46 protein-coding genes (1 of these 46 running past the window's edge) are annotated in these 57,671 nt (G+C 56.4%); 19 read left to right on the forward strand and 27 right to left on the reverse strand.

Annotated elements, in window-relative coordinates:
• Nucleotides 1-520 precede the first annotated feature (520 nt).
• Complete coding sequence (locus AB1644_10575; protein MEW6051491.1) at nucleotides 521-793, forward strand: hypothetical protein; 273 nt, start codon at nucleotides 521-523, stop codon at nucleotides 791-793.
• A 350-nt stretch (nucleotides 794-1,143) separates the two neighbouring features.
• Nucleotides 1,144-1,443: a hypothetical protein gene (locus AB1644_10580; protein ID MEW6051492.1), complete on the forward strand. Its 300-nt coding sequence runs from the start codon at nucleotides 1,144-1,146 to the stop codon at nucleotides 1,441-1,443.
• Between the two features lie 92 nt (nucleotides 1,444-1,535).
• Here AB1644_10580 and AB1644_10585 read toward each other — a convergent pair whose 3' ends face one another.
• The 6 genes from AB1644_10585 to yajC all read right to left on the reverse strand — a co-directional run bounded on the left by AB1644_10585 (nucleotide 1,536) and on the right by yajC (nucleotide 7,319).
• Nucleotides 1,536-1,805, reverse strand: coding sequence for a hypothetical protein (locus tag AB1644_10585; GenBank protein ID MEW6051493.1), 270 nt, complete (start codon nucleotides 1,803-1,805; stop codon nucleotides 1,536-1,538).
• Nucleotides 1,806-2,344: 539 nt separating this feature from the next.
• Nucleotides 2,345-3,766 carry an RHS repeat-associated core domain-containing protein gene (locus AB1644_10590; protein MEW6051494.1) on the reverse strand — a complete coding sequence of 474 codons (1,422 nt, stop codon included), beginning with the start codon at nucleotides 3,764-3,766 and terminating at the stop codon, nucleotides 2,345-2,347.
• A gap of 141 nt (nucleotides 3,767-3,907) precedes the next feature.
• Nucleotides 3,908-5,443: an Rne/Rng family ribonuclease gene (locus tag AB1644_10595; GenBank protein MEW6051495.1), complete on the reverse strand. Its 1,536-nt coding sequence runs from the start codon at nucleotides 5,441-5,443 to the stop codon at nucleotides 3,908-3,910.
• The gene (gene fmt / locus AB1644_10600) at nucleotides 5,440-6,399 is read right to left on the reverse strand and encodes a methionyl-tRNA formyltransferase (GenBank protein MEW6051496.1); all 960 of its coding nucleotides are present in this window, start codon (nucleotides 6,397-6,399) and stop codon (nucleotides 5,440-5,442) included. Before fmt ends, AB1644_10595 begins: the two co-directional genes overlap by 4 nt.
• Before the next feature lie 68 nt (nucleotides 6,400-6,467).
• A complete protein-coding gene (def, locus tag AB1644_10605) occupies nucleotides 6,468-6,974 on the reverse strand; it encodes a peptide deformylase (GenBank protein ID MEW6051497.1) in 507 nt (168 codons plus the stop codon).
• Nucleotides 6,975-7,001: 27 nt separating this feature from the next.
• Entirely contained in the window at nucleotides 7,002-7,319 is a 318-nt protein-coding gene (gene yajC, locus AB1644_10610; protein ID MEW6051498.1) for a preprotein translocase subunit YajC, read from the reverse strand.
• A 661-nt stretch (nucleotides 7,320-7,980) separates the two neighbouring features.
• Here yajC and AB1644_10615 point away from each other — a divergent pair.
• From AB1644_10615 to AB1644_10625, 3 genes are all read left to right on the forward strand, one after another.
• Nucleotides 7,981-8,616 carry a hypothetical protein gene (locus tag AB1644_10615; protein ID MEW6051499.1) on the forward strand — a complete coding sequence of 212 codons (636 nt, stop codon included), beginning with the start codon at nucleotides 7,981-7,983 and terminating at the stop codon, nucleotides 8,614-8,616.
• A gap of 192 nt (nucleotides 8,617-8,808) precedes the next feature.
• A complete protein-coding gene (locus AB1644_10620) occupies nucleotides 8,809-9,171 on the forward strand; it encodes a nuclear transport factor 2 family protein (protein MEW6051500.1) in 363 nt (120 codons plus the stop codon).
• Nucleotides 9,172-9,591: 420 nt separating this feature from the next.
• On the forward strand, nucleotides 9,592-10,191 hold the full coding sequence (locus AB1644_10625) for a DUF1579 family protein (GenBank protein MEW6051501.1): 600 nt from the start codon (nucleotides 9,592-9,594) through the stop codon (nucleotides 10,189-10,191).
• A gap of 72 nt (nucleotides 10,192-10,263) precedes the next feature.
• On the opposite strand, the gene mfd is transcribed toward AB1644_10625, so the two are convergent.
• The 7 genes from mfd to AB1644_10660 all read right to left on the reverse strand — a co-directional run bounded on the left by mfd (nucleotide 10,264) and on the right by AB1644_10660 (nucleotide 20,695).
• On the reverse strand, nucleotides 10,264-13,689 hold the full coding sequence (mfd, locus tag AB1644_10630) for a transcription-repair coupling factor (protein ID MEW6051502.1): 3,426 nt from the start codon (nucleotides 13,687-13,689) through the stop codon (nucleotides 10,264-10,266).
• 119 nt (nucleotides 13,690-13,808) lie between these two features.
• Nucleotides 13,809-15,563: a hypothetical protein gene (locus AB1644_10635; protein MEW6051503.1), complete on the reverse strand. Its 1,755-nt coding sequence runs from the start codon at nucleotides 15,561-15,563 to the stop codon at nucleotides 13,809-13,811.
• 48 nt (nucleotides 15,564-15,611) lie between these two features.
• On the reverse strand, nucleotides 15,612-16,160 hold the full coding sequence (locus AB1644_10640; GenBank protein ID MEW6051504.1) for a hypothetical protein: 549 nt from the start codon (nucleotides 16,158-16,160) through the stop codon (nucleotides 15,612-15,614).
• 125 nt (nucleotides 16,161-16,285) lie between these two features.
• Nucleotides 16,286-16,768 (reverse strand): flavin reductase family protein, encoded by a 483-nt coding sequence (locus AB1644_10645; protein ID MEW6051505.1) that lies wholly within the window; start codon nucleotides 16,766-16,768, stop codon nucleotides 16,286-16,288.
• Nucleotides 16,769-16,804: 36 nt separating this feature from the next.
• The gene (locus tag AB1644_10650) at nucleotides 16,805-17,785 is read right to left on the reverse strand and encodes a radical SAM protein (GenBank protein ID MEW6051506.1); all 981 of its coding nucleotides are present in this window, start codon (nucleotides 17,783-17,785) and stop codon (nucleotides 16,805-16,807) included.
• Between the two features lie 61 nt (nucleotides 17,786-17,846).
• Nucleotides 17,847-19,829, reverse strand: coding sequence for an APC family permease (locus tag AB1644_10655; GenBank protein MEW6051507.1), 1,983 nt, complete (start codon nucleotides 19,827-19,829; stop codon nucleotides 17,847-17,849).
• A 125-nt stretch (nucleotides 19,830-19,954) separates the two neighbouring features.
• Nucleotides 19,955-20,695 carry a class I SAM-dependent methyltransferase gene (locus AB1644_10660; GenBank protein MEW6051508.1) on the reverse strand — a complete coding sequence of 247 codons (741 nt, stop codon included), beginning with the start codon at nucleotides 20,693-20,695 and terminating at the stop codon, nucleotides 19,955-19,957.
• Between the two features lie 203 nt (nucleotides 20,696-20,898).
• Between AB1644_10660 and AB1644_10665 the strand changes: the two genes are divergently transcribed.
• From AB1644_10665 to AB1644_10685, 5 genes are all read left to right on the forward strand, one after another.
• A complete protein-coding gene (locus AB1644_10665) occupies nucleotides 20,899-21,495 on the forward strand; it encodes a sigma-70 family RNA polymerase sigma factor (protein ID MEW6051509.1) in 597 nt (198 codons plus the stop codon).
• 33 nt (nucleotides 21,496-21,528) lie between these two features.
• On the forward strand, nucleotides 21,529-22,107 hold the full coding sequence (locus AB1644_10670) for a hypothetical protein (GenBank protein ID MEW6051510.1): 579 nt from the start codon (nucleotides 21,529-21,531) through the stop codon (nucleotides 22,105-22,107).
• 140 nt (nucleotides 22,108-22,247) lie between these two features.
• Nucleotides 22,248-24,809 carry a CHAT domain-containing tetratricopeptide repeat protein gene (locus AB1644_10675; protein ID MEW6051511.1) on the forward strand — a complete coding sequence of 854 codons (2,562 nt, stop codon included), beginning with the start codon at nucleotides 22,248-22,250 and terminating at the stop codon, nucleotides 24,807-24,809.
• 10 nt (nucleotides 24,810-24,819) lie between these two features.
• Nucleotides 24,820-26,214 carry a S8 family serine peptidase gene (locus tag AB1644_10680; GenBank protein MEW6051512.1) on the forward strand — a complete coding sequence of 465 codons (1,395 nt, stop codon included), beginning with the start codon at nucleotides 24,820-24,822 and terminating at the stop codon, nucleotides 26,212-26,214.
• 155 nt (nucleotides 26,215-26,369) lie between these two features.
• Nucleotides 26,370-27,575, forward strand: a complete 1,206-nt coding sequence (locus AB1644_10685) for a DUF5666 domain-containing protein (GenBank protein ID MEW6051513.1) — start codon at nucleotides 26,370-26,372, stop codon at nucleotides 27,573-27,575.
• Nucleotides 27,576-27,581: 6 nt separating this feature from the next.
• Here AB1644_10685 and AB1644_10690 read toward each other — a convergent pair whose 3' ends face one another.
• Together AB1644_10690 and AB1644_10695 are read right to left on the reverse strand one after the other, a co-directional pair.
• Nucleotides 27,582-29,033 (reverse strand): hypothetical protein, encoded by a 1,452-nt coding sequence (locus tag AB1644_10690; GenBank protein MEW6051514.1) that lies wholly within the window; start codon nucleotides 29,031-29,033, stop codon nucleotides 27,582-27,584.
• Entirely contained in the window at nucleotides 29,008-30,141 is a 1,134-nt protein-coding gene (locus AB1644_10695) for an SPFH domain-containing protein (protein MEW6051515.1), read from the reverse strand. Before AB1644_10695 ends, AB1644_10690 begins: the two co-directional genes overlap by 26 nt.
• 152 nt (nucleotides 30,142-30,293) lie before the next feature.
• On the opposite strand from AB1644_10695, the gene cysK reads away from it, so the two are divergent.
• Nucleotides 30,294-31,208, forward strand: a complete 915-nt coding sequence (cysK, locus tag AB1644_10700) for a cysteine synthase A (protein MEW6051516.1) — start codon at nucleotides 30,294-30,296, stop codon at nucleotides 31,206-31,208.
• A 38-nt stretch (nucleotides 31,209-31,246) separates the two neighbouring features.
• On the forward strand, nucleotides 31,247-31,807 hold the full coding sequence (gene epsC, locus AB1644_10705) for a serine O-acetyltransferase EpsC (GenBank protein ID MEW6051517.1): 561 nt from the start codon (nucleotides 31,247-31,249) through the stop codon (nucleotides 31,805-31,807).
• A gap of 241 nt (nucleotides 31,808-32,048) precedes the next feature.
• On the opposite strand, the gene AB1644_10710 is transcribed toward epsC, so the two are convergent.
• From AB1644_10710 to AB1644_10720, 3 genes are all read right to left on the reverse strand, one after another.
• Nucleotides 32,049-32,441 (reverse strand): hypothetical protein, encoded by a 393-nt coding sequence (locus AB1644_10710; GenBank protein MEW6051518.1) that lies wholly within the window; start codon nucleotides 32,439-32,441, stop codon nucleotides 32,049-32,051.
• A 140-nt stretch (nucleotides 32,442-32,581) separates the two neighbouring features.
• The gene (locus tag AB1644_10715; GenBank protein ID MEW6051519.1) at nucleotides 32,582-33,337 is read right to left on the reverse strand and encodes a toxin-antitoxin system YwqK family antitoxin; all 756 of its coding nucleotides are present in this window, start codon (nucleotides 33,335-33,337) and stop codon (nucleotides 32,582-32,584) included.
• A 214-nt stretch (nucleotides 33,338-33,551) separates the two neighbouring features.
• Nucleotides 33,552-34,136, reverse strand: a complete 585-nt coding sequence (locus AB1644_10720) for a DUF899 family protein (GenBank protein ID MEW6051520.1) — start codon at nucleotides 34,134-34,136, stop codon at nucleotides 33,552-33,554.
• 198 nt (nucleotides 34,137-34,334) lie between these two features.
• Here AB1644_10720 and AB1644_10725 point away from each other — a divergent pair, with 198 nt between their 5' ends.
• A complete protein-coding gene (locus AB1644_10725; protein MEW6051521.1) occupies nucleotides 34,335-37,619 on the forward strand; it encodes an amidohydrolase family protein in 3,285 nt (1,094 codons plus the stop codon).
• Nucleotides 37,620-37,769: 150 nt separating this feature from the next.
• Here AB1644_10725 and AB1644_10730 read toward each other — a convergent pair whose 3' ends face one another.
• Nucleotides 37,770-39,539, reverse strand: a complete 1,770-nt coding sequence (locus AB1644_10730) for an aromatic amino acid hydroxylase (protein MEW6051522.1) — start codon at nucleotides 39,537-39,539, stop codon at nucleotides 37,770-37,772.
• Between the two features lie 357 nt (nucleotides 39,540-39,896).
• Here AB1644_10730 and hppD point away from each other — a divergent pair, with 357 nt between their 5' ends.
• The 6 genes from hppD to AB1644_10760 are packed head-to-tail and all read left to right on the forward strand — an operon-like array spanning nucleotide 39,897 to nucleotide 47,399.
• Nucleotides 39,897-41,036, forward strand: a complete 1,140-nt coding sequence (gene hppD / locus AB1644_10735; protein MEW6051523.1) for a 4-hydroxyphenylpyruvate dioxygenase — start codon at nucleotides 39,897-39,899, stop codon at nucleotides 41,034-41,036.
• 35 nt (nucleotides 41,037-41,071) lie between these two features.
• Nucleotides 41,072-42,238, forward strand: a complete 1,167-nt coding sequence (locus tag AB1644_10740) for a homogentisate 1,2-dioxygenase (GenBank protein MEW6051524.1) — start codon at nucleotides 41,072-41,074, stop codon at nucleotides 42,236-42,238.
• A gap of 52 nt (nucleotides 42,239-42,290) precedes the next feature.
• Nucleotides 42,291-43,427, forward strand: a complete 1,137-nt coding sequence (hisC, locus tag AB1644_10745) for a histidinol-phosphate transaminase (protein ID MEW6051525.1) — start codon at nucleotides 42,291-42,293, stop codon at nucleotides 43,425-43,427.
• A gap of 4 nt (nucleotides 43,428-43,431) precedes the next feature.
• Nucleotides 43,432-44,454 (forward strand): fumarylacetoacetate hydrolase family protein, encoded by a 1,023-nt coding sequence (locus AB1644_10750; protein ID MEW6051526.1) that lies wholly within the window; start codon nucleotides 43,432-43,434, stop codon nucleotides 44,452-44,454.
• On the forward strand, nucleotides 44,451-45,428 hold the full coding sequence (locus AB1644_10755; GenBank protein MEW6051527.1) for a flavin reductase family protein: 978 nt from the start codon (nucleotides 44,451-44,453) through the stop codon (nucleotides 45,426-45,428). The genes AB1644_10750 and AB1644_10755 overlap by 4 nt, the downstream gene beginning before the upstream one ends.
• 30 nt (nucleotides 45,429-45,458) lie before the next feature.
• The gene (locus AB1644_10760; protein MEW6051528.1) at nucleotides 45,459-47,399 is read left to right on the forward strand and encodes an acetoacetate--CoA ligase; all 1,941 of its coding nucleotides are present in this window, start codon (nucleotides 45,459-45,461) and stop codon (nucleotides 47,397-47,399) included.
• A 103-nt stretch (nucleotides 47,400-47,502) separates the two neighbouring features.
• Here the strand turns inward: AB1644_10760 and AB1644_10765 are convergent, their stop codons facing one another.
• The 8 genes from AB1644_10765 to coxB form a co-directional block, all read right to left on the reverse strand.
• Nucleotides 47,503-49,602, reverse strand: coding sequence for a methyl-accepting chemotaxis protein (locus tag AB1644_10765; protein ID MEW6051529.1), 2,100 nt, complete (start codon nucleotides 49,600-49,602; stop codon nucleotides 47,503-47,505).
• Between the two features lie 700 nt (nucleotides 49,603-50,302).
• Nucleotides 50,303-52,636, reverse strand: coding sequence for a DUF5686 family protein (locus AB1644_10770; protein ID MEW6051530.1), 2,334 nt, complete (start codon nucleotides 52,634-52,636; stop codon nucleotides 50,303-50,305).
• Between the two features lie 117 nt (nucleotides 52,637-52,753).
• Complete coding sequence (locus tag AB1644_10775; GenBank protein MEW6051531.1) at nucleotides 52,754-53,167, reverse strand: DUF420 domain-containing protein; 414 nt, start codon at nucleotides 53,165-53,167, stop codon at nucleotides 52,754-52,756.
• Complete coding sequence (locus tag AB1644_10780; protein MEW6051532.1) at nucleotides 53,164-54,696, reverse strand: COX15/CtaA family protein; 1,533 nt, start codon at nucleotides 54,694-54,696, stop codon at nucleotides 53,164-53,166. Before AB1644_10780 ends, AB1644_10775 begins: the two co-directional genes overlap by 4 nt.
• A gap of 89 nt (nucleotides 54,697-54,785) precedes the next feature.
• Entirely contained in the window at nucleotides 54,786-55,211 is a 426-nt protein-coding gene (locus AB1644_10785; GenBank protein MEW6051533.1) for a cytochrome C oxidase subunit IV family protein, read from the reverse strand.
• Between the two features lie 9 nt (nucleotides 55,212-55,220).
• Complete coding sequence (locus tag AB1644_10790; GenBank protein ID MEW6051534.1) at nucleotides 55,221-55,874, reverse strand: cytochrome c oxidase subunit 3 family protein; 654 nt, start codon at nucleotides 55,872-55,874, stop codon at nucleotides 55,221-55,223.
• Nucleotides 55,875-55,879: 5 nt separating this feature from the next.
• Nucleotides 55,880-57,523, reverse strand: coding sequence for a cytochrome c oxidase subunit I (ctaD, locus tag AB1644_10795; protein ID MEW6051535.1), 1,644 nt, complete (start codon nucleotides 57,521-57,523; stop codon nucleotides 55,880-55,882).
• A 15-nt stretch (nucleotides 57,524-57,538) separates the two neighbouring features.
• On the reverse strand, nucleotides 57,539-57,671 hold the 3' portion of the coding sequence (gene coxB / locus AB1644_10800) for a cytochrome c oxidase subunit II (protein ID MEW6051536.1). Its footprint extends 809 nt past the window's final position; 133 of the gene's 942 nt are visible here — the last part of the coding sequence; its start codon lies beyond the right edge, outside the window; the stop codon is at nucleotides 57,539-57,541.

The raw sequence follows: 57,671 nt of genomic DNA on the forward strand, positions 1-57,671 counted from the left end.
GATGGTGACGAAGGTTCTGGAGGGTGTGAAGTTCACAGACGGGATTGAGGACAGGAACACGAAAAACAATCAGATCGAAAAGCACGCTGCTTGAAAATCAAATTTACACAACTCTTGACATGAGCTCTTATCCGAATACTTATATGGCACTGCGGATTACGTAACATTTGACAGATTCTATACTGCCTCCTTTGCTGGCGCTAATGTGGCGGCGGCTGTAGCACCGACGCCGTTTGGGAAGACAAGTGCATTGAAAGGAACGCTTCAGTTAACAAGCAGGGCCCGTAGCGTCGATCGCGTCCTGAAGTTAGCGCCGAGGTGGCTGGGAAAGGGTTATACCGAGATCAGTCCGGGTGTGTACAGATCCGCAAGCGGACTGAGAGGATTTCGGATGACGAGTTCTGATTTGCTTGGAAGAGGTCTAGGCGGAGTTTCGCATGTGCATTTTGAGACCTATTTGACAGCAGGGGCAAGGTATGCCTACAAGAATTTCCATGTGGCCATCTACTGAGGTGGTACGATGAGTACCCGCCATGTTGCGAACGTGCCAATTGACTTCCAGAAGGATGGGATAGCCCAATTGCTCATGGAAGTGATGGAGGCGACTGACAAGGACCGAGGCGCTTTCTTGTATTACCTTCTTGCTGATGGTGGCACCAACGGCTTTGACGATTGGTTTCCCGACAGACAAACGCTTGAGGAAGTGGCCCTCGAATTATACGGGGTAGACCCCAAGTCTTGGAAAGAGTTTAGAGGGCCGTTTCCTGGCTATACCGGAGGGAGGAATCGATAGTGCCCAATCACCGCGCCCATTCGTCGCGAGGATTGAGAGGAATCCAACGAGCATAGGCGATGTAGCGCTTGCTATCACACCCACACCGTTTGGAAAGGCCGGAGCTGCAAAGGGGCTGATGACGCCAGCGAAATTCTTTGGGGCTAAGACATTTGCTGAAATGAAATCACTTCTAAATGCCAAGTATGGTGCTGCTGTCTTTGAAAATAACAGATTCGCGAACTTTGTTACACCTCGTGGGCGTGTATTTCATTTACATATGGATCAATTTCATGCGCCTCACATTACGTCCTATATGAAAGGATTCAGCGAAAACGCGAAGACATACTTTCTTGCATATTGAGGTTCAAATGAAGAAAATGAGAGTCCTCATCAAGGGCGCTAATGCCGACCTGAATTACTTGATTGAACAGATAGAGCTTGCGCGTTCACTCAGTTGGAAGGAAACTAATGAGATAGCGTACTATCATCATTGTATGATCTGTGGCTACACGTTCAACCCAAACGACACATCACAGAAATACCACGCAGGTTCTTCGAGCTCACGGGCTTGGCTCGATCCAGACTGTTACCAACGGTTTATCGTTGCAGATGGGATTCCGGATTTACTGGATAAAGCTTTTGAAGTAGACGAAGAATCGACAATGTAGTCAAAATCGCAGCCTTGAGCGAGTAAGTGAGTGGTAGCCCGTAGCACATCTGCAATGATGTTTGTCAAGGGCTGTGGTAAGCGTGGCATTCCTTATGACAACGGTGTCCTCCTTGCCACTTTCGACCAAAGGGACAGCGTGAAAAAGCTCTGCACATCACGAGGCGATTCCGTGTCGTGACATATGATCATGGTCATCGGTGGGAAGACAACATTCTCCTCCGCAACCGCATCGGTGTGATAGCAGACCATCGCTACTGTGGCAATGAGACGATACAACCATATCAGATTCCCTGTTCGTACGAGCGAAAGTATAATGCGTAATCGTGTATCCATCACGGGATTGAGTGCCACCTGCTTCATTTCTCCTTTCGAGCTGTGGATCCATATAAGAGGACCAGGTATGCACAAGTCTAAACCTCTGGCGAGTGAATTTCACTTGTGATTGCTACCTCATATCAAGTCAATCGGACACAGTAGCTCTTGGCGAGTGCCCAGTCAGTGAGCTTAGTGATTACCACCATCACGACAACCAACAGACAAGGCGACTAGCGAACTCCAATAGGGCAACAATCGGCAGTCCCATTAACAGGTACCGACCACCTTTAACCCGAGGGAAGAACCGCTCGTACTCGTGTGACCCTGGGATCAGATTGCCACGGAGGAAAGACGGCCAGAAGATCCTCTGTGCGTCAACCGCAGCCGACAAACCCATAACTCCTAAGGTGACCATCCACAATATAACTACTCCATACTGTATCTTCTGACTGCACATATACACTCCGAAAACATCCCTCAATCCGACACAACGAATAAGAACGTATAGGGTCGGAATATACATGCCCAAGATGATCTTGCTGCGTAGCGCCCTGAGTTCGAGGATTCTTTTAGTCACCCGAGTCTCACCAAGAAAACCACTCAAAGTAGAAGTCGAAACCGAAGCTAATCGATGGCGCGCCAATACTAAATCCTGCTCCACCTCCGCCGCCAAAATCACCGTAACCTCCAACGCCGGAGACTATTCCTGTTGCCTGAAAGTCCAATATGACGCCAGCATCCTGGTCTGGGTTATAGTCTATAACAGACCCAACAGTCACTACTGGACTTGGCGCTCCGACACCGAACCCTAAGCCAAGATGCGCGACTACTTGATCGTCCTTTTGGTCTGAATGAGTCCAAGTCCCTCCAATGCTAAGACCGATACCGGCTACCCCCGGTGCTGGCCAAATCGGGATGACGACGCTCACGTCGATAAAGCCCTCCTTGGGAGAACTCTTCGCGGGAGGTTCGCTGCCGGGCGGTCCGAACCAGATTGGGTCTTCTTTGTGTTCCCATCGTCTGTTTCCGTCTATCGTAGTGACCGTGGGTGTACGCCAACGGCCCATCCCAATCATCGGATCATTGCCATCGTTCACGCCAATATCATGTATCCAATCGGAGTGGTCTTGGTTTGAGTAAGACATGCCGGTAGGATCGCGTTTCCATGGGTTCACCCACTTAAAATCACTCTGTCCGGGTCGCCTCGTTCCAGTATTTGTGCTCGTCCAAACGAAGTTCCTTCCCTCACCGCGACAATTCTGGTCATAGTAGTCCTGCTGGTTCTGTGCCTCAATCGCGGCATTCTCAGCCTTATTGAACTCGCGCCAATAGGCTCGAATCTCCTCTTCCGTCGGTGGTGGCGGAATCGGGTAGGCCGTTGTAAGACCAGACGGATCATAGAGCATCACCGGATTCCCCTCAGCGTAGCTGTACGGCGAGGCTCCTGCCGGAATAGGGTCAGGAGCCAGGAACCGTCCCAGTTCTTTCCCGTAATACCGCGGGCCAAAGTCCAACTGTGCCGTCTTGTCCAACTCTTTCCCTATAAACTGCCGATAGGTTCGGTTCGCTCCTGATATCGAGTAAAACCCACCATACGGGTAGTACTCCCACATTGCACAGGCCGGTACCCCGGTTCCCCTGACCACTCCATGCACCGAGCCGAGATAGTCCGTTACCAGGACGTTCAATGAATCCAGCGCCAGCGTGTAGTCCCGCCGCGCCAATAGTCGACCGAGACCATAGATGTTCACCTGGCTCACGGAAATCGGGTTGTCCAACTCCAGCACCACCTGCCCGCCGGACCAGATGTAATATCGCACTTCTTCGCGGTTCTGCCAATACCCGCCACCGCCGGGGCCGCTGAGACCTTCCACTTGGCTCCCACTAATCGCAAGCGCCGATTCGCCCCCCGGTAACAACCCTTCAGTCCCGCCACCACCCGTATCCGGAGGAATGTACACCTGATACCGGTAAATCTGCTTTACTTTTTCGCCGCTCGAATTCAAACTGTGCCGTCAGCCGTCTCTGGCTGACGGCTGCCTCAAGCACGACTGAAGTCGGGCAGAGACGCCCGACTTCACCGCCGCTTCGCGCGGCTACACCGTATACCCCGTATCCCACAGCGAGCTGTGGGGCACCCGTCCGAATTACACCGTGTACAACTCCGTGATCTCGTTGTTGTCGGAGGCGTTGTAGACTTTGAACAGTTCCTGCGACAACGTCGTGTCGCGGATCAGGTTGATCCGGAACTTGTTCGCTTTCATCACTCGGTCGATATGATTCGTCCCGTTCTCAGTCAGAAACGAGCCGAGATTCGGGTTCACGATCAAATGGAACTTGTCGAACTTCTTCGCTGCCCGCGCCCGCAAAAACCACCGCTCGATCTTGGTCGCCATGTTCTCCTTGGACATGATTCGCCCCGCTCCGGCACAGTGCGGACACGGTTCGGACAGCGTATGCATGTGCGAGGGGCGCACCCGCTCACGGGTCATCTCGATCAGCCCAAAGTCGGTCACCGGATTGATCGCCCGCTTGGCGCGGTCATGACGAAACGCGTTACGGAACTCATCGTATAGCCGACGGCGGTTCTCGCGGCTGTACATGTCGATGAAGTCGCAGATAATCAGCCCGCCGATATCGCGGAGCCGAATCTGCCGCGCGATCTCGCGCGCCGCCACGATGTTTGTCTCGAAAATCGTATGCTCCTGGTCGCGGCTCCCTACGAAGCGGCCAGTGTTGACATCGATAGTAACCATCGCTTCGGTCTGATCAATGATGATATAGGCGCCCTTCTTGATCCAGACTTTCCGTGACAGCATCTTTTCGATCTCCGGCTCCAGTTGATGCTGGTCGAACAACGGCGCGGTCCCCTTGTACAGGTGAATCCGGTCTTTGAGGTGCGGCGTCACCTGGCGCGCGAAGGCGATGATCTTCTTGTATGCCTCGCGGTCATCGATGAGAACGCGCTGGACGTCGTCGGTGAACACATCGCGGATCAACGAAGTCACCATCTCGGCCTCTTTGTGGATAAGCGCCGGGGCGGGCATGGTGTCCGCTTTCCGTTTCAGTTTCGCCCAGAGCTTGAGCAGACGCTTGATATCCGCCTTGAAATCATCTTCCTGCTTCCCCTCCGCTTCGGTGCGGATAATCAGCCCGAACCCCTCCGGCCGGAGCGGCGCGACGATCTTCTTGAGCCGTTTCTTCTCCCCCCAATCGGTGATTCGCTTGGATACATGCACATGGTCGTCATCGGGGACAATCACGAGATACCGCCCGGGAATCGAAATCTCCGAGGCGACGCGCGGTCCCTTGGTGGAGATTGGCTCTTTGATCACCTGAACCAGAATCTCCTGATTCCGTTTCAGAACGGTCTCGATCCCTTGACGGCGGGTCTTGCGCACGATCTCGGCCGGTGCTTCTTCTTCGACATCTTCGGAGTCGAACCGTCGGCTGTAATCCTTGCCGATATCGGAGGAGTGCAGATAGGCTGCTTTCTCCGTTCCGATTTCGACAAACGCCGCCTGCATACCGGGCAGGACCGTCTTGATTTTTGCTTTGTAGATGTCCCCCACCATGCGTTCGGTGTCGGGACGTTCCACCTGCAGCTCGACCAGCTTGTCATCCTCGAGGATGGCAAGACGGGTTTCGTACTCGGTGGAATTGATAAGAATTTCTTTTTTCACAAATGCTCCCGAGCCTGGGTCACAGGCTCTCCCAGAACTTCCCCCGGTTGAAGTCTGAATCCGTTGATAAATGACACGCCGTCCATCTCCCCTTTACCTTCCGGCACCACTCTGGTCAGCTCGACAGCCGAATGGCTGCACTGCACCAGGAGTCGTTTGCGTTCGGCCAGTACGGTCCCGGGACGCGTGTCTGAATTTGTTGCGATGTCGGCCACGTTACAGGCCAGCACCTTGAGTCGTTTTCCCCGGCAACTCGTAGCGGCCCCGGGGCGCGTGGAGAGTCCACGCACAAAATTGCGGACATTGCGTGCCGGGAACCCGAAATCGATAAACGAGTTTTCCGGCGTGATCTTGGGCGCTGCGCCCGCCTGACGGTCATCCTGCTGGATCGGCTGAAGATTCCCGCTTTCGATCATCTCAAGCGTGCGCACCAGAAACGGTCCGGCCAGCGATGATAGCCGCGTGTAGAGCGTGTCGAAAATGTCGTCATCGTTGATCGCCACCTTTTCCTGAAGGATCATGTCCCCCGTGTCCACGTCCTTCCGCAGGAAGAAGCTGGTGAGACCGGTTTCGGTGTCGCCGTTGATAAGGGCCCAGTTGATCGGTGCCGCACCTCGATACCTGGGCAGCAGTGAGGCATGAACGTTCATGGAGCCGAGTCGCGGCAGGGTGAACAACCGTTCCGGCAGAATCCGGAACGCCACCACCACGAACAGATCGGCTTTCAGCTCCGCCAGCCGTTCGTACAGCTCATCCGACTTGAGTGATGCCGGGGTCAGGACAGGCAGGCCGAGCTTTTGGGCATGCTGCTTTACCGGGGTGGTAAGCAGATGTCGTCCTCGGCCGGCCGGTTTGTCCGGTCCGGTCACCACGGCCAGGATGCGATGCCGGCTGTGGGCTAAATGATCGAGCGGACCCCGGGCAAACTCCGGGGTGCCCATATACACCACGTTCATACTGGGATTAAGCGCGGACGGGCAACCTCATGTCATCGAGGCGCCGTATGGCATCACACTGCGGGAAATCAGAGAGCGGCGGCTAATCGTTTCAGCCGCCCCTTCAACAGAGTTCGGGCGATCGGCGAAATGTAGTCAATGAACAGTTTCCCCTCGAGATGGTCATACTCGTGCAAAATTGCGCGGGCCACCATGCCCCGGGCCGTCATCTCAAATGACTGGCCGTTCACATCGAGCGCCCGGATGGTTACATGCGCCGGACGGACGATCTTCTGGTAAATCCCCGGAAACGACAGGCACCCCTCCTCGAGTTCAATGGCCCCGCTCGTGCTCACGATTTCCGGATTGATAAAGACCCTGAGGGATTCATTGATGTCGACGGCTGAGAGGTCGACAAGAAACACTCGCCTTGGCACGCCAATCTGCACGGCAGCCAGGCCCAAACCCTGAGCTTGGTTCAGCGTGTCCGTCATATCGGACACCAAATCTTTTACACCCTGGTCGACAGTCTCGACCGGTCGGGATATTTCCCGCAATACCGGGTCGCCGTATTTGACGATCGGTCGCTCAGCCACGCTTACTCCTACACTACCTTACTGGCGTCACTTGTCCACCTTGGCGGCGATTGAGCTTCGGAGAAACTCCAGCTTGGTGTCATCGTTGATCTTCAGGATGATGCGGTTGCGCTCATCGTCGATCGCGAAGATGGTTCCAAACAGACCGCCTGAGGTGACCACTTTGTCGCCTTTTTTGAGCTCCGTTAAGAGCTTTTCATGTTCCTTCTGTCGTTTGCGCTGGGGGCGGATCATGAGCAGGTACATGACCACAAACATCAGCCCGATCCACACCAGCATGAGCATGCCGCTGCCGCCACCCGAATCGGGGCTTCCAGCCATCAACAGAAACCACTGATGGTTCAAAACAACTCCTGTACACAAAGGTTATTATCGGCAGACCTGTTCAACTCCTGAACAGGTCCACGGTAACCTAATATAACCCTATCAGCCGCAACGGCCAAGATAATAATCTTCTCTCTTAGAAACCGCGTTTTGGACGTCAAGTTCCGCCCATAGACAAGACGTGGAACCAGAAGCGGTTCAGCGCACAGCGAAACTGCGGCAGGTCACACGACCCGCCTGTGGCTGGGTCGTATAGCGCGCCGTTCTCGGTCTGACGGCTCCGTGTATGTGACCAGGTGTCGGGCGGGGACGCCCGACACCACCACCCACCACGAGATTGTCATTCCCGCGCACGCGGGAATCCAGCCGAAGCCAATGCTCTGGATTCCCGTTTTCACGGGAATGACACACCGACAATCCCGCCCCAAGGGGCGGGGTACCCCACCGTCATCGGCCTGATCATAGACGAAGGCTTGCAGTGTGAAGTGTTCAACTGTGCCGTCAGGCGTCCCCGCCTGACAGCCCTTTTCCAACAAAAATAGTGTCGGGCGGGGACGCCAGACACCACTATCGAAACCGCATCTGGTTTTGCCACAGTGCACGTTGATGTCCTTCTCCCTTTTAGGGAGAAGGTGCCAAAGGCGCCGTCCCGAGCATAGTCGAGGGGGCGGATGAGGGTCTCATGCGTTTCAGTATCCCCTTGACAATCACCGACTTCTTTCCCTTCTTTCGGGCAGGGTTTTATGGAGGAATCATTATGACGACTAAGACACGCACGCGCCGTTTGGGGCGGACATCGCTGCTCAGTGTTCTTGCGCTATTGGCGTTGCTGACTCACGCGCAGGCATTTGATGGAAAGCGGCAGGGCTTTGTTACTGGCATCGGCTTCGGAATGTGTCCGATGTCTCACTGGGCAGCGGATAATTATCCGCGGGAAATGGCAGAAGCCGGGGTCGGCTTCAACGGCTTCTTTGGACTTGCTTGGGACGAACAGAATTTCTTGACGATTGGGATTAGCGGTAGCTATTACAACACGATAGAAGCAAGCTTTCAAGGCTTGAGCGCAATCTCCTGGTATCATTACTGGGGGCGGAAGAAGCCTTTTTTTACATTCGGCGGCGTAGGCATGTTGTCATTCTCTACTGGCTACTGGGTTGGCAATGGGCGCGGATTCGGGTACACAGCAGGAGCAGGGTACGAAGTAGTTCGACATGTTCAGGTGGGATTCTATTACATCGGCGGCCACACCGGCGCCAATTATTACAGCGACGTCAGTCACAGCGTGGTGAACCTGCTGGTGACGGTGGTGGCGTATTAGCAGGGCAGATTGTTTCGTAGCACACCCAACGGGTGATGATTTTCGGAGCGGCGCATAATGAACGTCGCAACGCATGACGCTTAGGTGATGACAGAGAAAGCAGAGCCCTTACGAATAATCCTCACCCGATGGGTGGGCTACAAACTTTGCGCTTTCGAGCGCTGATAGTCCATTCTGTAAAAGCAGCTTCAAGTGTCCCTGTCTACCACCCCCCTCGCCTTCAACGACTGCATCACGCGCCATGATCTTGAGGGACTCTCGGCGTTGATGACCGAGGACCACACGTTCATCGACAGGGACAACAACACTGTCAAAGGCAAAGCCGCCATGACCAACGCGTGGCGGGAGTTCTTCAAGCAGTTCCCCGATTACAAGAATACGTTCATGCGGGTCGAAGCGCGCGGCGACAAGGTTGTCATGATCGGGTATGCTACGTGGAGCAAGGGGGCAGAACCGGACCCGGCGATATGGGTCGCGAGAATCGAGAATGGGCTCGTGATGGAGTGGCGGATCTATTACGACACGGATGAGAATCGTAAGATGCTGGGGGTGTGAGATTCTTACTGGCGCCATCTCGGAGCGGGAAACGGCTGTCGGAAATACAGCAGCAATCGCGGAATTGGCTTGGGAAGTGTTGAAAAAAACCTAGCAAGTCATTGCGAGCCCCGTCGAAGGCGGGGCATGGCAATCTCTACCTTTTGTAAGCTACCCGATATCGAGATTGCTTCGTCGTCCGCCTGAGGCGGACTCCTCGCAATGACGACGGGGACCTTTTTCAACAGGCCCTTTCACGGGAATGACAAATACAGCCTGGATCGCAATATGGCCAAACTAACTCGTTATATCACAACGAACTATCCGCGCCGAATGTGATTCCAATCAGCAGATTTCCGCTTGCGTCGCGGAATCATGGGCCGTAATTTACCGCTATTAACCGACGCAGAAAACTCTCACCAAACTTGCACGGAGGTACAGATGAAGAAGTCATTGATGATTGTCGCCCTCATGGCCATGGCGTGTCTGATGGCGCTGCCGGCACTCGCCGAGGAACCGGCCAAGCCTTCCGGCGAACAGATGCAGATGCCCCCTATGGGTCCGCCGGAGGAAATGAAGCAGTTGGCGTTTCTCGAAGGGACATGGGATGTGGTCTCCAATTTCAACATCAGCATGGACCCAACCAAGGAACAGTGGCAGGAATCCAAAGCGACCGCCGTTTACAGCTATATCGTCGACGGTGCAGCGATGCAGTGCGTGTACGATGGCGGCGCCGACATGATGCCCGGCATGCCGCCGTTCAAAGGATTTATGCTGCAGGCCTATAACCGCGAGACCAAGAAGTGGCAGGCCACGTGGGTGGACAACATGAGTGGAAGTATCAGCTTGTATACCGGGACGCACGACGCGGGCAAGTCGGTTCTTGAGGGTGAGGATATGATGGGTGGGCAGAAGTGGTGGACCCGGATGACGAGCTACGACGAAACTCCCGGCGCGTTCAAGTGGAAGATGGAAATGTCCATGGACGGCGGCAAGACATTCGTAACGAGCGGCACCGCAACGTACACGAAGCGCAAATAGCCGAAGATCGCGATGTGGAGATGAAAGGCCGTGTGGACATCACACGGCCTTTTTCGCTGCAATAGTCTGGTTTCATCCCACTTTCCCCAGCACGCCTCTCAGATGACTCAGTCGGTCCTGCTCGGCGATTGCCATCAGGTTGATCGTGATCCTTGGCTGACCGGTGAGAGAGAACTCCATCGGGCAGTCGGTCCCGCGGCGGAATGATTCAACCTCATTCCGAGTCAGTCGTCTGGCCTCCAGGAACAGGATTGTAGCGACGCCGGAACGCAGGCGCACTTTTTCAACCTCCAGGAGCGCTGCGGCAATTTTCACAGCCGTAGCATCGAACAGATACACTGCCGATTGCGGCGGACGACCAAACCGGTCGGTTACCTCATCGCGAATCTTCTCGACTTCATCGAGGTTCTTGCTGTCTGCCAGTCGCCGGTATATATCAACTTTCTGCTGACGGTCGTTGACGTAGTCATCGGGCAAATAGATCTCGACATCAAGTTCGAGCTTGGTGTCAGGGAGTCGAACGATCTCCTGCCCTTTCAACTCCGCGACTGCCTCTTCAAGCAGGCGGTTGTACAAGTCGAAGCCGACTTCCTCGATAAAGCCTGACTGGCGCGCACCCAGGATCGTACCGGCACCGCGTATTTCCAGATCGCGCATGGCCAGCGCAAAACCGGCCCCAAGGTCGGAGTGCGCCTCAAGGGCGCGGAGACGCTTGATGGCATCCTGGGTCAGGAGTTTGACTGGCGGTGTGATGAGATAGGCATAGGCGCGACGCGCCGATCGCCCCACTCGCCCGCGTATCTGATACAGTTGTGCCAGCCCGAACCGGTCGGCGCGATTGATGATGATCGTGTTGGCGGACGGAATATCCAGGCCGGATTCGATGATCGAGGTACACAGGAGGACATCGTATCGTTTCGCCAGAAACGCCAGCATGATCCCTTCGAGCGAGCGCTCGTGCATCTGGCCATGTGCTACGGCAATCTCGACTTTGGGTAGGAGCTTCGACAGGTAATGATGCATCGCTTCGATAGTCTGCACACGATTGTGCAGAAAGAACACCTGGCCACCGCGGTCGATCTCACGGCGAATGGCGGTTGCGATGATGGCTGGATCGAAATCGACGATCTCCGTGATGATGGGGAGTCGGTCTTTGGGCGAGGTGTTGATCAGGCTCATGTCGCGCGCTCCCATGAGCGACATCTGAAGAGTCCTCGGGATCGGCGTGGCGGTCATGGCCAGTGTGTCGACAGAGGCTTTCAACTGGCGAAGCTTCTCCTTGTGCTTGACACCGAACCGGTGTTCCTCGTCGATCACCAGCAGTCCCAGGTCTTTGAAATTGACATCGTCGGAAAGGAGCCGGTGGGTGCCGATGACCAGGTCGACTCTCCCATCGCCCAGGTCTTTGGCGGCCTGTGTCTGCTCGGATCGGGTGCGGAAACGGGACAGCATGGAGATCTTGAAGGGATACTCCCTGAGGCGGTCGGTGAAGGTGTTAAAATGCTGCTGGGCGAGAATGGTGGTGGGCACCAGCACCGCCACTTGCTTGCCGGCATCCATCGCCTTGAAGGCAGCGCGAATTGCCACTTCGGTCTTGCCATAGCCGACATCGCCGCACACCAGGCGGTCCATGGGGCGTTCTTCCGCCATGTCCCGCTTGACATCATCGATAGCTTTCTGTTGATCCGGCGTCTCGTCGTATGGAAACGAGGCCTCCAGTTGTTTGAGCCAGACCGAATCCTCGCCGAACGCACAGCCACTGGCGGTTTTCCGCTCGGCGTACAGTTTTATCAGATCGGCCGCCATATCGGCAATCGCCTTCTTGGTCTTCTCCTTCAGTTTCTCCCATCCCGGACCACCGAGCTTAGTGAGTGAAGGAGCCGAGTCCTTACCCGAATATTTTGAGACCCGATTGAACTCCTCGATCGGGACATAGAGCCGGTCGGTGCCATCGTACTGAAGCAGCAGGCAGTCGCGGTGGCGGCCGTCGACATGGAGCGTGGTGAGCCCAAGGTACCGCGCGATACCAAAATCGGTGTGGACGACGAAGTCTCCCTGGTTGAGACTCGAATAATCCGTGATGGCCACGCCTTCTCTGAACCGTTTTTTCCGAATGCGGCGGTGATACCGGCTGAACAGTTCGTGGTCCGTGAGGATGGCAACGCCGGCATCGCGACACTCGAACCCGCCGCGGAGATTGGCGACCTCGATAACGGGCCGGTGTTCGCTGGGAACTTTCTCGGCGATCAATTCGCTCAATCGGGAAGCCTGTCCCTCGTTGTCGGTGGCGAGGAAATAGGTCAGGCTGAGCTGGTCATATTCGGCGCAGGTTTTGCCGAGAAGGTCAAGTCGCGCATTGAGCGCCGGGTGGGGATGGCAGCCGAACGAGATAACTTCGCTCTTGCCGCCGCGAAACGGCACCTGGTCGATCACTTGATGCTGATCGAGCCGGGCGATCAGTTTGTCCGGCACGGTGTAGTATTCATCTGGCGCAGGGAGCCGGCTCAGGCGGCTTTTCAAGCGGTCCTGCAAAGCGTCGGCCTCGGCCATAATCGACTCGGCCTCGCTCCTGATCGACTCTTCGCCGAGCGTGATGATAAGACCGTTCTCCGGAAAATAGTCTAAGAGCGAACTCTGCTTGTGCCCGAACAAGAGCGACAGCCACTCCAGCCCGGGAAGCTCCGGATCGTTGAGGTAGCGCGAGCGAATGTAATCGGCGTCTTCTTCAGGTAAGAGTCCAAGCTGTTCCTCGATCGATTCCTGCGTGACAGCGACTTCGCGCTTGGGCAGTATCTGGACGCGTTGAATCTGAGCCAGCGTCCGCTGGCTGCCGACATCGAACTCACGGATGGTATCGATCTCGTCACCATAAAACTCAATGCGCACGGGAGCGGAGGAACCGGGGGTGAAGAAATCGATCAACCCGCCGCGTCGGGCAAAGTCCCCCACTTCTTCAACGACCGATACGCGATGAAATCCGAGACGGACCAGCCGCTCGGTCAATTCGTCGATGTCGGTCTCGCGTCCGACAACCAGTTCGATCCGTCCGTCGGCCAGGAGTTCCTTCGGCATAGTTGGTTCCATAAGCGCCCGTACCGGCGCCACTACCACCGGCATCGTTCCGTTCAGAAGTGATGAGAGCGTCGCGATCCGTCGGCCGATCACTTCGCCGACCGGTGCGCGGAAATCGTAGGGAAGGATCTGCCTCGACGGGAACAGCGCCACTTTCTCTTCGCCGCCAAGGAATGCCAGGTCCTCATAGAGATCGTGAGCGTTCTCACTGCTGGGAGCGGCAACCAGTATGGGCCGTGGGGAGTCCAGACCAAGCGAGTGAATGAGCAGGGCATCGGCGGAACCGGCCAGGCCGGTTACGGTGACACGTGGCGGCGAACCGCCGTTGATTCTGTTGATCAACTCGACATAGGGTGGATACTTGCGCCAGCGCTGGACTATCCGGTCAAGTCGGCGGGTTGTTGTGGCGATCTGTAACTCAGTCATACCATCATTTTATTTCAGATACAACAAAACGCGAAAGCCCCGGTCACGCTGTAACCGGGGTATTGCTGTTATTTCCGGGTGCCAAGATAATTGGTCCTGATCTATTTGCCAAGTCCTCTTTAGGCGCGGTAATTGTCCGCCAGTTTTCGCAATGACCCATAGAGCCGCGGATGTTGATTGCATAACAGGACAAACTGCCGTTCCTGCGACCCGCCCCTGGCTCGGATGATCTTTACCAAACCCTGCTTCTCCACACGCGACCATCGGCGAAGGTCCGGAATGGCCGACAGCAATGGGGCCAGCCTAATCAGTGACACCATTTCGTCGCGGCTCCACCGGTCGAATCCCTTTATCTCGAGCGATCTTATCACTTCTGTCGCGCATTCGGTGTCGGCCAGCATCCGATCGTTGTCGTATTTGTCTCTGGCTATTCGCGTGACGACCTTGCCCAGATTCACGAGCGACAATTCCCGGTATCCGCCCATACGGGCATGGTCGATGTGAAAGAACACATCGCTTTTCGCAAGCCGACGGAGGGTCCGTTCGGAGGACCGGCTGCCGGGGTTCGCTTTGAGCCGCTCGTTCTCTTTGTCAGCAAGGGCGCGAATCTGTTTTCTGACGGCTCTGAAACCCAATTTGTAGTAGAACCAGAAGGCGCCGGATTTGATCGGCTCGTCGTCGCCGTCTCCCATCTGACGACTTCGCACCAACAACACGTTGGAGCCGAAATGGTGATGAAACACGCGGAAGAACTCCTGGATCACGAACGCCGATTCACCCGCTCGAAAGGCCGGGAAAATGTTGATGGCGATCTCGACGCGGTCAAACAGCACCGCGCCGACGCCATAGCCGATCGGCAGACCGTTGCGGACGAGCATGGCGCCGAAATTGGCCTCAAGCGGCAATCGGATATCCGGGTTTGTGCCGAACAGGAATATCTGAACTCCGCGGCCCGGCTCATAACGGTACACTTCGGACGGATTCGCGCCGGTGATCGAGAAAAGCTCCCGCACACGCACGGCCAGAACCTCGTTGATCGCCCGAACGTAATAATCGCCTTCTCTCCGTGTCAGCAATTTCAGAGGTGCAATCGGGCGGGCCAGTTCGACGCGCAGGTCGGCACATCGACCAAGCGGTGATGTCTGCTGAAAGAACAGACGCTTGACGGGTACCCGGCGCAGAGTACGGGATGCGGATGAATGGGCCAGTGGCCACCGGATGGCCATTTCGGGGCTCTCGAACAGATGGCGCTGGACAGGGCGTGGCAGGCCGGATGTCGCGAGCAACTTGAGAAGCAATTCAAGCTCGGTGAGTCTTTTCCCATGACCGGTTATTTTCAACCAGTCGCGGGCATCCAACGTGAAATCGTTGTCCAGCGTGTCGTTTTCCTGCCATGAAACGAGCAACGGCAGCATACCGGCGATAGCGCCGGACTTGTCTTCATCGTAATAGTTCCAATCGATCTCCAGTTTACCGGGGTACCATTGAGTCAGGGACCGGGCGAGGTCGTAACTGTACGGATGGCTCACAACAGTACCGGCAATGCCGGAATCCTCGAGCTCATCCACGGCGTTCTCATTCGCACGAAGCAGGCGGTTTACTCGCCGTTCAAACGACTGCAATTGTTGTTCGACGAGGTTGAGAACTGATACATCATCAGGGTAAGCGCGATGAAAACTGAGCAGATCGTGGTACTCCCTGAGTATCGCCGAATTTCGAATTGGCAGGGTCCGCAGCTGGACAAGCAGGTGTCGACGGGTGAGGGCATTGGCCGGGTCGAAATGATACCGGATCTGTGAGAGCGTCTGCAGCAGAATTCGCGCTGGGATGCTGATCTTGGTCTTTGGGGGTTTCCGTTTTCGCATCATCGCCACGAACTGCCTCCGTAAGGACACGTCAGTTTTGAGCCAATGGTAGGCAGGTTACCGTACGGTGAGCAAGCTTTGTCTTGTAGTCCGTATCCCGTTGGCGGCTTTGACACGCCGGACCACCCGGCTGCGGTGCCCCGGTTTCGAGTTGATCTCGATATGGTTGTGGATTGCGATGTCCCAGTCGACAAACCGCATGATATTGGAGACCTCGCGGGCCACCACGGCGGCTCGCCGCAGGGCACGGATCTCCTCGACCAGGTTCTCGCACTGTAGCCAGCCCGGCGTGCCGGTCTCTCTGAAAATGGAGGCGATAATATAGCGGTCGATATAGCGCCCGCGCTCGTAGAGCTGCTGGTTGCGAAGCAGGCGGACGGCCCGCTGTACCGACCGCAACAGCGCCGGGCGGAAATTAAGAGCTACTTTGAACCGAAGGCGGTAGAGGTGTTCCCCACGGACGCGTATTTTCACGTCGCGTATCGGTCGAAACAGCTCCTGCAAGCGTACGACGGCCGATTCGGGGTCGGGCGCAATAACCAACGCCCACCCCAGATTGCCGGTGAATTTCAGTTCGGCCCCTTTGAAATGGAAGGTATACACCATGGCTATTATCAGATTATCGGAACACTAAGGGCCGAAATTGAGAGGGATTCTGGAGACAGAGATGAACGTCAAGGGCGTCGCCCAATCTGAGCGATGCCCCCAGAAGATACGCCATTCGCTGATTTCTACCCCAAATAGTGCAGCTTGCTGTTGGATGTACTCAGAAGCGGTTTTTCATCCGCTACCTCGGCAGCTACTACTTCGGCCACATACACGGTGTGGTTTCCTGCCGGTACCGTATTGACGACCTTGCAATCGAGAAATCCAACCACGCCGTTCAGGACCGGCGAGCCGGTCACGGGTGAGCTGGTCAAGGAAGCGCTGTGCAGTTTCTGATAGCCGGACTCGGCCGGACCGTAATAGGTCTTGGCGACCTCCACATTACCGGCGGCGATCATATTCACGACAAACGCGCCGTGCTGCTTGAGCAACCGCGAAGACTGATGTTTGTTGTGCACCGCCATGGCGACCATGGGAGGAAGCGAGCTTATCTGCATCAGCCAACTGGCGGTGAAAGCGTTTCCCTCCTGCCCCTTCCCCATCGATACGACGTACACGCCGTACTCCAACTGACGAAGCCCCTTCGTAATCGACTTTTCTGTAATCATGGGAATCTCCCGGGCGTCTGACTCGCCTTGTTTTCTTCAGTGTTCGAACGGATGGTCCTGGTTGAAATCGGGCCGATAGTTCTGCGGGCTGTTGAGTTCCTGCACCCAGCCCCGGTGGAACCCGAGCCGCTCAAATTCATCGACCACTTGGGCATACTCATCGGTATGTAACACCCGTCCGAGGCGCGGGTGCCCGGCCACGGCCGGGTTCGGATGATACTGCGACATCAGCGATACATGGACATCTGGCGACAGCTCGTCGGCGATCCATCGAAGCACCGCCTTCGAATTCTCGACCTGTCCGGGGATAACGAGATGCCGGATGATCATGCCGAACAAAATGCAGCCATCGTCATCGACGTAGATATTCGCCCCCTTCTGGCGGAACATCTCTTTGATGGCGGCGGTGGCATGTTCGACATATTCCGGTGTGTCGGAATAGGCGCCGGCCAGGCGGTTATCCAGATATTTCAAGTCGGGCAGGTACACCTGAATCTTGTCCTCGAAAGAGGCTATGGTATCCTTCTTGTCATAGCTTGACGTATTATACACGAACACCGGCGACCGGCCGATTGCCGTAAGGGTGTCGATGATCACTCTGACCTGTGGAATGAAATGAGACGGCGAGACGAATCCGACTGCTTTTGAACCCTGATCCAGGATAGCTTCGATCGGGGCGATAATTTGCTGGAGTTCGAGTTTGCTGTCCTGGACGATGCTGTCGCGGCGACTGATCTGCCAGTTCTGACAGTAGACACACTGCATGTTGCAGTGGGTGAAGAAGATATTGCAGATGCCGTGAGGTCCGGAAATGACCGGTTCTTCACCCCGATGCGCGCAGATCGAGCCTATCGAAAAGTCCATACCGCTGCGGCAATAGCCCAGCTTATTGCTCGACCGGTCGGCATGGCATTGGCGCGGACACTGTGTGCAGTCTTTCAAAGCTTCGAGAGGCGCCAGGAGGCGCTGCCAATCGCTGTCGGTCAGCACGCACCGATTCGTCAATACAGGACCCATATTGTCGGCAAAATATACGCAATCCGGGCGGTTTCAGCAACCGGCATGAGATGCCCGGATATCAGACCCGAATCGGCAGGATAACGATCGGTATCCCCTGGTGGTAGAGCCGTTTCTGAACCGCGAAGATCGTGTAGTTATGAAGGAGACGCGTGAAAAAGGATTCCTTCTGGAAAACCAGTTGTCCGCCGAACAATACGGTTTTGGGAAAGCGCTCCAGAACCTCGGGAATTATCCGCTCGATCTCCTCGACAACATCGACGCCAATAGCGGTCACGCTCTCGGCAAAATAGCCGTGCTGCTGCATGTAGCGGACGTACCGCTTGCCTTCCGAGACGATATGTTCGGTCAGCCGGTCGATCTCGGCCGATCCCTTGAAATTGCCGACATCGATCGACCCCACCTGCACGAAGATGAAATTCTTGAACGTGCCTTCAAACAGCTTGATGACGCTGAGCAGGGTATGCAGGCCGAGTCCGTTGAAGCCATTGACAAGCAACACGGCTGTCTTTGCTTTCCGATCGCACGGAACAACGGGTGCCGGTTCGACGGCAGGCTTTTCGGACAGCGCGGTCGCGGCCACCAGCAGTTCGTCCAGCCGGTTGAGCTGGCGGGCGGTCTGGCGATAGTGGCGCTTGATGACGAAGGCCAACGCAACGAGCAGTCCGGTCACCAGCAGCGTGAGCCACCCCCCCTGGTAGAATTTAAGAATGCTCATGGACAGAAGCAGGAAGCCGGTGAGGAGCAGGCCGATGCCGTTGATGCCGAGCTTGTATCGCCACCTGGCCGTGCGCCGTCGCTCCTGCCACCAATGCCGCACCATGCCCAGCTGCGACAGACAAAACGTGATGAATACCGTGATACTGTAAAGCACTACCAGGAAGCGCACCGACCCGCGTGAAATGAGCACCATCGCCAGCGCAGTTCCCCCCATCAGAAGAATTCCATTTTGGGTCACCAACCGGTCACTGAGCATGGAGAATCGCGTGGGGAACCATCGGTCGACAGCCATATTGGATAACACTCGCGGGCCATCGAGGAATCCGGTCTGTGCGGCGACGAACAAAAGCGCGGCTTCGGAGAGAAGTGTCACGGTCACGAAGATAGTCCCCCACCCGCCCCAGCCACCGGTCATGGTCTGGAACAGGACGGCGTTGAGCGTCTTGCCGGGGACCGGTTCGACCTGAAAGAGCAGGTACGCGATCATCAGTCCCAGGACCATAAACGACAACGACAGCGCCATATACCGCATGGTCTTTTTACCGTTCTCGACACGCGGTTCGCGTATCACCGGCAGCCCGTTCGAGACCGCCTCGATACCGGTGTAGGTACCGGCACCGAAACTGTATGAGCGCATGAGCAGGAAAAAGACGCCGAGGAGTCCTATCTCCGATTGTGCTTGTGAGAACTCGCTGACGGTAGTGTCGAACACCTTCGGAAGAACCGGAACATGGGTCACAATGGCGTAGGCAATCGCGATCACATGTGTGCCCACGAACACCAGCATTATCGGGATCAACGGCACGACCGATTCGCGGATGCCCCGGAGGTTCATGACCGTCAACAGCAGTACTCCGGCTACCGCAAATACCAGTTTGTAGCCGTGCCATTCGGGCGGGAGGAAACTGAACAGGGCATCGGAGCCGCTCGAAATGGAGATACCGATGGTCAGCACGTAGTCGATGATCAGCGCACAGCCGGAGACCATGCCGAAAGTCGGACTGAGGAGCTTACTGGCCACCAGGTAGCCGCCGCCGCCTGAAGGAAACAGCTCGATGATATGCGTGTAACTCGTGCTGATGATAAGAACGGTGGCAACCGAGGCGAGCCCGACCAGCAACGCCAGATAACTGTGTCCCTTGAGAGCCAGGAACGCCTCTTCAGGACCGTAGCAGGATGACGAGAGACCGTCGGCACCCATCCCGACCCACGCCAGGAACGCCGTCAGCGTCAAAGCGTGAAACAGCGACCGATCCTGGAGATCGCGGCTGCCGCCGATGAGAAGCGTCTTGACTTTCTTGCTCAGCGATGGTTCGGTATCCATCACATCCTCAAACTTCAATATTGACGACGTTAGACGGCATTCAGAGCGTCCCAAACGCCGAACGCGGACCGCTTATTAAAGGGGAATCGGGACCAAACGCAAGTCAGATTTGTGGACCCAGAGAATCACTGTTTCCGGGCGAGAAAAAACGTCCGCCCCGTTTCTTCGGCAATTCGATCTCCGGTGATGTTATACATCGCAGGATCGGCGAAGCCTGTTCCGTGCAGGGCGGCTATGATCTGTTCGGAACGGTAGCACGTTTGCGTGAGGGCGAGATTGACACGCCGCCACCCTGCGCCCTCCAGACGAAAAAGAGTGAGGTCAAGCCGTGCAGTTCTTCTGTCGGAGTCGTAGGAGGATCGTGCCGCCACCACGTTGTCATTTTCGACCATCGAGAATGACCCTTTCCAGCGTTCACGGTAGCCGACGTCCATATTCAGATCGAACAGGAACGGAGCACCCGGATTCAGCAGTCGCGAGACATTCTCAAATGTCTTTCTGATATCCTCGATCGTCAGCAGGTGATTGAGACTGTCGTAGGTTGAGACGGCAGCGTCGAAGGTGTCATCAAGCGAAAACGAGCGGGCATCGGCACGATGAAACAGAATGGCAGGCGCGTTGACGCGAGCGAAGCTGAGCATCTCCTCGGAAATATCCACGCCCACTACTCTGAAACCCCGTTCGGCGAGCCGAGCCGCAAGCTGGCCGGTGCCGCAGCAGAGATCCAGAATAGATGCGGCGGACGGAAGATTGGGCAACAGGAGTTTCTCAAGAAGAGGCATCACACGATCTACCCAGGGACCGGCCCAATGCTTGTTATAAAACCAGGCGAATTGGTCATAATCTGAAGAAGGATGGTTGCTCATGGGTCACGCTCCAGTGTCAGTATAACCGGGATCACGAGCGGAAAGCACCATAAACTGTGTCCGGTCACACGGGCTACTGCCACGGTACCCTTTTCCTTGCCAAAGGACGGTTCGTGGGTTATTCTCGAAGGCAATAACGGACAAGCAAGTACATTCAAGTACTGGAGACCAGATTCGTTGCTGTCGCCGGGCGAAAGCGCACCATGACCGAATCAAAGAGTACTAAGCGTACTGATATAGAGATCTGGAACGAGGTCTTATCCGGGAGTTCCAAGGCCTGGCGCGAGTTGATCGAACGATATCAGCCACTCGTTTACACGGTGGCCACACGCGCCGGCCTGTCTATGGCGGATGCCTCTGATTGCTTCCAACAGACCTGGGTACTCCTGTTTCAGAATCGGTACAAGCTCAATGATCCGAGCCGACTATCAGCCTGGCTGGTAACAACTGCCAGGCGGGAGGCGATCCGACTGGGACGGCGAGTTGATTCACACAGCGATCTCGACTCTGTACCGGAACCGGTAGACCCTGACCGATTACCGGACGAAGCGCTTGAGCGAATGCGCCGTCAGTCGCAACTTGAAACCGGTCTCCGGCAGCTTGATGAGCGGTGTCGTAAGCTGCTGACTGCCATATTCTTCGCTCCAGAGGACAGATCGTATGAAGAGGTGGCGAACATGGTGGGGATCGCCCCTAACTCCATGGGCCCCATACGAGGACGCTGTCTCGAACGCCTCAAACGGATACTCGTTGCGAACGGTTTTCCCGCTGTACGAAAAGGGGGAGCGGTCTCTCTGTAGGTCGGATGTTTCTGAAGGGAAAGGCTGTTACGGATGAAAATTGTTAAGCACCCGGATCGAACAGAGCTCCTCAAAGCCGTCGCTGACAGGACGCCGACCGTTCTCTCGCATCTGAAGTCCTGTGCAGCCTGCCGTGAACTTTTTGAGCTTCTTGGCGCTTATCCGGTTGCCGGCGAGCTGGCGCTCACGAGCGCACCTTCAGCCTGGATCGACCGAGCTGTAGAGCTGGCACGTACAAGCGCGCCATCTGAGGTCGTGAGACGGCTTCTGGCGCGGCTTTCATTCGATTCCTGGAGCCTGCCGGCGGCGGTTGGCGTCCGGAGTCTGGCCACCGAAACCGAACGACGACTCCGTTTTGACACCGAACTTCTCACGTTCGACCTTCGGGCCGAAAAACAGTCCCAAGGATGGGATTTCATTGCTCAGGTTGCCGAAAAAACTTCCCAGGCCAGTCACATCGAACTCCGCGCCGGACGAACCGTTATCCCGGTCGACGGCCGCGGGTTCTTTCAGTGGTCCAGTAAACGTCCCACGGCCAGATTGACGCTACGAGTTGACGATATGTTGATCGAGTTGCCGGAGGTGACGTGGAAGACGAAAAACCGGACCTGAGCCGGACTGCCCGACGTTTCCTCGCCTCCGGCAGTGTGAGTCGGGTAGAACCGACCGTCTTAGCCGCGGCTTGCGAAACTTTCATACTCCAGAGATCCCGGCAATCATTATCCGACGCCTTGGCGCTGGCGAGACAGTTCGTGAAACGGTCAACGGGGCACCCAAGCGTCGTCCGCCTGGCCGCGTATCGTTCCCTGGCCCGCGCCGCTCATCTCAGCGCCCGTCACCGTGAGGCACTACGCGCCTATCTGAATGTCCGTCGGCTGCATGGCGGAAACAGGCTCGGGGTGGCCAAAGTGGACCGGGCGCTAATTGACATTTACATGTATCTGGGGAATTTTTCAGAGTCACGGCGAAAGGCGCTGCTGGCAGTACGGGCTTTCAAGAACGCTGGGGCGTTATCCGATGTGGCGATGACACAGGTCAATCTGGCCAACGTGTTGCACCGGCAGGACCGACATCGCGACGCCGAAAAACTGTATCGCTCGGCGGCCGAGCACTTCAGAAAGACTGCCGACGCTCCTGCCCTGGCGCGCTGTCTTTACAACCGCGCGAATACGCTCGTGCAGTTATTTCGCATGGACGAAGCCGAGCAATCGTACGACGAAGCAGAGCGAATTTATACGGCCAACGGTTTCACGCTTGAAGCCACCGATGCCCGGTACGGCCTGGCCTGGCTCAGAATGCTCAGTGGAAAATTCCACGTCGCACTCACCGACCTGGCCGAATGCGAATCGATCTATCGACAGATGGGTCAGCCCAAAGGGGCGGCGCTTTGCGAACTCGACCGCGCTGAGGTGTACCTTGGGCTCAATCTGTTCAGTGATGCTCGCGAAGCCGCTCGAATGGCCGAAAGATCGTTCCGCAAGCTGGGCCTTCGTTACGAATTAGCCAAGGCGTGCCTGTTTCGCGCCAAAGCGGCGCTGGCGCTCGGGTACGCGGTCGAAGGCAAAAAAACGCTGGCAGCGGCACAGACCCGATTCAAAGCCGAAAAGAACAATGGATTTCTTGGTGCTACACTTCTGGCGAGAGCGCAGATATCCGATGACCGGCGCGAGCAATTGTCGGCTCTGGTCAGAGCGCGGCGCCAATTCGAACGGGCGCAACTGCCGCTGTGGGAAGCAGTGTGCGATCTGCACGAGGCCGCAAGTTCACGCGATGCCCGCAGACCACTTCGCCGCCTGGCCAGAAACGGAGCGGCTCAACAGGTGCCGCACTTGTTTGCCGGATGGCAGACGCTGGCCGGGGATATCGCGTATGGGCAGGGGAAGAAACAGCAGGCGCGCACCCATTGGCAAATCGCGGCCGAGCGACTTGATGCCGTTCGAGCACAATTGCCGCCGATCGAAATGCGCTCGACCTTCAGCCGTCTCCCGGGCAGCCCCCATCGAAAACTGGTCGCCTCTTTTCTCGATGATGACCCGGCTATAGCTGCAGTTTGGTCGGAGCGATACAGGACTGCCGGTATCTGGACCCCACTGGTAGACCTTGTCGCTCCTGACCAAACCCGCCAACGCGCCGAGAATAGTCTGGTGCAACTGGCCAATCAAGTGGCGCAACTGTCACGCCAGATCGGGGGGGTGGCGGGCGAACGTTCTGCCTCGACCCTTCTTCCGCGGGCAGTGGCGAGGCTACAGCGCGATGTTCGTATGGAGCTGTCCCGCGCGGAGCGGAATGGAGGAGGTCAGGTCGATTCGATAGAGCGTCTGCTCGAGCAATTTGCCGCAGCATCCCGCATGCAGCCGGTGGTACAATTTCATCAGCACGAAGCAGACATAGTGGCGTTCATACATGAACATGGCACGACGCGGGTGCACCGCTTTCAGGACGGCGGCAACCGTCTCATGCAGTCGATGCGGGAGTGGCGATTCCTGCTCGAAGGAGAACTGCTGTCACAACAACTGGGTGCGGCCATCGTGGGGGACCAGGAAACCCCGTTCTTTGAATCGCTCGGGGAATGGCTCTGGCGACCGCTCGAGGTGCCGAAGCGAGTACCCCGGGTCCTTATTATCCCTGAAGGGGATCTGGCGAATCTCCCATGGCAGGCGCTGCGAGTTGGTGGTGAGCCCCTCCTCGATCGGCACGACTTTGTCGTTACACCGAGTATCCGCCATTTCAGTCATGCCAAGGAGATCATCGTCAAGAGCTCCGAGGTCGGCGTTTTCGTAGGACCAGCTCAGGATCTGCCGGAAGTGAGCCGTGAATTGCAGACCCTGCAGGAGTCCACGACTCGTCCAATCACCATACACGATCCGAGCTGCCGGCAGGATTGGCCGGCCACGGGAGAGGCATCGGTCTGGCATTTTTCCGGGCACGCGCATCTTCGCGCCGACAATCCATTTTATTCGTTCCTGGCGCTGGCAGACGGCCCGCTATTTGCAGCAGATTTCAGACTGAAAGATGTCAAGGTTCACCTGGTAACGCTGGCGGCCTGTCGCTCCGGCCAACAAGTGGCTCTTCCGGGCGAGGAAACCTCCGGGCTGGTTCGGTCGTTACTGGAGATGGGCGCCCGAAATGTTATCGCCGGACATTGGCCGGTCTCGGATCGCTCGACAGCTCTGTGGATGAGCACCTTTTACAATACGTACTTCGTGGGCAACGACATACTGGCGGCGGCCCGCCGCGCGGCGACGGTGGTCCGTGAGCAGTACCCCTCGGCCTATCACTGGGCCGCTTTCTCCGTTTTCGGCGCCGGCAATTAAGGAGCAGGTTATGCGCAAGTATTTCATATCCGTGTTCATTGTCCCGGGTCTCCTCCTATTTTCCGCGGGACCACTTGCGGCCAACGGCAATCCCTATGTGCCGGGCCAGATGGTTTTGAAACTGTGGGCAGGGCAGGAAGACCAACTCGACTCCATCACCAACCTGTATCAGGCGACCATTGTGGACTCGCTGGCAGGGGTGGGCTGTTATCTGTTACAGGCACCTGAAGGGCAGGACCCCGAGAGTCTGTCGCTGGAGATGGAGTATGAGACGGAGGTGGAATACTGCGACGCAAACTACATTCTGGCCGCGCCCGAACCGGTTCAGTCGAGCCAGCCGTTCATCGATCTGCAGGCGCGTGGCGATTTTCTGACTCAGCCGGCATCAACGCGTCTGTCACTGCCGACTGCCCAGGCGATCAACAGCGGCACGGGGGTATCGGTTGGGGTCATAGATGTTGGTGTCAATCTGGTTCACCCGGCTCTGGCCGGAAATGTGGTTTCAGGCTTCGATTTTGTGTCCAACGATGCGGTAGCGACCGATGAGCCGGGCGGTTCGGCCAGTGGTCACGGGACTTTCATCGCCGGTGTTATCAAACTGGTGGCGCCGTCGGCTGAGATTAAAGCATACCGGGTGCTCGATACGACCGGGAATGGGGACGGGTTCTCGATTGCGGAAGCGGTGGTCCGCGCCGTCGATGAGGGCTGCAAAGTGATCAATCTCAGTATGGTCATGAGCGGCAAGCACGGCTCACTCGACCAGGCACTCACCTATGCGCGCGACCACAATGTTATGGTGGTTGCCGCTGCCGGCAACGACTCCACGGAGGTGCAGCGATATCCGGCATCCGACTCATACGTGCTGTCGGTGGCGGCGCTCGACTCATTCGACCTCAAGGCCGGATTCTCCAATTACGGCAGCGATATCAGCCTGGCGGCTCCCGGCACCATGGTGTATGCGCCGTTTCTGGATACCCTGTACGCCTGGTGGAACGGCACCAGTTTCGCAGCGCCGTTTGTGGCCGGGACTGCCGCGCTGGTGTATGCGTCCAATCCATCGGCCACCTGGGAGATGGTTCGCGATGCGCTGCGCAATACAGCCACCAGTGTCGATTCCATCAATCCACTTTATGAGGGAAAACTTGGCACCGGCATGGTCAATCCGCTCGCGGCGGTGCAATCGGTAACCAGCAGCGTCTGCGGTGACCTGGACCAGAACCAGATCGGTCCGGACCTGGCTGATCTGACTTTCCTGGTCGACTTCCTGTTTTTCAACGGTCCGGCCTGCACCAATCAAATGATCGCCCGCATTGATCCGGGTACCGGCTCGCCGGACATTTCGGACCTGCAGTACCTCATCGATTATCTGTTCTTCGCCGGTTCCGTGCCAGTCTGTGCTCCCTGATCGTTCCGCATTGTGTTAGGGCGAAATGACTCCTCGCAGGCCAGCCTGCGGGGTTCTTTTTGCCTGTACTGATACCACTCGGCACGCCTCTGTTTCACAGAATCAAGAGTAACCGAATCGACAAAGTCCACAAAGAAAGGGACCAAATGAAAACCGTGAACCTTCGCAGAATCCTGATGGGGTCCATCTCACTGGGGTTGCTGATCAGCCTTATCGGCTGTTCCGGGGAAAGCCCGGTCGCGCCGATGGCCGGCTCCGGTGGTTCCACTAACGGCGGTGGTATTTTTGCATCCGCCACCTCGACCGAGATTTACGGTCGTGTTGCCAGCATAGATCCGAACGCACATACGATGACTCTGACCGGCGACCCGACGACCATCACGGTGGCCGACAACGCCGAACTTGTTCGCCGCGAGCATGGCATCGAGACCCCCATCACCCTCTTTGATATCAACGTGGGAGATTCTGCCGAGGTTCATGGCGATATGAACGGCGGCAGTCTTCTGGCCGACCGTGTCCGCATTCGAATCGAAGATGGACCCGGCATGGAAGTGGAGCTGCGCGGACGAGTCGCTGCCGTGGACACCATGGCACGGACACTTGCGCTGGTAGGGGATGCCACAGTGTACAACGTTTCGCCGTCGGCGGAGATCGTGCAGAGGACCTCGGGAGTTGAGACGCCGATCGAACTGGGGCAGATCGTTGTGGGTGACTCACTCGAAGTGAAGGGGACAACTCAAGCGGACGGCTCAGTGCTGCTCAGCCGTATTCGCGTCAAGATCGAGGATCTGGAAGACATGCGGGCAGAGGTCGAGTTCACGGCCAGGATCGCCACGATCGATTATTCGGCCGGCACGTTCACGGTGGAGGGGCACAGCGAGACCATCGTGACCGACAGCAATACCTCGATTTTTATGAAAGCGAATATCGACTCGAGCGGCACGCCGGCCGGCAAACCGGTTGACGGCGGTGACGGCGAAGGATTCCAGGATGAAGATCTTCGCACTCCCATAGCCTTTACGGATCTGCGAGTGGGTGATTTCGTGGAGATTCATGCCAATCGGATCGATGCCTCGACGCTCTACGCTGTCGCGATCGAGCTCGAAGACGGCGCCGCCGGGGACGGGTTGGAGGTAGAATTCAAAGCGAACCTGGCGTCGGTCGATCCGGTGAACGGGATTGTGACGTTCGACGGCCAGACCTGGACCGGCGTGGTAGCCCCCGGAGCCGATCTGAGAGGGTTAATGGATGAGTCGCTGACGCTGTTCGATTTCGTGGCGGGTCAATTGGTGGAAGTGGAAGGATTCCGGCAGGCAGGTGATACGCTGCAGGTAGTCAAGATGCATCGCGACAACAACTGAGCGGTGCTATTGCTGAGAAAGGGAACGTGGTGAGGACGTTCCCTTTTTCGCATTTCCCAACGCCCCCTGTTCGAACGTGATGGCGTGCAGAATGGTATCGACGAAGAAGTAGTTCTCCGCGCTGAAGGGCACGTACAGAAGACGCGCTTCCACCGGTGCAATGCCAACCGGCGCCGATGCGAGGCGCGTCTGCTTTGATGTCAGGTCGCGCTGGATAACTACTTCGGCGAGAGTCAACGCCTCGGTCAAACCGATGGTGGCCGGCTCACAACTTTTCTCCAGACGGTCCATGGTCTCGACCGGCAGGCGGCCCGAAGCCGTCGTCACTCGCTTGGTCAGTCGGTACATGCCCTCAAAGCTACGCATCGCGAACGCCGGAATGACCAACTGGTCGGACGGGTAGAGCCCTCCGAGCACGCTGCGGACGTCGGCGGCACTTGTGTCGGTCAGCCGAAACGCCCAGAATGGGAACAGCCGGTCATTCGCCGGTTTTGCGTTTGTCGCCGCGACAAGCTCCCGGTTCAATAGTCCGTTCGATTCCAAAAACTCCACTCGGTCGCAATTGTGACACGCGTAGACGCAGGAGCGCGTCTCGGGAAGGTCGACACCGCAATTGCCGCAACGATGTAACATTACCGATAAGCTGCCGAACTCGACGACAGTATCAACAGGCGACTGACTCGGTCTATCGCTCTCGTCCTGTCCTTCACCGGCCACTTTGCCGGTAACAGCATCGACGGCAAAGCGGCGCACGGTGCCGGTCGATGGTGATTCAACCAGATAGTAGGGGAAGTACACCATGGAGCCGCGTGGTCGGAAGAGGCGCGTGGCATGTCCGCCCGGTTTGACCTCTTCCAGTCTGCCGAGACTGCTCACAGTCTTTTCCGACCGGGCCAGGGCATCAGACCATGTTTGCGTAATGGGAAGCGATACGAACCCATCGGGCAAACTTTCGCGTGAGAACGGAATCATGTGGAGGAACTCCGTTCGCATACCCAGCGAGTACGGAATGGCCGGATCGGAGCCACAGGCGATTATGGTCGTACTGTACGGCACGAGATTGATGTCGGTGCGTGTGCGCTCCTCCGGTTCCGTATCGGAGAACTCGTCCTCGTTTTCGCACTCCACTTCGTAGGTGATGGTGCGAACTTTGAGCATGACGGCATCGATCTTCCAATACGGACAGAGAACGGCGGTGATGCTCAGGCCGGAATTCGTCAGCGGCAGACCGTTGTCCCGGCAGTACCGGTCGACCACGAACCGCACTTCCGACTTGGGCTTCTTCGCTCGCACCAGATAGGCGGGAGGCGTTTCGGGCATGATGATGCGAAGCACTGACGCGCAATGTGGGCAGGTGAGCACAAAGAAATTGCTTTGCAGCTCAAGCTCCCCACCGCAGCCGGGACAACTGACATCGATGCTGAAGCCGACTCTATGCTGGCTTGGTGTCGCCGCCATTGACCTGCTTTCCACACGAGCCGCAGAATTTCGAGCCGGGCACCAGCTCCGCCTGGCAATGAGGACATGCCAGTTTTGTGTCCAGCTTGTAGCCGCAGAAGAGACAGAAGTTCGCCTCCGTGGGAAGTTCCTTGCGGCAGGACGGGCACAAGTTCTGGACGACCATGGCGTGACCGCACCGGTAGCAGAAACGAGACTGCTCCGGCGTGTCGGTGTGGCAGGTCGGACAGGTGACGGTCGCCACCGGCTCGCGGCGCAGTTCCACCTGGTCGGGCGCGAACACTTTGGAGAGCATGGCCGGCATCATCACACCTACTCCGGCCCCCATGCCGAGGGCGGACCCGGTCGACGCGGGACCACCGGCGGTTCCCAGCCCTTTGGCCATCTCGAACTTGAGGAATTTGTCCAGATCCCCGACGGCCTCGAGACCGGAACGCTGGTCGATCATTTTGGATACTTCATCCGGCGGCGTGATGGATGAGATGTAAAAGTCCACGAGCGACAATCCGTACTTTTCAAACTCGACTCTGATTGTCTCTTTGAATTGATTCGCCAACTCGGTATACTGCTTTGGCAGATCGAGCACGGTATCGAGTTTTTCGCCAAGCAGATCGTTCAGGCGGGCGACGATGACATCACGCAGATAGTCCTGGATATCCTCGGTTGAGTACCGCGCCTGGCGGCCAACTATGGAATTCAAAAACAAACTCGGCTTGTCGACCCGCATGGTGTAGGCGCCGTGTCCGCGGAGCCGAACCAGCCCGAATTTGGAATCGCGGAACGTGACGGGGTCTCTGGTCCCCCACTTGAGATTGGTGAACACCTTGAGGTTGATGAAATAAACCTCAGCCCGGAACGGCGAATTGAAGGCGAACGGAAACGACAGTAGCCGAGTCAGGATCGGCAGGTTGAGGGTGGTCAGCGTGTGCCGTCCCACCGAGAATATATCGCAGGCGTGGCCGTCGCGGAAGAAAATGGCCAACTGGCTGTCCCGGACGATAAGCTGGGCGCCCAGCTTAAAATCAGCCGAGCCCTCCTGTGGCAGGCGGTGAATAATCTCATCGCCGCTGGGGTCCATCCATTCAATGACTTCAATCAGAAGTGACATAGGTCTCTCCAAGTGAAAAGGCGATTATATAGTCCAATAGGTCTATTGTCGGCAGAGTCTGCCGACCACTGAATAGTGGTTCGGCCGCGGGAACCTGGCGGGTCGAACGGGGCTTATAGGGAAAATAGTCCGTTTATCTCAGGAGATCCACGATGAGGTTCGAAAGTGTCGTTGACGCGATTGGTCACACCCCTTTGATCCGGCTCAACCGCCTGGTTTCACCGGACTCTGCTACCCTTTACGCCAAGATGGAAAGCTACAATCCGTGCGGTTCGGTCAAGGACCGGATCGGTGCCGCCATGATCGAAGCGGCGGAACGGGACGGAAAACTGAAGCCGGGCATGACGATAGTCGAGCCGACCTCCGGCAACACCGGAATCGCCCTTGCCTGGGTGGCGGCGGCGAAAGGGTACCGGTGCGTCATTATCATGCCGGAGACCATGAGCCAGGAGCGCCGGGCGGTCGTGAAGCAATTTGGCTGTGAACTGATCCTGACGCCAGGCACCGAGGGGATGAAAGGGGCAATCCGAGTGGCTGAGGAACTGGTTACCCAGCGGGGGTATTTCATGCCGATGCAGTTCAACAACCCGGCCAACCCGGCCATTCACCGAAAGACTACGGGACCGGAAATCATCCAGGATCTTGGGAATCTGCATCTTGACGCCTTTGTCTCGGGTGTTGGTACAGGGGGAACTGTCACCGGGGCAGGAGCGGTGTTGAAAGCGAAGTATGGGTGCCGCGTGATCGCCGTCGAACCTGAGGCCTCGCCGGTGCTTTCGGGTGGTCAACATTCCCCGCATCCGATTCAGGGAATCGGCGCCGGATTCATCCCTAAAAACTATGATGCCGGCGTGGTGGATGAGATCATTCAGGTGAAAAACGACGATGCCTTCGCCATTGCCAGGGGTCTGGCCAAACAAGAGGGGATTCTCGCCGGGATATCGTCCGGAGCGATCGTCTGGGCCGGACTTCGGGTGGCCACCCGTCTGGGGAAAGGGAAAACCGTGGTGACCTTTGTCTGTGATACCGGCGAACGATACCTGTCAACCAAACTGTTCGGCGAGTAGTATCAAAGCAAACACCAACGCTGTCGATATAATGGAATATGCTGGCGTTCTTTGAAGACATCAAAGCGATCTACCGCAACGACCCGGCGGCGCGGAATATCGAGTTCCTGCTGTATCCGGGGTTCCACGCGATCACCTTCCATCGGTTCAACCACTTTCTGTGGAAACTGGGGATCCCGTTCATACCGCGGCTTTTGTCCCAGTTCAACCGGTTTTTCACCGGTCTGGAGATCCATCCGGGCGCCAAAATCGGCAAGGGTTTTTTCGTTGACCACGGCGCCGGCGTGGTGATTGGTGAAACCACCGAGATCGGCAACAACTGCGTGCTGTTTCACAACGTGACGCTCGGCGGTACCGGCAAACATCACGGCAAGCGTCACCCCACCCTCGGCAACAACGTGCTGGTCGGCACCGGCGCCATTCTGCTCGGTCCGATCACGGTCGGGGACAATGTCAAGATCGGCGCCAACAGTTTTGTGGTGATGCGCGACGTCCCGCCAAACTGCACGGTGGGCGGCACTCCGGCCAGGATCATCAAGCGGAACAATGTTGAGGTCGACGAAGAACTGCCCAAGACGATCATCGATGTCGCCGCATAAGTGAGCTGCGGTCCTAACATCGCTAACAATATCCATATAAAAGAGCCCTTCTTGTTCAGATTGGGCCATTTCTCCGAAGAAAAACGTTGACAATATCGAGTTATCGCTCGATATTTAGATGGAGAGTTACCTGAATCGCGGCGAAGCTTTGGGGCCTGCCGGAACGGGCGGCTTTCCGATAGTGAATTGCTTTCGTTGTTACCACATACCCTCGGTTTCGCCGGGGGTATGCTGTATAGGTTCAACTTTGCGGTGTTCGACGTAACGCCCCACCGATCATGACGCCGATTATTCCTACAATCACGAGCGCCACTTGATACCATAGGGGCTGAACTCCCCGCGCAGCGAATGCCGAAACAAGCCCCATCACAACAATCACGGCCGCCAGCCAGTAGATGTGTTGCCCTGGTGTCTGCCGGGCTATGAGAACTGTCACATTTCCGCCGGCTGCCGCAAACACCAGGCCGGTCCCGAGAATCACGAGCGGCCAGGGCTGAAGCGGGAACAGGTTTCCCTTGTCCATGCCCACGCCAAAATGCTCCGGCACAAGAATGCCAAGTGCCGCGAAAAAAATGAGGGTGAGTACGGCCATGACAAGATATCCGGCGGCGACGGCCAGAATGCTTCGTACCATGATGCTATTCCTCTTCGACTGAGTTGGTAACCGACAGCGGAATAGTAGATTTGCTGAGTCCAAAAAGCAAGCCCGGGGGCGTGATACGCATCCGGGCACTATCAGGCCATGCCGGCCGCAATTATGCTACCACAGGTCGCTCATTTGTCGGCGGTGCCCAACGGCTTTCCCTGCGCAAATGATTCCTGCCTGGCTTGCAGTCCGTTTTCGTCCCAGGTGGTCCAGACACCCACCTTCTCCCCTTCGTGGTACTGTCCTTCTGTCCAGCGAAGTCCGTTCACTCGCCAGGTGGCAAAGGGACCCTGTAATCGACCGTTCTTGTAGGCGGATTGCTGCTGCTTCTGACCGGATTCATACCAAATGGTCCAGGTCCCTTCGGGAAGTCCCTGCAGATACATCCGCTCTTCCTGTTTGGCTCCACTCGGATACCAGGATACCCAGGAACCGTGTTCTTTCCCACGATTGCAGAACCACTCCTCTTTGCGCTGACCGTTGGCGTACCAGCGCGTCCAGTGGTCATCCGGTTTCCCCCGATAGAACTTTCCCTTTTCCTGCACCTGGCTATTCTCGTAAAGGGCGACATACGGCCCGTGAAGCTGACCCGACAGGTAGCGGCAGGTTTCCTTCTGGGCGCCGTTTTCATAGTAGGTGACCCAACTGCTCGAACGCACCCCCTGCTCGTAGGTTCCCTGGGTCTCCTTTTGGCCGGAGGGGTACCATGAGGTGAACTGTCCCTGTTTGACAGCCGTCCCGGTGGAATCGCTTTGTTCCATCCATTGGGCTTTCAGACGGTGGTCCGGATAATATTCCCGCTTCTGACGGAATGTGCTGCTACAGGCGCTAAGCAGCAACGCAGCGATAAGAAAAATCGAGGTGGCAACTAAAGTCTTTTTCATGACAGATATCTCCCGAGTTGTTTCGGTCAGTATCTGTCATTATCGGATCGGCCGGACCGAAATTTGAGTTGAATGTCGTCGATGGTTGTCGGTACTAACGGCGTGACATTCGTCGATTGCCCAACTTTTGAACAACCGTACCACAGAAATACCTATGAAAATGGGCAGAGGTATGAGACCTCTGCCCCGCTGAAATCTGACTATGATGACAGGATCAGTAGGAGTACTGTGGCTCCCAGCCGTTGGCCCCTTTGGGGAGCAGGTCGAGAAAATGCCATACGGCGCAGAAGTCATCACCTGGGCCGAAGTAGGTCTTTGCTACCTGGAAGATTCTCCCCTTCTTATCGCGCACGAACGCCGAGACACCGGGCCAGGGGCTTTCGTCTTTTGAGGCGAACCCCATGTCGGCGAAGAAGCGGGTGCCGTAGCTCGAGAACATGCGGAATTTCCAGCCCCGCATCTGGCCGAACGCCCGTTGGGTTTGATAGTCGTCGGGAGAGACGACTACGAACGGCAAACGGTTTTCCATGTGCCAGTAGATGCCGTTGAACCCATCGGCCCACAACGTACAGTAGCGGCACGCTTTTCCCATGTTGTGCACAACAATCAGCTCGTTGCGCTCGTCGAAAAGGCTGGACAACGTGACATCGGCCCCCTCCCACGTCTTGAACGTGTAGTCAGAGATTTCCTTTTTGGGGAGCTTCTTGCGGAGTTTGGTCAGTTTCTGTTTGGTCTTGAGAATCTCTTTTTCGAGCTTCTGGACTTCTTTCGCCGCGCCGGGGGTCGCCGTTCGCGCCATTTGGTTACTCCTTCTGATGACTGTTTGATGAGACAATCTAATATCGATGAGCCTGGTACACAATAGGCTCGATATCACATGTGAACTTGCAGCCTTAACGTGAAGTATCTGCCAGTTGCTTTGCCTCTTTCGCTCGACGCGCGACCATTCTATATTGCCGCCTGACATGCAGCCCAATACAACAGAAGGATGGTCGCGATGATCTGCCGTGCCTTGCTCCGTTTGACTTCGTTTATTCTTGTGATCCCGCTCACATTCATAACCTCGGTTGCACTTGGCGCAGACCCAGACACGGCCAAGGCCGAAAAGAAATGGGATGTCACCAACCCCGGCGTCCCCTGCGACACGCTGGAGTTTGACGCCACCGAGGGGACCTGGACAAGTCTCGATGTCAGTCCCGACGGACGGAAGATCGTGTTTGACCTGCTTGGGGATATCTACGCCATGCCGATCACCGGCGGCAATGCTACGCTGCTTTCCGGCGGTTTGCCGTACGAGACACAACCGCGGTTCAGCCCGGACGGGAAATGGATTTCGTTCACCAGCGACCGCGGCGGCGCGGACAATATTTGGATCATGCACACGGATGGCTCCGAGCGCACGCAAATCACCAAAGAAGATTACCGTCTTCTGAACAACGCCAACTGGCACCCCAACGGACAGTATATCATCGCACGGAAGCATTTCACCAGCGAACGAAGCATGGGAGCCGGTGAGATGTGGCTATACAAGATTCCGGAAGGGGGAGGCGGGGTTGGGCTGACCACTCGGAAGAACGACCAGCAGGATGCCGGCGAACCAATCTTCTCGCGCGACGGTAAGTTCCTCTACTGGTCCGAGGATATGACGCCAAGCGGCTATTTCGAATACAATAAAGACCCCAATGGCACGATCTATGTTGTCCGCCGTCTTGACTTGCAGACCAACGAGATCCGAGACATTATCAGCCTCCCCGGCAGCGCGGTGCGTCCGCAGATCAGCCCTGACGGGAAAATGATGGCGTTTATCCGCCGCGTCCGCGCGAAATCGGTCCTGGCGCTGTACAATCTGGAGAGCGGCGAAGTTCGGCATTTGTGGAATGGTCTCGATGAGGACCAGCAGGAGACCTGGGCGATTTTCGGTGTCTACCCAGGCTATTCGTGGACACCCGATGGCAAAAGCATTGTCATCACAGCCAAAGGGAAAATCTGGCGGGTCGATGTCGCCACTGGTCAGTCGACCGAGATACCGTTCAAGGCTCACGTAGTTCAGACACCTGCCAAAGCTATCCGGTTCGATCAGACAGTAGCGGGAGAGACATTTCCAGTCAAGGTCATCCGGTGGCCATCTGTTCTAACTAACGGCAGAGATGTAATCTTCCAGGCGCTTGGATATCTCTACAAATACAATCCGGCCACCGGTGCCCGCGCTCGAATTACCAAACAGACCGACCATTTCGAATTTGCGCCTTCGCTCAGCCCAGACGGCAAGTCGCTGGTCTGTGTTACCTGGAACGATCGCACCGGCGGCAGAGTGGAGTTGGTTCGTCTGGACAATGGACAGGAACGTGCACTTGTGAATCGTCCCGGACACTATGTAACCGCCTCATTCAGCCCGGACGGGCAGTGGGTAGTCTATCATCGAGGTGGCGGCGATGGGTTCCGCGGACGGATTTGGGACGATGACCCCGGAATCTATATCATCGATGCCGCCGGCACGAAGGAGTCAAGGTTCCTCACGCGTGAAGGCAGGCAACCGGTGTTCAGCAAAGATGGACAACGGGTCTATCTGCTTTCAAACGAAGGGAAGAAATCTGCGCTGATAAGCGTGGATCTGCTCGGCTCGGATCGGCGCGTGCATGTGACATCGGAGCGGGCGGTCGATTTCCGCCTCTCCCCCGACGAGAATTGGCTGGCGTTCGAGGAACTCTGGCAATCATATGTGGTGCCGTTCCCGCACGGGAATGTACCACTCGACATTGCGCCAGAGATGAAAAGCCTTCCAGTGAGACGCCTGTCGTCGGATGCCGGCACCTATCTCAGTTGGTCACCTGAAAGCAAAACAGTCCGGTGGAGCCTTGGCTCACAGTTGTACAGCGTTGAAGTAGCCAAGCTATATGCGGAGGCACCGACGAGCGATAGTGCAGACAAGAAGGCGGATGAAGATAAACCTAAGGTGAAACCGGACTCGGTCAACCTTGGCTGGCAGGAACCATGCGACATTCCGAATACTGATCTGTATTTCGTAGGCGCGAAGATACTCCCGATGAACGATATGTCGATTATCGAGAACGGTGTCGTCCATATCAAAGGTCAGAAGATTGTTGAGGTCGGGACAAAGGACAAGATCGCGATTCCGGCGAATGCCAAGGTGATCGATGTGAGCGGGATGACTCTAATGCCGGGACTGGTCGACATTCATGCCCACCCCTGGTCCTCGAACAGCGACATCTACCCGCAACAGGACTGGGCGTATCTGGTGAATCTGGCGTTCGGGGTCACCACCATGCACGACCCAAGCAACAACTCCCAGATGGTGTTCGCCAATGCGGAACTGGTCAAGAAGGGAACCTGGCTTGGGCCGCGCGTTTTCTCCACCGGTACCATTCTGTACGGCGCCGAAGGGGATTTCAAGACCGTGATCAACTCGTATGAGGATGCCGTCAGCGCTATCAAGCGGACCGCTGCCTGGGGTGCCTTTTCTGTCAAAAGCTATAATCAGCCACGCCGAGAGCAACGACAGATGGTGATCAAAGCCGCGCGCGAGTTGGGAATAGAAGTTGTCCCCGAAGGGGGTTCCTGCCTGTACTACAACATGACGCACCTCCTCGATGGCCACACCACGCTGGAACATCCCGTACCCGTAACGCCTCTGTACGACCCGGAATTGCGTCTGCTGGGCCGATTCGGCACTGGTTACACGCCTACCCTGATCGTGGGCTACGGTGGATTATGGGGCGAGAACTACTGGTACCAGCATTACAATGTCTGGGAGAACAAGCGGCTGATGAATTTCACCCCGCGCTCAGTGGTCGACCCGCGCTCGCGCCGTCGCCCGATGGCGCCCGAAGAGGAGTACCATCATTTCGCGCTGGCGAAAACAGCGACCGACGTGCTGCACGGTGGCGGCAATGTAGAGATCGGCGCGCACGGACAGTTGCAGGGGCTTGGCGCGCACTGGGAGACATGGATGCTTCAGCAGGGCGGGATGACGAATCACGAAGCACTGCGCTGCGCCACCTGGATGGGAGCGCGGGCGATTGGACTCGATAAGCAGCTTGGCAGTATTCAACCGGGATTACTGGCCGATCTGATCGTGATTGACGGCGACCCCCTAACCGATATTCGGCAATCGGAAAATATCAAGTACGTGATGGTGAACGGCCGTCTCTACGACGCGATGACGCTGGATCAGCTTGAGCCGGAGAAGAAGCCACTTCCCGAAGGTCCCAATCTCGACGGCGTGCTGGGCACGGATGTGGGGCACGGGTGTATTGGGGAGTGATTGAGGCGTCGGTCCCGCCGCAAGTGGTGGGGTACCAAGTGGATGTGTGGTGTCGGGCGTCCTCGCCCGACACGCGATCCGCCTCGCAGAAGCCGTCAGGCGGGGACGCCTGACGGCACAGCGACTCGACAGTATCACTTGGTGGCACGGTTACACAATCAACATCAACCCGTCGTCGATGAGTTTGGTAAGTTCCTTGTGCGTGCGGGCCTTGGCTTCCAGGTTTTGCTTGATCTCCAACCGGAGCTCCGGATACAGGCTCTTCTTGAAGAGGATCTCCAGAATCTCCATAGAGGCCAGCCAATCGTGCGGGTGATTCGCTTTCAGGTCGGCCCACAGACCGGGCAGCTCGTCATATGGACGGCGGTGCTCGCGAATGTCACGTATCTGCTGATACAGAGCATGAAGCCGCTTGGCGTGCACGTCGTAGGTAACCTTGATTGTTCGTTCCTTAGGAATTAGCGGCACCTGGTCGTAGGCATCTTTGTCTGCGGCACCTGAGAACACCGACACGATTTTCTCCCCTACCGCCATATCGAACGTCCCCCAGTCCGGCTTGTACAGCACGCGGTCGCCAAAGGTCACTCTGCAATTGCTGATGATCAAGAGAATGACCTTGCCGTTCCGGCGCTCGATCCGGTCAAGATGCCCTTTGACAACAACGCCGCCATCAAAACTGAGCGTGATATCTTTACCCGTCTCGATCCCGTTCTCTCGAAGCTGGCTGTCGGTCATCGACTCCAATGCAATGCTCGTGCCTTTCAGTCGCCCCACCGGCGAGCCAAACCCATCGGCATGATAATCCTTGCCGTGACCATCGACCTGTTTATAGTCATAAGCGAGCGCCGACGGCCCGGTGGTTTTCAGATAGACCGGCTGACCAGTTTTCCCCGGAATAATCTCGGTGAATCGCCCGGTCAGTTGTAGCCCCGATGAAAACTGGCAACTGCAGACATTGGCGCATTCGATCGCCTTATTTAGGCCCTCGGTCCCACCAACGGTGTACGCCATTGCAGCGACAAACTGGTCGAGCACGTGATTGAGATGGTTGAAATCCGGCGTCACGAACAGTTGCGGCTGTTTGGTAGTGATATCGAACGCATAATTGGCGGCATCGATCGTATACGGAATTTTCTTCACGTTCTCTTCAAGGCAGGACACCGCTTCACCAATCGACGACAAGAGCCCGGCCCCATAGATCTTTGGGTTCTCCATCGAGCCGATAAGGCCATACTCCACGGTCCACCAGTGTAATCGGCTCAATCGAGCCATCTCAGATGGTTCTCCCAGGTTCGCCTGGCGCTCCAGCACATCGTTCATCGCCCGGTCGACCTCCTTCGGGTCGGTGTCCGGCGCTTCTTTGAGAATCGAGAGATGGCGGATTGCCTGGTACAGTTCGAAGTCCTTCTTTGAGGACATCGCCTTGGTCCCGACCTCGCCGAACCGTTTCAGGTACGCGGCATACTCGCCATCGACAATAATCGGCGCATGCCCGGCTGCTTCGTGCACGATGTCCGGGGCCGGAGTATACTCGATATGATGAATCTGCCGCATGTCACAGGCAATGACGAGCACTTTGTACGCCTGGAACTCCATGAACGCGGCCGGCGGGATGAACCCATCGACCGCCACCGCTCCCCAGCCGATCTTGCCGAGTATGTCGTTCATGTCCTCGATTCGCGGAATCGCTTCCAGGTTGATGCCCGTATTGAGCAGGCCGGTGAAGTAAACGCGGTGGGCGTTTTCTTTGAGGATATGTACCGCCTGTTTCATGATGTAGCGCCAGACGGCGTGGTCGACCGGGGTGTAGTCATTGAACCGCTGGTCGACGGCGAACTGCCGAAGATGATTCGGAAGTCTGCCCACCTGGGGGTTGTTGGTTCGAAATGCCGCCATGGTGGCCGACTGCGTGTTAGGCATGACACCGTTCTCCTTGTGCACCGGATCGGAAATGATGACCTGCCTGCCGCGCCGCGATTCCGGCAGCGGAGGCGCGTTGTCAACATATACTAAACAAGTCTAATATAAATACGGTTCGCCGGGTGGACAAGAGTTTGTTGGCCGGGTGACTCGGAACCAGTCCGCGCGGACGCCGGTTGAAAGAGTACCGGCTGCGGATTGGCGATCAAGGAGTTTGTCGGTCTATGAGCGGGCCAGAAAGGGCTTGATTCGAAACCGGTTGGCCGCTATGTTGGAGCGCGTTGTCTGTCGGTGAAACCGGCGGTGCGACGGTGCGATAATGGGCGGCAACGACCGTACATAACAGGAATTTTTGGTATGGCGGATGTGATCGGAATCAGGGGATACGACTTCGTAGAGTTCTATGTGGGCTCGGCCAAGCTTTCGGCCTATTGGTTCGCCAAGGCCCTTGGCCTGGAAATGACCGGTTATCAGGGACCGGAGACCGGTGTGCGGGACCGCATCTCGTTCTTGCTCACCAAGAACAAACTCAAATTCGTCATTACCTCGCCGCTGCAGCCGGGCACCTACGACATTCAGGGGTTCGTATCCCGCCACGGCGATGGTGTCAAGCGCTGGGCGATCGAGGTTGACAGTGTCGAACAGGCATTCCGCTACGCCACGCAGCACGGCGCCGTCATGGTGACCAAACCACATCGCATCGAGGATCACCACGGGTATGTCGAGGAGGCCGCTATCCGGCTCTATGATGACACGGAACTCATGTATATTAACCGGGACCATTACGACTATATTTTCCGACCCGGATTCTGCAGCCCGATCCAGAAGATCGAGTTAACGTGCCAGGAGACCGGGATTGTTGGCATTGACCACATTGTCGGGAATGTCCGCGAAAACGAGATGAACCTCTGGGCCGAGTATTTCAACAAGACGATGGGGTTCGAGACTTTTGTCGATTTCAAGGCCGGCGATATCGGCACCAGGTACTCGGCACTTCTTTCTAAGGTTGTGCGCAGCTCAGACAGTCAGATTCGTAACCCGATTAACGAACCGTTTCAAGGCCTGAAAAAATCGCAGATCGAGGAATACATCGAACAGTACCAGGGCTCCGGCGTACAGCATATCGCCATCGCCACGGACAATATCGTCCAGTCCATCGCGGCCCTTCGCGCCAACGGCGTGGAGTTTCTGTATGTGCCCGACACGTACTACGATGCTCTGCGGAAACGAGGCGACTTGAAGATCGAAGAGAGTGTGGATGACCTCCAGAAACACGGGATACTCTGCGATATCGAGGGGAACGGCTACCTGCTGCAGTTGTTTACCAAGCCGATTGGGGACCGCCCGACGTTCTTCTTCGAATTCATTCAGCGCCACGGCGGAAGCCAGGGGTTTGGCAAAGGGAATTTCCAGGCGCTGTTCGAATCGATCGAACTTGACCAGAAGCTGCGCGGCAACCTCGACCGCGAGTACCAGACGGGGCTGCCGGCCTGCTGAGCCGATCCCTGGCACACATTTGAAGGAGAAGGTTCATGCCGTTTTATCATAAACTGGGGAAGATTCCGGCCAAGCGACATACGCAATTCTACAAACCGGACGGCAAGTCGCTATACCGCGAAGAACTGTACTCCACGCTCGGCTTCTCCGGCGTCTACTCGAACAAGTACCACATTCACATGCCGACCTCCGTGCACAAGGTGCGCGAGGTGCCGCTCCACAAACCGGTAGACTGGCCGGATGCCCCGCTGCAGTATTACCACTTCTTCACCGACAGGAAGAAATCTGCCGGTGATTTCATCACCTCGCGCAACCTGTTTTTGGCCAATCCGCATTGCGCCATTTCGACCGCGCATCCGTCCGCCGACACCGACCTGTTTTTCAAGAATGCGTACGCCGATGAGTATGTGTTCATTCATCATGGCCAAGGCGCCCTCCTGACCGAGTATGGTCGCCTTCCGTTCGTTGAGGGAGACCAGATGATTATCCCCAAGGGGATCCCGTATCAAATCAAGTTTGAGTCCTGGAAAAACAACAAGATGCTCGTGGTCGAGTCGGATACGGCCTACGACATTCCCCATCATTTCCGCAACGAATACGGTCAGCTTGAAGAGAGCGCGCCATATAGCGAACGGGATATCAAGGTACCCGAGTACATGGAGCCGTTCGATCAGATCGGCGAGTTCAAGCTCATCGTAAAGGCCGGGAACCGCTTTTTTGAATATATTCTGCACCATCACCCGTTCGATGTGATTGGGTGGGACGGGTATCACTATCCATATGCGCTGAATATCAAGGATTACAATCCCAAGGTCGGAAAGCTGCATTTGCCGCCGCCGACGCACCTGGCGTTCAATACCAAGCACTTTGTTCTCTGCAATTTTGTGCCGCGCCCGTTCGATTTCGACCCCAACGCCATTCCAGTCCCCTACTGGCATTCCAACTGCGACAGCGATGAAGTGCTCTATTATGTCGAAGGAGATTTCATGTCGCGTTCCGGGATCGAGGAAGGCTCGGTCACGCTGCATCCGTCGGGCATGCCGCACGGTCCTCAGCCGGGAAAGACCGAGGCGTCGCTGGGCGCCAAAGAGACAAACGAATACGCCGTTATGATCGATACGTTCATGCCCCTCAGGCCGACCCTGAATGTTCGGGAGACGCTCGATGAGCGGTATACCCAGTCCTGGCTGCCGAAGGGGTAAACCACCCACTTTCTACCGAGGACAATAATGCGACTGTCCGGAAACTCGCGTTATGATTAGAATCCCCCCACATATTCAATCGCTTCAACCGTACGTAGCCGGCAAACCGATTGCCGAACTGGCGCGGGAGAAAAATCTCTCCCGAATCGTCAAACTTGCTTCCAACGAAAACCCACTTGGCCCCTCGCCAAAGGCGCTCGAGGCGGCCCGCCTGGCGCTTCTGGAAAGCCATCGTTATGTCGATCCGGGCAGCTACGACCTAGTGCATGCACTTGCCGTCAAGCATCACAAACCGCCCCAGCAGATCGTCTGTGCTTCAGGCGTCGACGCGCTGTTAGGGTACATCATCAAGGCGTTTTCCGAGGATGGCGATGAGGTACTGACGTCGGAGGGGACCTTCATCGGCATTTACGTCAACACGAACAAACACCGCCGCCGCCTTTGTCAGGTACCACTACGCCAGTACCACTATGATCTAGACGCCATACTGGATGCCATTTCGCCGCATACCCGGATTATCTACATTGCCAACCCCAACAATCCGACCGGCACAATCGTCACCGCCGCGGAGTTCTCGCAGTTCATGACTAGAGTGCCGGCGGACATCCTGGTAGTGTTGGACGAAGCCTATTACAGCTATGCGGCCACCAACCCTGAATATCCCAGAGGGCTGACTTTGAATCACGAAAACTTGATCGTCGCCCGAACCTTCTCTAAGGACTACGGCCTGGCCGGCCTTCGGCTTGGCTTTGCAGTCGGCGCTGAGTATCTCATTCGTGAACTCTACAAGGTCAAACTGCCGTTCGAACCGAATTATATCGCCCAGTGTGCCGGCATCGCTGCGCTGACAGATGACGAATTTATCCGCAAGGTCGTTGTGCTTAATGAGAGAAACCTGGCCAGGATGTCATTTCGACTGGCGGAACTGGGAATACAGCAGGTGCATTCCGATGCCAACTTCATCCTTATGCTCATGCCCACGGAGCAGTTCGCCATGGATTTCAATGCGGCCTGTCTTGAGCGCGGTCTGATACTGCGTCACGTCAGGTCGTTCGGCATTCCCAATGGCATCAGGATAAACTCCGGCACCAATGAAGAAATCTCTTTTGCACTTGCGGTGATCGAAGAAGTATACGCGCAGCTTCATGGCCGCGAGCACGGCCGCTTGCCGAACACGAACAAAGGGTGAGCGAGTGAAGTTCGTCAGTATTGTCACACATAAGGGAGACGAGCGCCTGGGGCTGTGGTATGACGGTGACGTCATCGATGTGAAAGAAGCCGCCGCCCATCTCTCGCTGGACCTTCCGGCCACCATGGCTGAGTTTCTCAAAGGAGAAGACCGTTATATGGATCGCGCCCGGCGCGTACACGAGGCACATCAGTCGGGACGATTCACCAAGGCGATTCCGCGTTCCACGTACCACCTCCTGGCACCGGTGCCGCACCCGACTTCCTGTCGCGACGGGTACGCTTTCCGCCAGCACGTCGCCACCGCCCGTCGCAACCGCGGACTGGAGATGATTCCCGAGTTCGACCAGTTCCCCGTGTTTTATTTCACCAATCATCACAGCATTTTCGGCCCGGGGGATGTCACCGTGGAAAGCGACCACCTGCAGCAACTTGATTTCGAGCTGGAGGCCGCTATCGTCATCGGGAAAAGAGGCCGCAATATTGAAACGCATGATGCCCATCACTACATCGCCGGTTTCATGGTCATGAACGACCTCTCGGCGCGTGTCCTCCAAATGGATGAGATGAAACTGAGCCTCGGACCGGCCAAAGGAAAGGATTTCGCCACCGCGCTCGGCCCCTGGCTGGTGACGCCAGACGAGATCGATGCCCATGAGATTTCCACGCCGCACGGAAACACCTGGGACCTTCAAATGAAGGCGTTCCATAACGGCAAACAGGTCTCCGACGGCAACATGAAGGAGATGAACTGGACGTTTGCTGAAATCATCGAGCGTGCCTCATACGGTGTCGACTTGTATCCGGGGGATGTTATCGGTTCGGGCACGGTCGGCACCGGCTGTTATCTCGAACTGAACGGCAGCGGTGCCCTCAGAGCCAAAGAGCGCGGCGAAAAGTTTCAGCCGACGTGGCTGCAGGCAGGAGACACTATCGAGCTTGAGATTACCGGTCTTGGGAAACTAAAAAACGTCATCAAGAAAGCGCCTCACGACCACTCGATCCTCGCCAGGAAGAGAACCGCATGAGCATGCGAGATATCAATCCGAAGGATGTCTCCGTCCGAGAGATATTTACCCTTCTTCAGGGGGGTGTGGCACCACGTCCAATCGCCCTCGTCTCGACGATCTCCGCCAAAGGTGATGTCAACCTCTCCCCTTTTTCGTTCTTCAACGCGTTCGGCGGCAACCCACCCACCGTGGCCTTCTCCCCCTCCCGCCGGCAACGAGACGGCAGCATCAAACACACGTACTCGAATCTGATGGCCACTAAGGAGTGTGTCATTCAGGCAGTCACGTATGCGATGGTCCAGCAGGTCAGTCTCGCTTCCACAGAATACGCTGAGGGGGTCGACGAATTCCAAAAGACCGGCCTGACCCCGGTTCCTTCGGATCTCGTCAAGCCACCGCGTGTGAAAGAGTCGCCGTTTCAAATGGAGTGCACGCTCAAAGAAATGGTTCATCTTGGCGACGGTCCCGGCTCGGGCAATCTGGCGATCTGCGAGGTGCTGCGATTTCACGTAGCGGAGGACATCTTTAAGGACGGTGTCATTCACCCGGACTTTATCGATCTCGTTGGCCGCAACAGCGCCGACTTTTACACGCGAGCTTCCGGCGACGCTATCTTTTATGTCAAGAAGCCGCTCGAAAGACGCGGCATCGGATACGACCAGTTGCCGGAGTTCATTAGGACCTCAACTGTCCTCAGCGCCAACAATCTTGGGCAGCTTGGCAACACCGAGCGAATTCCTGCCGAAGAAGAAGTGACTTCGTTTGTTGCCGATTTAACGCCGATCGAGGGGGACGAGCATGCGCTTCACCGGTTTGAGCAGCGTAGTAACTACCACGGTATGACGCGCGTATGCGTATATCTTCTGGCCACCGGCTCCCCGCTCGCCCGGCACCTGCTGGAACGGTCCGCCAAATGTGCGCTCGAACACAACGATATTGAATTCGCTTGGAAGGTGCTTCTGCTCGGTCACCGCACCGGGCACCAGACATAGTCTCTCGTATCGGCAGGAGTCCCCACTTCAATGAAAGAGCCGCTGTGGTGTCCGACACATGAGCGCATCGAGCAGAGCAACATGTCGCGTTTTCTGGCGTATGCGGAAAAACGGACCGGGGGGGCATTTGCGAGCTATGACGCGTTGTACCAGTGGTCCATCAGCGATATCGAATCCTTCTGGGAAGCTGTATGGCAATTCGGCGAAATAATCCACTCGCAGCCATATTCACGTGTTCTCTCCGAACGAACGATGCCCGGTGCAAAGTGGTTTGAAGGCGCGCGGCTCAATTTTGCCCGTAACCTGCTTAGACATCGCCACGCCAGGCCGGCGATCATCGCCCAGCGCGAAGCGGAGCCGCCCACGCAGATCAGCTATGACGAATTACATCGCCTGGTAGCCAAATGCGCGCACGGACTGCGGGAGTTGGGCATTGGTCCGGGAGACCGGGTTGCTGCGTATGTCTCGAACATCCCCGAAGCGGTGATCGCTATGCTCGCGGTGACAAGTATCGGGGCGGTCTGGTCCTCCTGCTCGCCGGATTTCGGACTCCAGGGAGCGGTCGACCGGTTTGGACAGATTACGCCAAAAGTGCTCATATCGGTCGACCGATATGTCTATCAGGGGAAAACGGTTGAATTGACAGACCGCGTACAGCATCTTGTAGAGAAAATTCCGCAGATATCTAAGGTCGTAGTTATACCGTCAAGCTCGGATTTTGGGACGACAGACATCAATCGTGCGATCGACTGGCAGACTCTGCTCGACAATAACGCAGCGGATATCGAATTTGCCGAGCTGCCATTCGATCATCCCGTGTATATTCTGTATTCGTCCGGCACCACCGGTATCCCCAAGTGCATGGTCCACGGCGGGGGAGGAACACTGGTACAGCATTACAAAGAGCTGGCGCTGCACACCGACCTCAGGCACGAAGACACAATCTTCTATTACACCACCTGCGGCTGGATGATGTGGAACTGGCTGGTGAGTTCTCTGATGGTCGGTGCGACCGTGTATTTGTATGACGGAAGCCCCTCGTATCCGAACATTGAAGTACTCTGGCAAGCGATCGAGCAACAGAAGATATCCATCTTCGGAACCAGTCCCCGCTTTCTAACCGCCTGCCAGCATGCCAGACTGATTCCGAAGAGAGACTTCGACCTGTCGTCATTGCGGACGATCCTTTCCACCGGCTCGCCATTGTCCAGTGACAATTTTGAATGGGTTTACAAGAACGTCAAGTCGGATCTGCAACTCTCATCGATCTCCGGAGGCACTGATATCATCTCCTGCTTCATGCTCGGCAATCCGCTTCTGCCTGTCTTTTCAGAGGAGATCCAGTGCCGCGGGCTGGGGATGAAAGTCGAAGCCTACGATGACAACGGCCGTCCGGTCATCGAAGAGACCGGTGAACTGGTCTGCACCGCCCCATTTCCATCGATGCCGAGCTACTTCTGGAATGATCCCGATGGTTTCAAGTATCGCTCGGCCTATTTCGAGGTCTTTCCTGGCGTCTGGCGGCACGGCGATTTCATCCGCATTACCGAAAACGGCGGGGTTGTGGTCTACGGCCGTTCGGATGCCACCCTGAATCCGGGCGGCGTGCGCATCGGCACTGCTGAAATATATAACGCGGTCGAAGCCATGCCTGAAATATCCGACAGTATCGTGGTGGCTCAGCGATGGAATCACGACGTTAGGGTCGTATTGTTCGTGGTGACGGCCGAAGGGATCGAATTGGACGAGGCTCTCAAGTCACGTATTCGCGAGACTATCCGCAACCACGCCACGCCGCGCCACGTGCCCGCGGTCGTTCTTCCGATCAGGGAAGTTCCTCGCACGTTGAACGGCAAGAAAGTGGAGGTGGCCGTGACTCGCGTGATCCATGGCGAGAAGGTCCCGAACAGTGAGTCGCTGGCTAATCCGCGTTCGCTCGACCAGTTCGTGAATATTGCGGCTTTAGGTTAACGACTTTCGCAGCTCAGTATCCCCGTTCGCTTGGCTGCTCAAAAATAAGAGGGACAGGTTGTGCCTGTCCCTCGTCTTGTTCCAAATTCCCAACCGGTCAATGTCAGTGCGCATGTACCGACATGGCCTGTGACAGTCGATCGAGCGCCTCTTGCACGTCACGCGAGGCGGCCTCGGCAGCCTGGAGATACCGGCGCGCCTGATCTTTGTTTCCGGCCTTCAGCGCCTCCACCGCCTGGTTGGCCGATTGGTGCACCCGTTTGTGGTAGTCCTCGATCGAAGCAAACCCGTTGAGATGAGAATACTTTTTCTGCCCCTCGGAATAGTACCACTTTCCAAACTGACACTCGCGATGTGTCAGGACCTTCCAATCGTTGAAATTGGCGCGACTATCTAGTACTGCCTCGAGCTTGTGCATGTAAGTTCCGTGCTGCTGTTTGGCGAGGGCCAAGATTCCAGTATCAGCACCCAATACATTGAACGTCGCCACCATCTGCCTCAGACCCTCGGCCTGGCGGTTCAATTCTTCGGCCGCTGCTGCGGATTGCTCGGCGCCGGTCGCCGTCTCCTTGGTCACCGAGGAAATATGCTCGATGTTCTTCGATATCTGCTCGGCTGCCGACGACTGTTCTTCGGCCGCGGTGGCGATCTGCTGGACCATATCCGTCACACGCTGCGCCATCACGACGATCTCGTTCAGGCTGCTGCCGGCTTTGTCCGCCAGGTCGCGCCCTTTGTCCACTTGCTGGATGCCCGCCTCCATCGAGTTGACCGCATCGTCGGTCTGCTTCTGAATCCCCTTGATCATTTCGGTGATCTCGCCGGTCGCCTTGCCGGTTCGCTCGGCCAGCTTACGCACCTCATCCGCCACCACGGCAAAACCGCGGCCCTGTTCTCCGGCGCGGGCGGCCTCGATGGCGGCATTCAGCGCCAGCAGGTTGGTCTGGTCGGCGATGTCGTCAATGACTCCGATGATCTCCCCGATCTGGTCCGCCGATTTGGCCAGTTTGGTGATCGATTCGGCCGATTCACGAACCACGTCGGCGATCTTCTGCATCCCCTGAATCGTGTCATTGACGATCTGTCCACCGCCCGTTGCGGTGTCGGCGGCCCCTTTGGCCGAGTTGGTCGCCTCTGACGCGTTCTTCGAGGATTCCAGGATTGTGGCCGTCATTTCCTCAACGGCCGTTGACACTTGGTTCACCTGGTCCGCCTGGTCCTTGGCGCCCCGGGCCATCTGCTCCGAGGTAGCGGCGATCTCGGTGGCGGCGCTGACCAGCTCGCGGGCATTGCTGTCCAGTTGCCGAATTATCGTTGTGAGATTTGTCGTCATAGTCTGAAACGAATTGCCGAGAATATCTTTCTCGGACTTTGGCTTCACCTGAACGGTCAGGTTGTTGGTAGAAATCTGTTCAGCAGCTGTAGCCAGTTCCTTCATATAGTCAATAAATTTGCGGAACGATGCAGCCAGAAGGCCTACCTCATCTTTCTGATTGATATCGATAACATGCTGAATATCCCCAATGGCGATATCTTCGGCAACCTTGGCAATGCTATTGACCGGACGCGCAATGCCGCGAGCTATAAAAAAGGCCAGCAACGCACTAAGACAGAAGGAGACGATTGCCAGAATGATCCCGATTGAATTGGCTCGGGCGGTTGTGGACTCAACTTGCTCCATCCCCACTAGGAATTCCGCTTCGGCCTCAGTTTCATACGCCTTCAACTTCTCCTGAATCTCCATGAACGTGGCATCAAACCCGGCCATGAGCTTATTGCCCGCCTTTGGTCCATCTTTGACATACACCGCCGCCATCTCGATTCCTGCGTTGTAGTACTGTTCGAATGATGTTCCCATCGACTTAAGCTGATCCTTGTGTTCGGGATCAAGATCGTAGAGCTTCTGGAGCTGATCCCGGAATTCTTTGGCGGCGCTATCCGCAAGCCCGAGCCCGTCGCTCAATCCGTCGAGACCTCTCGTCGCTGAAATATCGCTGCAATACTGCTGTACCTGAATGGTTGCCTTGATTAGTTCGTTGGTTCCGTCCAGAATCGGGTACACAACCTCTTGATTGTGGTGGGCAGATGCTTTGATGCCATTGTAATTGAACAGGTTGAACCCTGCCAAAGTTAACATGATTGCAATCACGATGCCGAAGCCGATATATAGCTTGCTCGCGATTCTGATGTCCTTCCAGCTCATGGCAAATCCTCCGCTTACCTCTACTTGCTTGAATTCCCGTACATGTCTCATACTGTCTTGATGACAATTCACCATCTGTTGCTGTGCCGTCGGTTAGATGCAGCCACGGCAGTCGCTCTAAAAGCCATACTTGACCTCAAATGCTGTAGTAAGTTTGCTGCTCTTCGGTACTTCGCCGGCTCCGACGAAGCTCGACCGGTTCGACCAGTCGTGCCGGATTTCAAATGCTGCTGGAGAGTCTGATCTTGTGAAGGCGCGGCTGTCACCAGTGCGCCTAAGGCCGCCTCAGCCGAGTTCGGCCGCAACAACTTGGTCGTGGTTGTTTCCAGTCGAGCCATTGCTGCTTGCACTTTGGTCGGTTCACCAGGCCGTTCGGCCGCCAGGACCACCTGCATGGCTAAGGCAAGTGCCAACCCTACAATGAACATGAGGAACAGAATCCTTGCCCGGTCCCTCCGTTGTCTGTTTCGTGATTGTATGTGCGTCATGCCGCCGAACCCCTCCGTAGATGTCGCTCCAGTAGATGGTATGCCCCGCTCCAACATGGAGTAGTATTACCATGTGATTCGGGCGCTGGTGTCGTGGAGGTTAGGGATGGGGCGTTCGGCTACGGACGGAAATGCGATAATGCTCAATTTTCGGACTGTCAAGTCCTGGCGAAACGTTTCAGTTAGGAACGGGGCTTAGCCGACACGTGCGCTCAGAACGCGATTCCCCATCCCAGGGAGAACCGATTGGTATCGTATGCGGAAAGCTGCCACGTGAAACTGAGTGCCAGGTTGAAGGGGACCAGGAACGGCGTCAGGTTGCCGACAGTAAAGCCAAGCTCCGAGTAAGCGGTGCGGGCGGACCAGAGACCCCGGTCACCGGTCTGAGGCGCATGATCCCTGAAGTCGGTCCAGAACGCCCCACCGTGTACGTTCAGCGTGAACGGTATCCTCTCCATGAACGGAAGTCGGCTTTTCGCAAAGAGGAGTCGGCCAAAATCGTGCTGCAACGTAACGGCCAGCACCTGGTTACCGTAGAAGTTGTGCTCTCCCAGTGTCTGGAACCCGATGATCGAGTAAAACGACCAGACGTTATGATCCACGGTGAAATACCGTTGCGGCGGCAGCGCCTTGTCGGACCCGCCCCAGTAGGCTCGAAGAGTCGAAGTTCCCAGACCAAGTACCTGTTGTCGCCGATCGACCGACACGGCATACCTGACAAAATCGAAATCGCTGTTCAAGAAAGTTGGAGACGATCTCTCGATCTCTGCCGTCACGTTCGTATACTGCGTCTCGAACAATCGCTCGTCTTTCCCCTTGCGCCGGAGCAATGGCCGTGAATCATACGTGAGTGCCGTTGTCACCGAACGGAGTTGTCCGTCGAGGATCGGCTGATTATCCCGTACTACCTTGTCCTTTTCGAAGAGGCTGAAATCGGTGCGGGTTGGCGTCGACTGCTGATGCGTATCGTGATACGCAAGGCTGAATCGCGTGCGGTCAACGAGTTTGATACCCGAATAGATGCTGAACTCTTCCTCGCGGAAATAGTCGAAGGGATCGGATTTGAAAAACAAAGCCGATAGTGTCGCGTTCCCGCCAATTCCGCTCGACAGTGTTGGCCGGTGACGCATCTCGTTGTGGTACTCTGCTCCCAGGGTCAGCTTCTGCCGCTCCGAGAGGGTGCGTGTGGCGCCAAACGCGAACTGCCAGTAGCGCGCGTCAAAGGCGTAGCCCGCCTTCGCTCGGATTTCCGTCGCGGCCTTCCGGTTATTGAATCGCCCGCCAAGGCCCGCATACGCCCCCTCGGTACGATTGAAATGAAACAGATCATGCTGTGTGGTTGCGAATAGCGGCAAGGCCAGCGCCAGCGGCAGAGCTTTTTTGACGAACGGTCGCGCGCGTTGTATCGAGTCGATCCGGGCATACCCGCGCAGTTCCTGAGTGGTCAGAGGAATGGTCTGGCCGCGGTTCCAGGCAGCGGAATCGACCTTGTCTGCCTGCGGTGATATCTCATAGGCCACCTCGCCAAAACTCCCTGGCGGCATTCCTTCCTGCAGCCGATAACTGTGCAGCGATGCGACATATGATATCAGAATATCCTTGGGAAACCCGGGCAGTGGCACCGCCAGCTTGAATCGCGCCGCCATGTCGATCTCGACCGGCATCCAGTACTCGTTTGTGAACTGGGCGAAATCCATGTGCAGGTGTGCGTCCGAAACGCCTGTCAAGCGGACACCGTCGTTCCACCCCAGGTCGGCACTCACGACGCCGAAACTCGAGTCCGCGATCTGGATCCTGCCCACATACAACGGGTCGACCTGGTTCTTCGGCTCGATCTCCAGAACGAATACGCGTTTGTTATCCGCCTGAATGGTGTCGAGCAGGTAGAAGTTGTAATGATCCAGCGCATCGTCGGCCAGCGGCGTGACGATCCGCTGGGAGCCCATCTCGTCCCGGTTCTGGTAGAAACTAAGCAGGTCCCCAAACAATATGAGTATGGCATCGGCCGGCACATTGGCGGACTGGCGTCTCGCCACGACCGTCTGTTTGTATTTGTCCGGACGTTCCCAAAGGCCGGTCACCTGAGATTCGACGATCAGGAATATATTCGTGGAGTCCGGCTTTTTGCGATCCCGCACCACGAGCTTCGCGTAGGCATCGAAACTGTAGTCGCGCAGTTTGGCGAGCATCTGTTTCTTGCGGGCGATCGCTTCGATGATGATCTGCTGGGCCGGATCATACGCTTTTTCATACACGCGAATGCCGCGAATTTCGATGAGCGATGGCTGCAGTCGGATATCCTGCGTAATATCCTGCTGTGCGATCACGACTGTGGCTCGTTGAGAGTAGTATGCCACGTGGCTGAACTTGACTACATGGGAGCCGGCCGAAAGCAGCAGGCGGTATCTTCCCTCGTCGTTGGTAAGCGTGGAAATGCCGGTCCCCTCCAGCTGGACAGTCACCGCCGAGATCGGCAGGCCGGTGGTCGAGTCGGTCACCTGTCCCGAAACAGTTCCCTGATGGGGTGTCTGCTGTGCGACTGCCATTACTCTGCAAGCTGAAATCGCGACGGCAAGACAGAGTGACTTCCAATTACATGCAAATATCAACTAACAGCTCCAGATTCCCCTTGTACGGACCGTCGTCGCGGCGGTTTCATAAAACTACAGGTGATACAGCATCATATAGACTATTACGCCAGTCACAGAGACGAACATCCATACGGGCCAGAGCCAGGTGACTATCCGCCGGTGCTTGTCGAACCGCCCTTTCAGCGCATGCCGCACCGCCAGCAGAATGAACGGTACCATCACGGCCGCCAGAATAGAATGCGGGATCAGAATGACAAAATAGACCAGCCGTGTCCAATCATGGTGCGGATACGGCACCGAGCCGACCTCGTAATGGTATACCAGATAGCCGATCAGAAACAGCGCCGAGGATGTCAACGCCGCGAGCATGAACCGCTTGTGAATATCCTCGTGCCCCCGTTTGATATTCACGTAGCCCAGAAGTAGTAGACACGCGCTGAGCAGATTGAAGCACGCGTTGACCGTCGGCAGCAGACTGTAGTTCACGGAAGTTCTCTGACCAGCTGTTGAATCTGCGATCGCAGCGACTCGATGGCTGCCGGACTGTCGTAATCGAAATAGCCGCGAATTCTCGCATTGCCATCGACCAGAATGAACTTGGTGCTGTGCATTCCCGGAAGATCACCACTCACCTTAAACCCCTCCTCGCAGAACTGCGAAATCTGGTCCGTTCGTGCTCGTACGAAGCGCCAACGGTTATCTGTTACACCAAAGCGGGCGGCATATTCACGAAGTACCGGCAACGAATCAGTGTCCGGGTCCACCGTGAACGAGACCAGTTGGACCTTGTCGGAATGCGCATATTGCCGGTACAGCTCGGCGAAGCTCGCACTCATGTACGGGCAGGGACCACGGCAACTGGTGAAAATGAAATCCACGACACTGATCTTGCCTTTCAACTCAGCGAGTCCAAACGGCTCACCGTTTCGCTCCACGAATGAAAACGACGGGACGTCGTACAGGACCGGGATATTCTGACGCGAGGCCTCCGCCTGACGAGTCACCGCAAGCGCCGCTATCACGGCCAGCATAACAAGTCCGGCGATCGGCGCCGCCACACGGGCCAATCCTTTACCATAATCGGACACGACGGCTGCTTTCTGGCCCAACCCGAAATACAGCATGAGCGCCAGTCCGATGTAGACACCGGCCAGCCAGAGATGAAATAGTTGAAGTACCGGTGTCAATCCGGCCGTCGCCAGCGCGAGTCCAAGGAGTACCTGACCCAGCATCACCAGCATCATCCCCCACACGACCCGCCTGACCATACCGGTCGGGTGCGATGCCATCTTGACGATAGCAAATCCGATTACCCAGGTAGCGAGCGCCAACAAGGTCCCCGATATCATGTGCAGATCGTATGCCGCGCCCACCCGGCTGAGCCATTGCAGATCACTAAGGAGTGGAAACTCTCTGCTGACCGTCTCAATCCCGGATCGCACCTGTGTTCCGAGTATAATCTGAAGCAAAGCACCGATCCACAGAAATACCGCCCATGCGCGAGCATGGCGCGGGTACGTAGACTCTTCACCTGATGTTGCTTCGCCCATGAAGTACGTGCGCTGCATGACGTACATGAGCAGACTGACGATGAGAAATGAGATCAGAAGGTGCGCCGACACCAGCAGCGGCTGGAGTTCCGAGGCCACCACGCGCCCTCCTTGCCAGCCCTGATAGGCAGTGAGAAGCGCCGCCGCGAGTGATGGCCACACGATCCTGGCCTCGCGCCGAAATTTCGCCAGCGCCACGATCGCCGTGGCCAGAATCAACAGCCCCACGGTCACACCGCACAGCCGGTTGAAATACTCGATCCAGGCAAGCGTGAAATTGAATTGGGCTGGGTCGATACCCGATGGGAGGTCAGCCGCAGAGAGCGGCGGGATCCATCGTCCGAAACAGCGCGGCCAGTCCGGGCACCCCAGACCGGCGCCTGAGACACGCACCAGCCCCCCCATGAAAATCAGAAGATAGGTGGCAATAGTGGCAACAAACGCCAGGCGACGAAACGCTTTCATGTCGAGTCTACCCTTCGCGGCCGGTCAGGTTCCAGGAGTTCGCCGGCCGGAATCAAAAGATGGTTGCCTCCGGAGGAAAGCCGCAAGGACTATTTTGCGGGCGATGTATGAGTTGAGGCACTGTCGACCGATTTCATTGCCCCGGTATGGGATGTATCTATCACCTGCTGCTGATAGATGACGGCATTCTGGTCGATCGGGCCGGTCTCAATCGCGTTGACATCCCCCCGACGAAGCGTATCAAGCATTGTGAGTATAATGAACACGGCCAGAAACAAGAGCGCTCCCACGAACACCGCCAGATACACCTTATTATCATATCTCAGATGCATAAAATAGGCCGCCACCAGCGAGGCCTTCACAGCGGCGATGATCATTGCCACAATCAGATTATATTCGCCGTAATCATGCCCGGCCACCCACACAGTGACAGCCGTTAATACCAGAAGTGCGGTCCCCACGGCCAGGTACACGCGGATGGGAAGAATATGATGAGTCTGGGCGTTCGCACTCATGTGTCGCTCCTATCCAATCAGGTAAAACAGCGGGAACAAAAAGATCCAGATCAGGTCCACCAGGTGCCAGTACAACCCGGTCATCTCGATAGGCGTGTAGTATGCCGCAGAGAAGTGATTCTTCGAAGTCCGATACAACAGCCATCCGATCACCGTCATTCCGCCGATAACGTGAATCCCGTGCAGCCCGGTCATCATGAAATAGACTGAGAAAAACACGTGCGGGTTGGTCCCCTCGATCCCCTGGAATGTGTAGAATCTCCCCGGCAGTTGCCCTTCGTGGATCTTGTGCGCGTATTCAAAGTATTTGATCACAAGAAACGTACCGGCCAGTAGCAGTGTAGTGGCCAGATACCACATGGTTTGCTTCTTGTTGGCCAATTGCATGCTGCGAATGGCCAGCGCCATGGTGACCGAGCTGGTGATGAGCACGATCGTGTTGATCGTACCGAGCGGAAGGCTGAGCACTTTGTGGGCGTTATGGAACATGTCCGGATTCCACGAGCGATAAATGGCGTAGGTGCAGAACAGTCCTCCGAACAGCAGCACTTCCGTCAGGAGGAACAGCCACATCCCCAGTTTGGCTGCTTCTTTCTGCTGCTCGCCATCGCTGAAATGGTGCGCCAGATGGCTCTTATGCGTGTCAGTGTGCGTCATGGCCATTGATATCATGCCCTCCCGACCGGCCTTTGTGCGGCGATATCTGATCGCTGGATCAGCACCGTATCGTAATCATACGGCCCATGTGACAGCACCGGGTCTTTGGCAAAATTCTCGGGCGGCGGCGGCGATGTCGTTTCCCATTCAAATCCCAAGACGCCCCACGGGTTGTTTCCGGCCGGCCTCCCCCGCATCAACGAGTGGATCATGTAGATCATGAAGATCAAGAAGCCGAATCCGAGCACCCAGGCGCCCACCGACGAAAAAGCATGGAGCGGCTGATACTGGTCCAGATAGTTGTGGTACCGACGCGGCATACCTTTCGTCCCCAGAATGAACTGCGAGAAGAATGTCATATTGAATCCGACAAAGATGATTACGCAGGCCACTTTGGCCCAGAACTCGTTGTACATCCGGCCGAACATCTTGGGCCACCAGTAGTGGATTCCTCCCAAAAGCGCCATCACCGTCCCGCCCATCATGACGTAATGAAAATGCGCCACCACGAAATAGGTATCAGTCAGGTGGACGTCAACGGGCAGCGCACCGAGGAAAATGCCGGTGAGTCCGCCGATCGTAAACAGAAACAGAAACGACAGCGCGTACAGCATGGGAGTTTTGAATTCGATCGAGCCCTTGTACAGGGTCATCATCCAGTTGAATACTTTGATGCCCGACGGTATCCCCACGAAAAACGTCAGAAACGAGAACACGATAGCCGCCAACTCCGACTGCCCGCTCACAAACATGTGATGTCCCCAGACCAGGAAACTGACTAACGCGATACCGAGCGATGAGAACGCGATCGCCTTATAACCAAAGATGTGTCGGTGGGAGAAATGGGCGATCAACTCGCTGATGATCGCCATGCCCGGCAGGATCATGATATAGACCGCCGGATGCGAATAGAACCAGAAGAAATGCTGAAACAGCACTGGGTCCCCGCCCATGGCCGGATCGAAAATGCCAATCCCAACCAGTTTCTCGAGGATCAAAAGGAGCAGCGTAATCCCGAGCACCGGCGTGGCCAGCACCTGGATGATAGCGGTGGCGTAGAGTCCCCACACCATGAGCGGCATCCGAAACCAGGTCATGCCCGGCACACGGAGCTTGTGAATGGTCACGATGAAATTCAGGCCGGTAAAGATCGAGGAAAAACCGAGGATGAACACCCCCAGCGTCATTGAGACCACCGAGGTCGATGTGGTCGTACTATACGGCGTGTAGAAGGTCCAGCCCGTATCCACGCCGCCGCTGACAATGGCGAAGAGACAGACGAACGCTCCCACCACGTAGATATACCAACTGGCGAGGTTCAACCTGGGGAACGCCACGTCCTTCGCACCAATTTGAAGCGGCAGCACGAAATTCCCAATCGCTGCCGGGATCGACGGGATGATGAACAGGAAGATCATGATCGCCCCGTGCAGCGTGAAGAACTGGTTATAGGTGTCCGAGCTCATGAAACTGCTCCGATTGGAGAACAGCTCAGTTCGCAGGATCACTGCCAGCAGTCCGCCCACGAAGAAGAAGAACATGATGGCTGCAAAATACATCACGCCGATCCGCTTGTGATCCTGTGTCAGGAGCCAGGATTTGAGCCCTTTGGGGTATCTCAGAAAATTGTATTCCGGAATGGCTGTGGCGCCCATAGTGCGACCCTCGTGTTACTTCAACGACTTGATATACGCAATCAGCGCGTCGATCTGCTGGTCCTTCAGGACTCCCTGGTAGGTCGGCATCACCGGATCGTATCCGGTCACCACCTTCGCTTTGGGTTGCAGGATCGACTCGCGAATG

Source organism: Candidatus Zixiibacteriota bacterium, from assembly GCA_040753875.1.
In the GTDB taxonomy this organism is placed as follows: Bacteria; Zixibacteria; MSB-5A5; order GN15; family FEB-12; genus DATKJY01.

Bases quoted from the DNA above. Each gene is read 5' to 3' on its own strand.
- AB1644_10725 (MEW6051521.1), top strand. From the start codon at position 34,335: ATGATCTGCCGTGCCTTGCTCCGTTTGACTTCGTTTATTCTTGTGATC.
- AB1644_10575 (MEW6051491.1), top strand. From the start codon at position 521: ATGAGTACCCGCCATGTTGCGAACGTGCCAATTGACTTCCAGAAGGAT.
- AB1644_10690 (MEW6051514.1), bottom strand. From the start codon at position 29,033: ATGGCGGCGACACCAAGCCAGCATAGAGTCGGCTTCAGCATCGATGTC.
- AB1644_10790 (MEW6051534.1), bottom strand. From the start codon at position 55,874: ATGGCCATGACGCACACTGACACGCATAAGAGCCATCTGGCGCACCAT.
- AB1644_10680 (MEW6051512.1), top strand. From the start codon at position 24,820: ATGCGCAAGTATTTCATATCCGTGTTCATTGTCCCGGGTCTCCTCCTA.
- AB1644_10730 (MEW6051522.1), bottom strand. From the start codon at position 39,539: ATGCCTAACACGCAGTCGGCCACCATGGCGGCATTTCGAACCAACAAC.
- AB1644_10710 (MEW6051518.1), bottom strand. From the start codon at position 32,441: ATGGTACGAAGCATTCTGGCCGTCGCCGCCGGATATCTTGTCATGGCC.
- AB1644_10755 (MEW6051527.1), top strand. From the start codon at position 44,451: ATGAGCATGCGAGATATCAATCCGAAGGATGTCTCCGTCCGAGAGATA.
- AB1644_10715 (MEW6051519.1), bottom strand. From the start codon at position 33,337: ATGAAAAAGACTTTAGTTGCCACCTCGATTTTTCTTATCGCTGCGTTG.
- epsC (MEW6051517.1), top strand. From the start codon at position 31,247: ATGCTGGCGTTCTTTGAAGACATCAAAGCGATCTACCGCAACGACCCG.
- AB1644_10585 (MEW6051493.1), bottom strand. From the start codon at position 1,805: ATGAAGCAGGTGGCACTCAATCCCGTGATGGATACACGATTACGCATT.
- AB1644_10760 (MEW6051528.1), top strand. From the start codon at position 45,459: ATGAAAGAGCCGCTGTGGTGTCCGACACATGAGCGCATCGAGCAGAGC.
- AB1644_10655 (MEW6051507.1), bottom strand. From the start codon at position 19,829: ATGGATACCGAACCATCGCTGAGCAAGAAAGTCAAGACGCTTCTCATC.
- AB1644_10615 (MEW6051499.1), top strand. From the start codon at position 7,981: ATGCGTTTCAGTATCCCCTTGACAATCACCGACTTCTTTCCCTTCTTT.
- hisC (MEW6051525.1), top strand. From the start codon at position 42,291: ATGATTAGAATCCCCCCACATATTCAATCGCTTCAACCGTACGTAGCC.
- AB1644_10650 (MEW6051506.1), bottom strand. From the start codon at position 17,785: ATGGGTCCTGTATTGACGAATCGGTGCGTGCTGACCGACAGCGATTGG.
- AB1644_10720 (MEW6051520.1), bottom strand. From the start codon at position 34,136: ATGGCGCGAACGGCGACCCCCGGCGCGGCGAAAGAAGTCCAGAAGCTC.
- AB1644_10765 (MEW6051529.1), bottom strand. From the start codon at position 49,602: ATGAGCTGGAAGGACATCAGAATCGCGAGCAAGCTATATATCGGCTTC.
- AB1644_10770 (MEW6051530.1), bottom strand. From the start codon at position 52,636: ATGGCAGTCGCACAGCAGACACCCCATCAGGGAACTGTTTCGGGACAG.
- AB1644_10665 (MEW6051509.1), top strand. From the start codon at position 20,899: ATGACCGAATCAAAGAGTACTAAGCGTACTGATATAGAGATCTGGAAC.
- hppD (MEW6051523.1), top strand. From the start codon at position 39,897: ATGGCGGATGTGATCGGAATCAGGGGATACGACTTCGTAGAGTTCTAT.
- fmt (MEW6051496.1), bottom strand. From the start codon at position 6,399: ATGAACGTGGTGTATATGGGCACCCCGGAGTTTGCCCGGGGTCCGCTC.
- AB1644_10670 (MEW6051510.1), top strand. From the start codon at position 21,529: ATGAAAATTGTTAAGCACCCGGATCGAACAGAGCTCCTCAAAGCCGTC.
- AB1644_10580 (MEW6051492.1), top strand. From the start codon at position 1,144: ATGAAGAAAATGAGAGTCCTCATCAAGGGCGCTAATGCCGACCTGAAT.
- AB1644_10660 (MEW6051508.1), bottom strand. From the start codon at position 20,695: ATGAGCAACCATCCTTCTTCAGATTATGACCAATTCGCCTGGTTTTAT.
- AB1644_10640 (MEW6051504.1), bottom strand. From the start codon at position 16,160: ATGGTGTATACCTTCCATTTCAAAGGGGCCGAACTGAAATTCACCGGC.
- AB1644_10785 (MEW6051533.1), bottom strand. From the start codon at position 55,211: ATGAGTGCGAACGCCCAGACTCATCATATTCTTCCCATCCGCGTGTAC.
- mfd (MEW6051502.1), bottom strand. From the start codon at position 13,689: ATGACTGAGTTACAGATCGCCACAACAACCCGCCGACTTGACCGGATA.
- AB1644_10780 (MEW6051532.1), bottom strand. From the start codon at position 54,696: ATGAAAGCGTTTCGTCGCCTGGCGTTTGTTGCCACTATTGCCACCTAT.
- AB1644_10645 (MEW6051505.1), bottom strand. From the start codon at position 16,768: ATGATTACAGAAAAGTCGATTACGAAGGGGCTTCGTCAGTTGGAGTAC.
- AB1644_10740 (MEW6051524.1), top strand. From the start codon at position 41,072: ATGCCGTTTTATCATAAACTGGGGAAGATTCCGGCCAAGCGACATACG.
- AB1644_10695 (MEW6051515.1), bottom strand. From the start codon at position 30,141: ATGTCACTTCTGATTGAAGTCATTGAATGGATGGACCCCAGCGGCGAT.
- AB1644_10625 (MEW6051501.1), top strand. From the start codon at position 9,592: ATGAAGAAGTCATTGATGATTGTCGCCCTCATGGCCATGGCGTGTCTG.
- ctaD (MEW6051535.1), bottom strand. From the start codon at position 57,523: ATGGGCGCCACAGCCATTCCGGAATACAATTTTCTGAGATACCCCAAA.
- cysK (MEW6051516.1), top strand. From the start codon at position 30,294: ATGAGGTTCGAAAGTGTCGTTGACGCGATTGGTCACACCCCTTTGATC.